We start from the raw sequence: 42,105 nt of genomic DNA, 5'->3' as shown, positions 1-42,105 counted from the left end.
TTACTGCTCGTTAAGGCTGGGATAAAGCAGGCTTATATCTCTCACTTCTTTACTGTCCTTTGCTAATATGTCTTTTACATTCGGACCGAACCATTCTAATGAAGCTTCAACTTCTTTCATATAAGAAATTTCAGCGAGAAATTTCTTATAATCGACTGCACCTTCAAATAATGGGACCATTCCTTCTCTAGATCCTGCTGCTGCATAAACATTATTAGGCTCAAAAACATCTAATTGGTTATGCGAAGCAATATTTTTAAAATGAAAATGGGACACAAAAGGATGAATCTTTCTTATCGCTGCAACTGGGTCAATTCCTGATTCCCATATATGTAAAACATCAAAATTCACACGCAATGCCGGATGATCCACTTCTTCAAGAAGCTGCAAAGTAGAATCCAGATTATCAGTTAACGTGTTTGGATGCGTTTCAACAAGTAAGTACTGACCCTTAGATCCAAAAAATTCACTGAGCATCTGAAGCCTGGAAACAATAGCTTCTCTCTCATCTTTATTCGTATTTAAGCTGCCCTTTTTCCCTGCAAATGTACGAATTTTATTAGTTCCCCAGCGGTATGCCAGTGAAGATAAAGTATTTGCCTCGGCCATCATATCCGCAACAGATGCTTCTAACGGTAAATAGTCACTGAGCATACTTGTTTCCAAATTATAGGAGGTAAGCCAATCTGCTCCGTAATGAAAATCATTAGCAAGATTTTTTGCATGAACACCCCACAGCTCCACTCCTTGAAATCCTTCTGTTTGTGCAAAGTGAGCTAACTGGTCAATGGAATAAAGATGATGCCTAAATGAAATTGTACAGATGGATAGTTTCATTAAACGAACTCCTTCTTCTCAGCTTCTTGTCTTATCGACCACTTATTAAAACAATCCTGTAATCCTCTTTTAATTTTGAATTCTAAAAGATTTTGTTCTTCTAACTTTGCAAAAATATCATCGGTGATTGAAATATCTCCAGTCATCGCAAGTTTCATCGCGCGGTATTGGATTGTCGTATAACCATTCACAAGCCTTTCAATTTCATCACACCATACTTCAAATTCCTCTTCTTCAAGTTCAAGACATTCCCAAAAATAAGCGAAAGCATGTTCATACGCATATTTTCTGATTGCTAAAACAGGCAATTGCTTTAAAGCTGAAGTGAGTTCAGACAAACGATGTTTCTCTTTTCCAACTGTATAAGCTTTTACAATGTCTCTAACAGCTTCTGTCATCGGGTTACGATCAAGTTTTATACATGTATTAAAATAAGCTTCAATAGTTTCATGATTTGGAGGAATGATAGACGTTGAGTCAAAATAATATCCTCCCTCTACAGATGGCTCTTTAATTGCAGCAATAATTCTCTCCTTCGGCAAGACTCCTTCCCAGCGAAAATCAGGATCATACATAAACCATTCTTCTTCTTTTTCTGTCATTTCGAGCATGACATAATGAGGAAATGGACGTTGATGAAATTTATTTTCCCGCTCTGGAAGCATCGATAAATCAAGCATAACCATTACATGATGATGTGCTGGTTTATTGTCTAATAATTTTAACAGCTCATCTACATTTTCCTGTTTAGACTGGCTTTCATCATACCATTTATGTAATTTTATTCCGTAAAGCATCTCATACCATGTTTTAAAGAAATCATGGTCAATACGATCAGAGTGATAAGTTAAAACTCCATTTTCAAGTACATCAAAATCAGCATCCCACACACCGAAATAATACGGTCTGTGATCAACTCCCTCTGTTTTTTTAACAACTTCGCAAACACAACTTACAAAACAATGTACTTTAATCATGTGATTCCTCCAGCAATGTTTCTTTTTGCTGCTCTTCTAAAAAACTGGCAAGACTTCCTACTGTTCTAAATTCCTTAGGTATAAGCATTTCGTCAGGAATCTTAAAACCAAGGTCAAGCTCTAAATGGAGAATAAGCTGAAGAACCATAATAGAATCCATGTACAGATCTTCATTTAACCGGGCTTCTTCATGGAAAGCAGCCATCGTTGGAAGTTCTAATTTCTTTTCTAATATATGATAGATAACATCTATTATTTCTTGCTTTGTCATGCTAATACTCCCCCTAATTTCTTTCTGCTTACCTTACCATTTGGCAGTTTCTCAATTTCATCAACCTGAATAAACTCCATAGGTATTTGATGTGGAGCAAGGTATTTTCCACACCATTCCCGCAGCTCGATCTCATCTACTCGTTCGCTGGAGACATATTGAACACATACTCGCTCTCCTGATAATGCATTTTGTTTTTTATACACAACTGCTTCTGTTATTCTCGGCTCATCCATAAGAATATTTTCAACTTCTTGAGGATAGACATTTAAACCGGCTACGTTAATCATGTCATCCATTCTTGAAAGAAATGAAAGAACTCCATTTTCTATGTATCCAATATCCTTTGTATAAATAGTCTGTGCCGATGTATACACAATAATTTCCCCTGATGCATCTACATTCCCCGCATCTACTTTTAGATGGGGCAGTATATATCCCATCTCGCTGGAATTCTGTACATCAGGATGGAGCGTTATGCATCCTGCCTCAGAACATCCATACTGCTGAAGAACAAGGTTTGATGAATCCCTTAATAAGGCAAGCCAGCTTGACGGCATAACTGTTCCTGAAGTCATGACATAATCAAACTTTTGATCCGATGGAAGGAACCGGCTTAACGTATAAAGCAGAGCGGGAGCTGCATAAAGTATATATTTTTTATATTCTTGAAGCTTTTTTAATATGTATTTAGGATTCATATTCGTTAAAATCACCGGTTCTGCTCCCCTTTTTACACAAGCAAAAAAGCCGCTGATCAATCCATAGGAATGGGTCATTGGACAAGCAATAATAGACTTTCTTGTATGATCTGCAGGTAAGACTGTCACATAGCTATCCACTTCCTCTTCCACCGAATCCCATGTTCTTTCAATACATTTTGGAGCCCCTGTAGTACCCGAGCTCATTTGAACTAAAACCCCTTCTTTTTCATTCTCTTTAACAGTTAATTCAATAGGAAATTCTATCGATCCGAATAATAGCAGATGGCTGTTTGCCGAAGAAGCGATACGGACAGCTCCATCTTTTGGAGTAGAAGGATGAATTGGAACGACAGACCCTCCTTTACGACGAATATATAAGCAAAGAGCCAGCCATTGAAATACATCCGTTATACAAACTGCAAGTCTCTTATTATGACAATCTCGTATATGAGGCATACTTTCAAATACGGCATATTGCTTCTCTAAATCATCTAATGTATAGTAATCATCATTTACAAAAAACATGTTCATTTCTCCTCTTCTTGCTGAATATGACAAAAAACATTTCTTACTAAATGTCGAAAATTTCCTTCTTCTTTATTTTTAACCTTCTTTTTTAATAAAGATTCTACATAAATTTCAGCTTTCTTATATGGAAACTCTTGTTGACGGGTAATTAAGTCTGGAAATCTCTCAATATGTTCTTCGATTAATTTCCCTACTTTATTCCAGAAATGCTTCTCTTTGTAGCCATAATGCTCTTCCATTAAAAAAGACAGCTCACTCAAATGAAATACAAATAAAGTATCCATTATTAACTCTCTCAAAGCCTCTACAGAAGACATCCAGTAATAGTCATCTTCAGGTGCATCTTTATACCGCTCATGTATTTCTTCAAAAGATGGAACAAGACTGGCATCTGCTAAAAACCCTTCTGTATACTCTACACTCTCATGGAAGTCACGTAATATGACACGAGTTGGCCAGCCGTTTTTATGTAGTAAAACCATATTTTGTGCATGGGCTTCTACTGCAATACCGTGCGCTGCAAGTAAATGCCATACTGGAAGAACACTCACTTTAATAAATTGCTTTAACCAGTTATCACTTCCATAGTTTTTAAGCCAATCATCTATAAACAGGTTTCCATCTTTTTCAATCATCATTAAGGCAGTAAACGGCACTGCTTCTTCCCCGTCTTGAATATAAGCTCTAATACTCTCTCTCCATATCACTCCAAGCTGACCATCTAATTTCTCTTCTTCTGCTTCAAAAATCATACCTGCATATTCTTGAAGAATGACAAGAGACGCTTCTTTTTGCAAATATGGGTCTTTTTGAATCACTTTTTGAATCCAGCTTGAAATATGAGGAGCAGCACAAATAGAATGGGAAGCTAATTTTCTTAGAGAAGATGTATTCACCATGTTCATAGAAAATTTCATATAGGCCTTTTCTGGATATGCAGCATTCCACAAAGTACGAACAGACTGGGTAGCCCGGTAAGGATCTCCGCTTACATCCAAAGGCAGAATATGTCTCGTCTTCATATATTTCACTAACTCAGGCTTCATAGTTTCCCACTGCCAAGGATGAACAGGAAGAAATGTATAATGATCAAAAGTTCCTCCCATGCTCTCAAGCTGCTTTAAAAGTTCCTCCCACATGAAGGAGCCCAGCTCTTCTTTAAAGAAGTCCTGTTCATCTCCGCAGATAGCTGTTTGAATAAGACTTCTCCTGACCGCTATCCATTTTAAATGAAAAGCTTGCTTTGCCTCTGGGCCATATTTTTTATGATCTTCTATTGTGAAGCCAGTTCTAGACTTAAAGCATGGATGATAAGGATGGCCTTCCATAATCTCTGATTCTAATTCTTCATAAGCAGATTTTCTTCGGGAAGCAGGCTGTGGCAAATGAAGTTCATTCCAGCTGCAGAGCTTAATCGTCTGGCTCAGTTCATTTATCAAACGTAATTTATGCTCTCCATCACGGATAAGTTCTCCCGCTAGCTCCTCAATCGTCGCTTCCACTAAAGAGTGGTCTTGGCATTCCTTAAAAATGCTGGCTTCTTTTATCCGAATGCGATCAAACGCTGTTCTCCTTCCTTCACAACGATATGTGCGATTTTCCCCAAAGAGATAGAAAATAGAATAAGAATCTGCAGTCTCTGTTTCTTTATACTTAATAATGCCTTCGAAAATCATTGCCTCTACTAATTGCCTTTTTACTCTTTTTTCTGCCTTTTTAGAGTAAGCCAGATGTTGCGGTTGCATACTGTTCCTCCTTATGACAAACAACAAAAGGATTTTTGATGTAAGTGTATACTGCTTGTTCAAGCTCGGCATTTAGTTCATCTACATCATGAAAACGAGTTAATAAATTCGCTTTATACGCCAGCTTTTCACGTTTTAAAATCATATTGACAAATGTTTTCCCTGATCCTGTTAAGTCCTTTTCAAGCACATATAGCTGCTTTACACACCATTCTATTAACTGCTCCTCTTCCAGAAGATTGTCAGATCCAAAACGATGAATCACAGAGAAGAGCTGATTCATGAATAAATAATAAGTAAACCTTTCCTGAATCAGAGAGTCTTCATAGAAAAGCTCTGGTGTCTCGAATAAAGAAGGCTCGATAACACAAAGAGTGTCCTCATATAATTTAGATAGATAATATCCCTGATTATCCCGATAATAATAAGTCTCCGGATAGCCAGAAGAAATATCCAAAACACTATTTTGCTGATGAGCTTCAAGCGCAATACCATGTTCATCATACAACCGGATGAGCGGCTCGACAGCACATTTCCAATAATTCCCAAACCAACTAAAGCTTATTTCCTCTAATGACCTGGATTCGGACTGTGCTATTGTTGAAATGAGCTTATAAAGTCTTGATTTCTCATTTGGCAGAGGGTCTTGTACAATCGCTGCAATTGAGCTGACTCCCTTATCCTGATCCTTTTGAAATACATTCGACCGAATAATAACTTCGAACCCTGACTCTGACTGGCCGGGAAAGTTTACAGTAATATAAGCCGGATCATCTATTATTTGGAAATAGTTCCCTTCCCCAATGAAAGTAAGTTTCTCCATTAATTCAGCCATTACTACTCCGGCTTTCAGTTCATGATTTCGATTCACTCGTAAAGAGTTTGTTACTTTTACTGGAATCGAAAATTTATACATCCATTCTTCTTCCTCGCTATACACCGTTCTTAAAGAAGATGTTGCTGTATAAAAAGGCCCCATTAAACCTAAGTCCTCAATCAGCCCCTCTTCTATCCCTTGTTTTACATATTGCTGCTGCAGGAGCCACTGGGCTTGGAGTGGATGCATTGGAATGAAACAATATCCCTCTTCCATCTCTAATTCAGGGCAAGACTTCCATAATGACTGATAGATTAATTCACTAGTACTCTTCCTTAAAACAGATGACTCTTGCACAATTGTCTGGTCAACTTGAAAATAGTGAAGCTGAAAAGAACCTTGAAGCTCCGGAGCAAATCTCTCATGCTGCCAATTTGCCATTCCTTGTCTGCTTTTAGGTGTTGGATGAAACCAATGTCCAAAAAGCAGTGACTGTTCTGTTTCTATAAATGTACTTTTTTCTAAGTGAATATTTTTTTCATCTTCCATTCTATTTTCGATATAATTTGCCATCGTTTGATAGCTTTCAATTAACCTGAAAATCAGTTCATCAAAATGGGAAACAAATTCAGGACAGCCATTGGATTTTGCCATCAGATGAAGCTCTTGGATAAGAGTAACCATAATAGTTAACCTGTCTTCCTGATACCATTCTTTGTCTTCCTCACAATACTTAAGGGAAACTCCAAACTCATGTCTTCCTACAAGAGAATGATAATTAACGCTAATAGCAAGGCTGATTGATTGCTGTTTCAAATACAGTTCTAGTATATATTGGTCTGAAATAAGTACTGATGAACGCTTTCCTTTTATCCACTCTTCTTTCTCTGTCCAATGCCCTCCTTGTACTTCACGTACATAACTATTTACAAATGCTTGAAATGTTGCATTTTCTGCAATACGTTTAGCTGACTGGTTCATATTCCCATCCCTTCCATGAATCTTTTTCCCTATAAACGATAACTATTCTCAGTTATTAGTAAAAAAATACCTTTTTCCTATTTCTTTTTTCTTAGTAATTGATAACTATTCTCAATAGCTATTAAAAAAGAATCTTTCTATAATTAAGAAAGAATAAGGGGAATTTCTAATTATTAAAGTCGTTAAACAAATATAGCTATACGGTCCAGATGACATTTTCTTCTGTCTCTCACATTGCTAAAAAGCAATTATCTTGCTGAATGAATCTTATGTATTTTTATTTCTCACTTCGATATTCTTTTTGACCGAGCATATGATAAACTTCCTGCTTACTATCTATAATAAAAGAAGGAGATGGCTTGCCTCGGTTAGCACGATGGCCTGCTAAATGGACTTCACTTGTCTCCCAGGCTTTCCAATCATCTTCTGATTCCCAGCGAAGCATGACTACTACTTCTTCATTTCCTTTCCGCTGCTTTTTCTTTAGTACACTAAGATCGATAAATCCTGGCTGCTCTTCAATAATTCCCTCACCTGCAAAGCGCTCTACCATTTTCTCTGCATTGCCCTCTGTTACAGTAATTGTTTTTAATTGAATAAACATTTCCTCACGCCTTCTCTAAAATTTTGATTATGGTATATATTATAGTTGATAACGATTATCATTTTCAAGTTAAATTTTATTATTTTTCAAAATTTTCTAATATCATTCACTCAATGAGTCTGGAGAAATAGGTTATATTTGCATATAAGACAGAAGAAAATTTAATTCCTCCACTTATAAAAATTATGTTATTATAATAAAGTGATAACGTACTAAAGTATTATGATAATAAATTAAGGTGGGTTTTTTACTATGAAGCGTTTAACAACTATGATTGTGGCAATCGCTGCAGTTTTTGCCCTTCTTACAGGATGCGGTTCAAATTCGGCGGAAAAAGATAACACATTAGTTATCGGAGTCGATGATCATTTTGCTCCTATGGGCTTCCGTGATAAAGACAATAACCTTGTCGGCTTCGATATCGATTATGCTAAAGCTGCTGCTGAAAAAATGGGAAAAGAAGCAAAATTCCAAACGATTGACTGGTCAACAAAAGAATCAGAGTTAAGCAGTGGACGAATTGATCTCATTTGGAACGGTTATACAATTACAGATGAGCGTAAAGGTAAAGTGCTTTTTACAAAGCCTTATTTAGAAAATGCACAGGTTGTTGTTACTCTAGCTAATTCTAAAATTGAAAAAATTAACGATTTAGCAGGAAAAGTGATCGGTCTTCAATCTCTTTCTTCTGCTTCCGATGCACTTGATAAAAATCCTATCAAATCTAAAATTAAGTCGGTTGCTGAATATAAGGACAATGTTCTAGCTTTAAGTGATTTAAAAACAAAACGTGTAGATGCAGTTGTTATTGATGAAGTAGTCATTGACTACTATATGTCAAAAGAAAAAGGGAAATTTAAACTTCTTAAAGGTTCTCTTGCACCGGAACAATATGGTGTAGGTGTGAAAAAAGGAAACGATGAATTATTAAAAGATCTTCAAAAAGCACTTGATGAGATGAATGAAGACGGCACTGCCGCTGAAATCTCTGAAAAATGGTTTGGAGAAAATAAAGTATTACATTAAACAGACTAAAGCAAATTATAAAACAGGATTTCCTCGGAAACCCTGTTTTGTTTTTGGAGGAATCCTTTCATGTTAGATTATATAAATACAATTATTAAACCAATGCTAGAAGGCGCACAGATGACAGTTCTTCTATTTTTAATTGCCATTGTCGTCTCTATTCCTTTAGGTTTCTTGCTCACATTAGCTGTAAAAAGCAGCATTAAACCTATATCCTGGCTTGCGCAAGTATATATCTATTTAATGCGTGGTACACCGCTTCTATTACAGCTGTTAATTATATGTTTCGGTCTTCCGTTAATTCCAGTGATCGGTGAATATTTAATTCTTGACCGCTTTGTCGCTGCTTGTTTAGGTTTTATTTTAAACTATGCAGCATATTTCGCAGAAATTTTCCGGGGCGGCCTTTTAGCAATTGATAAAGGGCAGTACGAAGCGACACAAGTACTCGGTTTAAATAAGTGGCAGACGACAACAAGAGTGATCATCCCTCAAATGTTCCGTATTGCCCTTCCTGCTGTTTCCAATGAATCTGTTACGCTCGTAAAGGATACAGCGCTCCTTTACGCGGTTGCTGTACCTGAATTGCTTCACTATGCCCAAACAGCAGTAAACCGTGATTTTACAATTGCACCATTTTTCATTGCAGGTATCATTTATCTTATTATCACGTTCTTGTTAACAATGCTCTTTAAATGGCTTGAACGACGTTACAGATTTGAATAGGAAGGAGTAGTGAAATGGCTATCATAGAAGTATCTAATCTAAAGAAATCATATGGCACATTAGAAGTGCTTAAACAAATCACTTTCAATGTAAATAAAAATGATGTCATAGCAGTAATAGGCCCTTCCGGATCAGGAAAAAGTACAATGCTCCGCAGTTTAGCACATCTGGAAGAAATAAATGGCGGCAGTATTTGTATTTCAGGTGACTATCTCGTAAAAGATGGAGTTTACCCGAGACAGCAGGAAATTAAACAAATTACAGCGAAGATGGGAATGGTATTCCAGCATTTCAACTTATTTCCCCATCTGACAGTTAAACAAAATTTAGAGCTTGCCCCTAAATTAGTAAAGAAAGAATCACCTGCATCCCTGGAGAAACGAAGCATGGAGCTATTAACAAAAATCGGGCTTGCTGACAGAGCATCAGCATATCCTAACAAGCTGTCAGGTGGTCAAAAACAAAGGGTGGCTATCGCCCGTGCCCTTATGATGAACCCGGAAATCTTACTATTTGATGAACCTACTTCTGCTCTTGACCCGGAATTAACTGGAGAAGTTCTTCAAGTAATGAAAGAATTAGCAGAGGAACAAATGACAATGATCGTTGTTACACATGAAATGGGCTTTGCAAAAGAAGTTGCAAATAAAGTCGTATTTATGGATAACGGAGAAATCGTTGAATCCGGTCATCCGGATGAGTTATTCAGTAATCCTCAATTCGAACGGACAAAGGCTTTTTTAAGCAGAAGTTTAAAATAAATATAAGGAAAGAGGCATTTCATAGACAAAAATGCCTCTTTTTTATTCCCTCCTATCATTTCTAATTCTTCTATCCTAAATTAACTAGAAATTTATATATCCATGTTGACATAAATAGGACTTTTGTTTTACTATAAAACTCAATAGCAAATCAATTGAAAGATTGAGACGCAAAACCACAGGTCTAAGGTTATAGAACTATGACGGCTGGGTTACCGTAATTTATTCTTACTTATAAAGATAAATCGTAAAGGGGCATTTACTATGTTCAAAAAAACTTTCTTTTCTATTAACCTCAGTTTTTTACTTCTTCTCACTTACTGTTTCCCTGCGAATGGACAAACAGATAATCCGCTCATGGGCGTTAACAGCTACTCTATTTTTTACGATCATGTAGATGATGCAAAAGTCAAACAGCTTAGTAAATATGATATGGTTGTCATCGAACCACATGGAATTACAAAAGAACGTGTTGCTGCTATTAAAGAAAAAGGTACACTTACTTTAGGCTATATTAGTATTATGGAACTCCAAACATGGGACGAAGAATTTGTCGCAAAAGTTCAAGACAGTGATTATTTACGTGTAAACGGCGAAAAGGTCTATGTTGAAGACTGGGACACGTATTTAATGGATATAACAAATGAACATTATCAGCAGCTTCTGCTTGATGAAATTCAGGAAGAGATTGCCGGAAAAGGATTTGACGGTATTATTTTAGATACTGTAGGAGATATAGATGACTTCTTTTATAAAAAAGATGAAATTGCAAATCCATTAAGACAAGGCTATGTTGAGATTTTGCAAAAGATTAAAAACCAGCATAGTAATTTACTCCTTCTTCAAAATTGGGGCTTCAAAACATTGGAAGCGTCTTCAAAGAACTACATTGACGGTATTATGTGGGAAGGCTTTGATAAAGGGAGACTAGAAACAAATGAATGGGGTCAAAATTGGATTAGTTATTTTAAAAACCTTAAACAACAGGAACACATTGCAGTCTTTACTGTTGCTCCAGACAGTAAAAGTGTAAACTACAGCCGCAAACAAGGCTTTGTTCCTTATAAACATGCGAGCAGTATTTATAACTGAATAATGAAAAAAGGGCTGCCTCCTGATCAAAAGATCCATGGGCAGCTCTTTTTATTAAGCAGCATAATCTCCGTTATATTGAACAAGGGATACATCTTTTACCCCTTCTATTTCTGATAATTTATGGACAAAAGCAGTGTTATCTACTTTAAGTTTCACTTTCAATGTAAGTTCTATCCAGTTATTACGGATGATTTTTGATTTAAGATCATAATTAAATTTCACGAGCTGATTTTTAATTTCCTGCTCTGCTTTTTCCTCATAATGGATGATTAACAAGTAAGTTATATCTTTCCACTTCTTTTTAGAAAGAATATAGACAGCAAGAGCGATAAATAGTGAACCAAAGATTGCAACTGGATATATACCAGCACCAACAGCAATACCTACTGAAATTGACCAGAACATAAATACAATATCAAGAGGATCTTTAATAGCTGTTCTAAATCGAACGATACTAAGCGCCCCAACCATACCTAATGATAAGACAATGTTTGTGCTAATTGTCATAATGACTAAGGAAGTAATCATTGTCATAAGCACGAGTGTAATATTGAAATTATGACTGTAGACAACACCTTGAAATGTTTTTTTATAAACATAGTAAATAAATAGTCCAATAAAGAAAGCAGTGAATGTGCCTAAGAAAATATCTATTATAGAAACACTTGTGAAAAGATCTGAATTTAAAATACTCTTTTTAATAATACTGTCAAAAGTAATTTGATCGTCCATACTTCTAGTTCCTCTCTCTATTACTTGTAATACATCATACCAGCTTCCCTGCAAATGACATATTTCGAAATTGCTGAGCGATGATGACTATCAAGCTGAAGAATATTACGAATATAATCAGGTAAATAAGAGTTAAATTTTACTTCCATAATCATTAATGGAAATTTTAATGCTTCAACAGTGACTATGTTTGGGTCGAAAATATCTAAAGAATTAGCAGCAAAACTTAAATATTTATCAAATGTAATACGGACGTCTTCAATATCTTCCATATAAGCCTCCCGTACATAATCAACGATAATTTTCGGAGTCATATGCTGGCTTCTTAAATACAGATAGAAATCCTTTGCAACTGGGTTATTCTTCTCTCTTAAAAAATCATAATCCCATGATAATATCTTCTCATACTCTGCTTTTGTTATAGATACAGACTCTTTATTAATCAGCTCACCATAACGATTCTTTTTCTCAAGCTTGATAATACTGTCACTGCCATTATAAATTCGAATCCGAAATTTTTTCCGCTTGTAAATTCCATAACTTTTTTCATATAGATCATTATCTAATAGATTATCAAAATAAAGGCTCCTAATATGATAGCCATCATCATTGACCATATTCTTATCTTTTTTTAATACCATTTGCAGCTTTTCACGCAATATTTCATATTCATCTATATTGATATAAAATTTTAATTCATGACGTAATCTTTTCATTATTTCACCACTATTTTCTTCATGCCAAAATATGTTATATCTCCATCTTCATACTGGTCGAAAGCTTTTTGCTCATTTCCTTTTTTATCTTTAGCGACAGCTCTCCAATAATATGTTCCCGCTGCCAGTTTATTTAATCGAATCTCTGTCTCAACCATATTCTTTTTCTCATAAATAACAGTGGAGAATGCTGGATCTTTGCTAATTTGAAACAGATAAGTAATATCGTCACCTTGTATATCATAAGAGCTGTCCCATATAAAAACAGATTGCTTATTCTCAATAAAATGATCTCCTAAGAAGAACGGCATTGGTTTCTCAAGATTCCGATAATAAGTATCTTTATTAATTTTTGAATCATTTACAATCCCGTAATATACTTCTTTATGATCAGAAGCATTTATAGATAAATAATTTTTATCAGGTGCTCTCTTTACAAACTGACTAACAGTTGGGTAGTATTCATCTAGTAATTTCTTCGTCTGCTCAGGAGTAACAATATTAGAAATCTCCTCTATCTTTTTCGATAATGCCTCCACATTTTTAGGGTCTTTAAAAAACCTTTTATGAAGTATTGATCCCCAGTAATTAGATAATCCATTTTGCCATTCAGGTATTTCACTTTTCTCTTCTTTTTTTGATGAAGACTTCCATGTACCATCATAATCCCAAGGGATAAAATACCATTTACTTGAATTTAAAGGCTTGTACAAATAAAAGTTCTGGGTCATAATATCATGATTGCCCATAAGTATATTCGTTGCAATCCATGTTAAATAATTCTCTTTATCAAAATACCGATTTACGACATCATTAATATTTAAAGAATAGTCATTTACCTCATCCAGCATATTTAACAATGCTCTATGATCTTTACTTCCCTTAATTTCTAAAATACTTTCAAAATCTTTTTTCTTAAAGCTTGGATCATCCTCTAATTTAAGCTGATCCGGATAACGGTAAAATTCAAAATTTACTGCTTTATATAAATTCCCGTTAGAATCAAGTCCATGGGTTGCTAAATATCTTTCATTTGCCTGTTCAATATGCGTGTACATTCCATAATCTACAAATTCAACATTTGATTGTTTATTAGTCAAATCCTTTATATACAAATGCACAAATTGTGTGCGCATACTGCTTAAATTAGGGATAAGAGTAAAATAATCGAATGACAGCTTATTTCTCACTCTCGTTCCATCATAAGGATGTTTATTTAAATTAAGCGTCTTCTGTCCCCGCCAAAGCCCTGCCTTATCATAGAGCTTAATTTTAAATGATTTTTGCGAAGCGACCCTTGTTGATTTTCCTCTAAGCTGGATGGAAGCATTAACGTCTGGTTCATCAGAACCGAAAGAGCCCTTGTTTATCCCTTTTTCTGTTTCCTCTTCAATTTTAATATCTAATTTTGGTGAATCTTCTTCATTATTATGAATACTGTACCAATTATCCAGCTCATAGAAAGTCGCTCCATTATTAGGAGAAATCGTAACATAAAAGGTCACAATAGAACTTTTATCTTCAAATTCATATAATCTGGAATCATCTTCTATTCCATAAGCTTCCTCTTCTGTATGTTCTTTTTGAAACGAAACTTTTTTATCCGCATTCTCCCTATCTTCGTTACAAGCCGCTGTAATAAATAAACAAAATATGAGAATGATCCATCTAAACTGCTTATATATCATGATAAATCCCCCAACTTATTATTAGAAATATTATTAAAGTTCTGATCAATCATCCTTCTCTTTCGCTATAAGTGGCTGTGAACAAAATGTATAGTAATCAATGTTATTTAAATAATTAGTCAGTTTCCGTAAACCGAAAAGCAGACTAATAAAGGCAGCAATAAATACCGAAAAACCATTAATATTAAAAAGAAAAGAAAAAAGCGTCAAAACCATACTGCCAATTGTATAAATCACAACTGTCCAATTTGCTCCTTTTTGGTCATCATAATAAAGTAAAAGAAGAACAATTGTATACATGATAATAAAAAATAAATATCCAAGAACTAAAATAATAAAAATTTGAATTTGATCAAAGCTCATCCCCAATAATGGCAGGAACTTTAAACCTAGGGCAACAGAGAGGATTGCCATGATTAACTGAATCTCTGCAATAAATGTTAATTCTAAGGAAAGAATCTTAAACATATCTTTTTTAGCTAATAAAATGTCCTTCAATGGAGAAGAATTTAAAATCCGATTATAATACGTTTTATAAGCCGTATAGAAATTAGTCTCTAATGAGACAACAAATAAAACCATAGCCGGGAGGACACTTAAGTAAGCATAAAAGACAGGTACGTCATAAAATGGTGCTATAACAAATGTATCTGCGACTACATGCTGGAGATCACCTTGCCAAACGATAAGATTATGTCCATATAGCCCCAATGTATATAAAAAACCACATAAAAAAAGGATCGGATATTTTTTCAAATAAACTAAGAAATTAAAATATTGATAGTTATTCACTTTGAAAAAAAGACGAATATACTTTGTAAACCTTACAATCATAAAGAAAAATCCAATATTCAGGCAGGTGATCATAACCACAGCACTATTCAAGTGAAAGAAGTAAGTGCAAATAAATATGGCTATTCCCGAAATTGCTACACCGACAACAAAGCTTTTCACGATTTTCATATAATCTTTTAAAGCTGACACATAGATACATTGAATCCATACAATAATCAGTTCAATAAAGAATATATAAGACATGAATTTAAATGTTAAATCTAAAGGTGAGCCAGCTAAAAAAAGAAAAGCACAAATGCCTCCTATTGTCACACAAATACCGATAACTCCATACATAGAAGAAAGGATATTTTCATATTTCTCTATAAAAATTTGATCTGAAACATATCTTGATACAGTAAAACTAAAACCACCTGTAATAATTTGCGAAAAAATGAGCGCATATTCTGATGCAGCCAAAAAAAGCTCCCTCTCCCCGTAGGGTGCATTCGCATACAACAGTAATTGCTGGGCAACAGTCATAAGTAAAATACATAATGCAAGCGGGCCAACTGTTACAATTGCAGAATAGCCGTATGCACGAATATTAGCTAATAGCCCCCGTCCATTAAACATCTTCTTTAGTTGAAAACCTATACCAGCCATTTATTATTCACCATATCTTTATAAAGTTGTTGATACTGCTCAATAAATTGTTTCTTTGAATAGAAACCTATCACCCGTTCTCTCCCCACAGCTCCCATTTTCTCTCGTAATTTTTCATCTCGGCACAGCTGAATAATAGCCCAGGACATTTCGACATATTGCATAACTGGAACGACTATTCCAGCTCGTCCCAAATCATCTTGCTCTCCCATCAGTATTCCTCTGCAATTACCTACATCTGTTGCTACAAATGGTTTTTTACAAGCCATCCCTTCAAGCAGTACTAATGGCTGTCCTTCACTTATACTTGATAATACAAGCACATCCATATCCTGAATATAATCTTTCACATTTACTTCACCGGTAAAAATGACATCTTTCACCTTTAAATTTTCCACTAACTGAATACATTCTTCATAGTATTCCTCATCTTCCTCTGTCGGGCCCATAATATAAAACTTTGCGTGTTTTATTTCCTCTTTCACAAGTGCAAAGCTTTGTATCATCGTTTTAATATCTTTAATCGGAACAATCCGTACGATTGCTCCGATATTCATCCCTTTTGATTCTCCGCTTTCTCTTTTAGAGATGTGCAAGAAATCTTCTGCATTTACTCCATTAGGTATGATAGAAATCTTCTTTATTGGACATCCCAATTCTACTTGTATTTCCTTATTTCTTTGAAATAGAGTAATAACTTGATTAGCCAGGTCGTAAGCACCATTTGATAAATTATAAAAATACTGAATCCATAAATCTTTAAAATATCCCTTTACCCACCGTGCTTTAATAATTTCCTCTTCTCTTTCACGAGTGTAAATTCCATGCTCTGTAAGAATAAAAGGTTTTTTATGCAAATGCTTTCCTAAACTTCCGATGATTCCGGCATAACCGGTCGATACACTATGATAAAGATCTGCTTCTGGAACCGGATGCTTCATGCAAAGAAACAATGGCAGAATCATAGACCTTAATGACCAGAACATTTCTGTAAATGGAACTTGATCATATTTTTCCAGACAAATTTCATGGACAATATCAAAGAAATCTTTGCTTTTTAAAAAATGAATAGCTGAATCGATTTTATCTCCTGACAGGACAGATAATAATGTATCCCAATCAGGATCATTACTGTCCAGTAATGATTTAAAAGCCTCTCTTTCCTCCATTGTTAAATGATAAACATGGCCCCATTTCTCTTCTTCATCTGGAAAATCGTCGAAAAATATTTCCTCAATATGAACAATATTGGAAGGCAGTTTATATTTAAATTTCCCTTTTGCCTTCTTTTCTGCCCCTATTGCATAAATAATAAATTCATATTCCGGCATATTCGTTATTAATGTCTGAATCCAGCTTGACACTCCACCTGTGACATACGGATATGAGCCCTCAGCAATAATACAAATCTTCATATTAATTACCTAGTCCTATCTCAATTGTTTCTTGCGCCGCTTTTACTAAATAAACATCTTTATCTATTTTCTGAATTTCACAATTTTCAATATCTGCTATTTTCTTTTTCGTTCTAAACAGGAAATTCATTTCACCCGCAAATCGATCGATTGTAATAAAAATACGATTGTCTTTTTCTTTTATATAAATATCAGCAGCTAGATAGTTTGCCAGCTGATTGCTTGCCTCTTTCGCTACCATGCTTTGCAGCCAAGGATAGTTAGTATAAGTATGATGAAGCAGCTGATCATATTCTTTTTCCAGCTCACTCCATTTCTTATTACTTGACCTTTGTTCGTCTAATACATCATCCGGGTGAATAAAATGAGAAAATACACCTAATGAAGTAACACCATTTGCTATAATCCATTCCATCTTATTCGTATAATGATATCCAGATGTTATTCTTGGAAGGTGAAGAAAAACTCCGGCCTTTTCAAACTCCTGTACAGTTGTATATTCAATATCATCTGTTAAATATAAAGATGATATTGTGTTGATAGACGGAATAGCATTATGAAGTGCTGCTTTTCCCACTTCATCAATCCGATTGGAAGGCGGAACATATGTTTTCATATCATAATTCGGAAACAGCTCTTTCATATAATCTTCTGTTGTATTTAATGCTCCCTCCATGTCTTTCTGATTTTTCCAGGCATTATATCCTAAATCCTTAACTGCTTTCGCATTGACTGTTAACGATTGGTGATTGTACCCATGTATTCCAATTTCTCCACCCATCTTTAACAGCTCCCTGCCATATTGAATGAAATTATTCCTTTGCTGCTCTTTCGTTTTATAAGGTGGAGTAATTTTATCATCATACGTTTGAATAACTAACCCGGTATATTTCACATCATATTTTGCAGCCATTTTCAGCATATCCGGCCACCAGATATCTCGGTAAAAGCTTGGAATATCCCTCTGATATTCATCATAAATCTGTTCATTTCTTCCTTCAGGAACCGGTGCAGGAAAGTCATCAATATAGGCAATTTTCATATTCATAATCGGATAAATATAAGTCTCGTTTAACATACTGAGAGCACCTGAAATAAGACCTCGGTTTTCCTTTGTTCCGAGTATTGACCCATTAAAGACCATGAATTTACCCTCTCTATAGGAAACATCCCATAATAATGGAATCTGATCGATTGATTTTGCATAAATAGTACATCTATCTTCTAAACCTACAGATAAAGAAGAGTTCTCTGCAATCTCCTCTTTCTTCATCACTAAATGATCTGATTTCACTAAAACATTAGAAGTAAGTTCCATACCATCAGGGTTAATAAACTCTCCTATTTCGTAGATTCCTAATTTCCGATATAAATTCTCTAAAGATCCATTTATCTCAGGCCGAATAGCAAAGAAGACTTTACCACCTTCTGCCACATATGCTTCTAATACACTAAGATGATTTAATTGACCGATTTCTTCAAAAGCTATAATAATATTTTTATACTTATCAAATGAGACTGGAACATTGTCTAATGTAACAACATCTGTTTCTTTCTTCATATAATCTAAAGTTCGAATAATATTATCTTTTAGAAAAACACTGTATGAATTCTTATCATTATAAATTAATAAATATTCTTCAGTTTCTAAGTTTCTAATAGTTTCTTCCGTTAATTTTTTAACACTCTCCTCATCTGTATGAATGTCTAAAACCCCCCTGTTAGGCAAGAAACTCAGCATATAATTAGAGTTTAAAACACTTAACAGTAGACCAATTATTAAAACAAATATAATAATAAGATAAACTGTTTTTCCTAGTCGAAATTTAATATCCATTTTTATCACCGTGCAGCCAGAATCTTATTTTGTTTAAACCTTGTGGAGAAAGCTTTACCGGGGAGTCTCTAAGCATTTGCAAGATTTCATGAAATTTTGATTGATTCTTTAATTTATAATACAGTTTCATAGATGAAAAATAAGCTTCTTCCTCAGCACCGCAATATTTTAAAAAAGCGTGACTATACGTCTCGGCACGCTCCAGCTCTTCTAATTCAAGAGCACAGTTAATAATTTCTACATAGTATTCTTTTTCACGAGGAGCTAGTTCAATCATATTTTCGAGGAGCTGCAAATACTGATATAGATATTGTTTTCTTGTCCTATCATCTAAAAAACCAATGTTTACATACTGCTTAATAACGTTTGCATAAGAGGCTAATCGTTCCAGTTCATTTGGAAACCTTTCTACTTCATATTCCAGCTGCTGGATAGATTTCAGCAGCTGCCCCTTCGTATCTTGGATTGCTGTGGCTGCATAATGGGAGGTTTCTGTATCCTCGTTCTGAAGGGCAGTTTGAAGAATATCAATCTTATTAGATGTTTCATTTTTTAATATATTCATTAATACTCTGCGTTTTGTCTGATTATCATTTAATAGAAGAGCATCTCTTACCGGAACAATATTTGTCTCTTTTTCTACATCTACTCTGCTTAGAATTTCAGACGTTTCTTCTCCCTTCTTGATCAAATCATCAGGCAGATAGTGTTTTTCATCCTTCTTCTGATGAAACATAAAATAGAGGAGCAATAATCCGATAAGAGGACAAAAAAGACCTATTAAAATCTTCATGATAATATTCCGATCATCTTTCCGATACTGAATGATCAAATAGAGAAGCGTCACTATATAATAAATAAAAAGTATACTAAACATACATATCTTCCTCTTGAAAATACTGCATATCAACAAAAGAACGGAATCGGTTAAGTGCTATTTTTGCATTTTCCTTACTCGTATTAGATAACAGCATCCAATATGTTCCACTTTCATCCAAACCTATATAATCTGTATCTCTTAAGGAAGCGGTAATCTTCATAATTACTTCTCTCATTCCTTCTACTTCATTAATTTTTATTAAAGAATATGGGATATTGAACTGTTCTTTTGCCTTTTGTTTACTTTTTAAAGCTTTATGAAAATACTCTGTTTTTAAAACGGCTGTACCTTCAATATAGCGCTCATGAGATGTGGCATCTGCATAATCTAATGCTCTTGTAATAGAGGCAGTAATTAAATTTGTAACAACGTGAAATAAATTCTCATGATAAAGTGTCAAATGTTCTAAATCAATGTCATTAATACAGATGACAGCTACAGCACGGTCTCCTTTCTGGATTGGTGCAATCATCATTGGCAATTCCGGCTGCAAACGGCGATTAATAAAAAATTCATTCTCCGATACAGCTTTTGTAAATGGTCCGTCTGATTGTATTTCTATAGAAGACGGAAATATAGAATTAGTATTATTAGATTTGGAAACAAGCCTTAAAAAACGTTCACCCTGACCCACCAAATAAATAGATGCTTCTTTCGTCTTCATTATTTGCTCTAATACACTAATTACCCCGTTAAATACTTCATCGGGTTCTAAACTGTCAATCTTCTTAATGATTGTGTATATTTCCCCGACACTGTCTTCAGAATAGAGAATTTGATTTTGCAGTTCTTCTTTTACTTTTCTCGTTTCCGTATAAATATCATCAAGCAATTGATACTTTTCTTTAAACAATTCTAATTCATTTACTGCATTCTCTTCTCTTAACTGTCTGCGGTCAATGATATATCCGATGAGCAGTCCTAAAAACAAGTAAATCGAAAACTGCATTAAAGTGTGATGATCTGTAAATAACGCGATGAACTCTCTTCCGTTAGCTAACCCCTGCCAGCTATATAACAGGATCGATAGGCTACAAGCAAGTATAGCCTGGACTTTCCCAAATGTAATTCCAACTATGAGAATATACACGAGTAATAAATCAATATTGTAGAAAAAATCTCCCATTTTCATATATAGAAAAGAAATAAACATAAATATAAGAATATTTTCAAAGTAAGGAAGATACTTTTTATCCCATTTATCGAACGGAATGATCGCTTTTCTTTCTTCTTTATAAGCCGGCTCTTCTACATTCCTTTTTGCATAATCATCTTCTGCCTTAAACCACTTATATGTTAGCTCTAACCCTTCCTCTATTGAATACTTAGGTACCCAGTCAACTTCTCGTCTTGCTTTCCTGTTATCCAGTCTGGAACGTTTTATTGTGATTCTTTTGGCATCTTCATAAATAACGTCCTTAACCTGCTCCATTTTTCCAAGACAATGTACTAATTCATTAACACTTGTCTCAGTATTTGTCGAAAGATTTATCAAGCCGGAAACATCACTTAGTACAGCACGGAACACAGCTTCTGCTACATCTTCAACATAGATAAAATCACTTGTCTGTTCACCATCACCCGGCACCACTAATCGTTCTTTATTAAGCACTTTCTTTAACAATATTGATATAATACCGGCTTCCCCTGCATCCCTTTGTCTCGGACCATATACATTAGAAAACCGGAAACAAAGTGTATCCAGTCCATAAAGCTCTTGCCACTGCTCACAATAATATTCTCCAATCCCTTTACTCATTCCGTATGGAGAAATTGGCTTGCATTTTGATTGTTCATTTAAAGGTATTTCCTTATTATCACCGTATACAGCTGATGATGAAGCAAACACAAATTTCGAAACACTGTACTTTTTAGAGAACTGCAACATGTTGATAAGCCCTAAAACATTCATTCTCGAATCTTCAGCTGGACTTTCAATGGATTGATTGATATCTGTCTGTGCAGCTAAATGAATAACTGCATCAAATTTATTCGTTCTAAATATTTGTTCACATTGCTCATCTTCAATATTAAGCACATAGTAACGATGTTTAAATTGTATATTGCTCTTTTTCCCAGTAGAAAGATTATCAAGGATATGGACTTCATGTCCTTCCTTATAAAATTTTTCAGCTATAAAGGAACCGATAAAACCGTATCCCCCTGTAACTAATACCCTCACAGCTATCTCCACCCTTAAGGTATATTGCTAACTCCCTTTACCATCATCCATTTATCGAAAGTTTTCTATTAAATTAGAACTTTTGCTTCAATTAATAACTAAAAAAATCATTTTCTCTATGAATACAGTAACAAATTTAAAAGAGGTCAACAATGAACTTTTGACTCATAGGCTAAAGTTACATAGGCTATATTTCTTAATTCAGTCATAAAATAGTATGAAATATGCAACTATACAAATTCTAGACAATTTAGTGGTTAAACTTTACTCAGTTCCCCATATATAAATGAAGAGGCATTTCAACGGATAAAATGCCTCTTTTCTTAGCTTATAAATACCCCTATTTGAAAGTCTTTGGCATCACTACAGCGACGACCTCTCCCTTGGCACATAACGTATTATTTGCAAATACTTCTGTATCGATCTTCCATCTCTTCGGATGAATTTCTGTAATTTTCCCAACAGCCTTTAATGTTATATTGTGCGGAGTCGGTTTTATAAAATCTACTTTTAGTGATGCGGTTACAAAACGAGGCGGTTCTATACCGTCTTCCGGCTCATATCCGTTTTTACGATGTAATGCGAGGGAAGCTGACCCGGTGCCGTGGCAGTCGATAAAAGAAGCAATTATTCCACCATAGACAAAACCCGGAACTGCTATATGTTCCTGCTCTGGCTTATACATAGTGATTGTCTCGTTTCCTTGCCAATATGTCTGAAAATGATGACCATTCTTGTTTAACCTCCCACATCCGTAACACCATGCGAAATCATCCGGATATACATCTTGAATGGCTTTTCCTCTGTATTCATTCACTATCTTCCCCTCCTCTTTAGATTCTAGATTATATTTATGTTTATTATTCATTTTCTATTATTTCATCTTAAAATTGCTTTACTCACAAAAAAAGGAACTGTCCGATAAGCCCTAATAAGTTTTAAAGGCTGAAAAGAAGCCCCTTCACAAAATCCTTGATTCTACTGGATTCTCATAAAGGAGCCTTTCTAAACTAATATTCACCTGTTTTCAACTAATTCATCTGCATGTGTCACTCGGTTTCTGCCTTCATTTTTAGATTCATATAATGCCGTATCAGCCTTAGCCAATATTGATATATCCGTATCTTCATCTGTGAAAGTAGCTGCCCCAATACTGACAGTTGCGAAACAATCAGCACATTTTGTCTTTTCTATTGCGGATCTTAGTTTCTCTGCTTGCTGCTTAACAGCAGCTTTATCCATATGGGGTAAAAGAATAATAAATTCTTCTCCGCCATAACGAGCTACAATATCAATTTCTCTGGAAATAGAAGTCATTATTTTTGCTAATCCTCTTAAAATCTCATCTCCTGTAAGATGACCAAATGTATCATTTATTTTTTTAAAGTGATCAACATCAATAATTAGAAGAGAAAAAGGAGATTGAGAGCTTGAAAATAGAGTAATATTCTTATTCAGCTCTTCTAAGAAATAACGTCTATTTTTCAGTCCAGTCAAACCGTCAGTAGTTGCAAGTCTCTCCAGCTCTTCGTTTAATACGATTAATTCCCTTTGCTTCATTTCCAGTTCTTCATGCAATGATTCTAATTTAACGAGTGCTTCGTTCTTATCCTCATATGCTTTCTCTATTTCCTTTTTAGATTTGCGAATTTCTTGTTCATAATCGATACGCTTACGCATATGAACAAATACACAGTCTACAAGTTCGATTCCATCACGTTCACATCGTCTTCCGTTTAACAAGACAGGTATATCCTCATCCTTACTAGATTTTAATGTAAGATAAACTTCATTTACATATCCATATAGCTGAATAAAGGGGTAAAAATATGTGTGGAAAAGAAATTTATTTGCAACTGTCATGATAGATTCAATATGCTGATGCAATAAATCATTCTGATTGTATTCAACCATATCCAAAAAGGTCTGGTTCATGTATGTTATAACTCCTTGATTTGTTACTGAAACATATCCACAAGGAGCATATTTTAACCTCTCATCCATATAGACACCTCTTACCTAAGTATGTTCCATTTAGAAAAATGAAAGATACTCTTTAATAAATCTTGTCGTTTCCTCCGGATGGCTTAAATGAGGATAGTGACCCTTTGCTTCCATCATTCGAAACGTACTATTTTTAAGATAACGATGTAAATACTCGCCGACTTCTACTGGCACAATACTGTCTTCTGCACATTGTAAAATGAGAGAGGGAACTGTAGCTTTTAATAAATCCTCTCGATGGTCTGAAAAGAAAGTAGCCTCAGCAAACTGCCTCGTAATTACGGGATCTGTTGAACAAAAACTCGCTTCCAGCTCTTGGGAGAGCATCGGTTGGTCAGGATTATTCATAGCGATAGGTGCAAGGTAACTCGCCCATCCTATAAAATTCATCTCCATCATATTTAGCAGCTCAATTACATCTCTTTCATCAAAACCTCCGGAATAGCCATTCTCATCATTTAAATAGCGCGGCGAAGGTCCAATCATAATAAGAGATTCAAAACATTCTGGTCTTTCAATAGAAGCCAGCATACCGATCATCGAACTGACAGAATGTCCGATAAATATGACCTTTTCTACATTTAACGCTTCAATAATTTCTAATAAATCAGTCTTATAACCATGTAAATTACTATACTTCTCCCGATTATACGCAGTTAAATCAGATTTCCCTGAACCGACATAATCAAATAAAACTAAGCGAAACTCTTTCTCAAAATGGGGAGTAATAAAGCGCCACATATTTTGATCACAGCCAAACCCATGACCAAAAATAATGACTTTTTCTCCTTCCCCTATGATTTTCACATTGTTACGAACGAAAATATTATTCATCAAATACCCCTCCTGATGCAGTGCTTACAAATAGACGATTGAAAGAATCATCAAAGCTTTATAATAATAAACTGTTAGAGATTATATGGAAAATTCAAGTAACATTCATCTGTTTTCTCATAATAAAGCTAGAAATTTTATGTAGATAATTAACACCAAAAACATATATTGGATATCTATAATCTATCATATTTTCCATCCCGTCTCTATTAAAATATTATTTTTGTATCCCATAGAATCTTCCTATCAATCCATACAAAAAGAGCCCCTAAAGGCTCTTTATTATATCTAATATTTATAACGAAACCCCTTTGGGATGTAAATCCTTAAAGTGTATCACTGTTTTCATCCCTTTTCCATTTCATTACTGGTTCTTCTTCATCATTCAGCTCTACTTTATTCTTCCATTTATCTTTCTCATTATCCTTTACTTCTTTTTCTTTTATACCATCAATCAGCCACTTTTTTCTTCCTGCATCGTACTTCAGTTCATAAATACATAATATAGAAGATTTATCTTCATAATTATCAAGATCCCGAACTTTTATCTTTGTATCATAAGATACTATAGCTTCAACATTTGCCGACCAATCATCATATATTTGTTTCACATCTAAATGATCCATATTCACTGTTGCACCAAGATACTGTACTTGGATTTCATCTATATAGTCTTTTACCGAATTAAAATCTTTTTCTACCAGAAAGACATTCTCTGTCACACGCTCTGTCACGTTTGTTAAAGCTTTCTTATTAAAACCATTTGTTTGTAACGTGACTAAATCTTTATTAAATGTCTCTACAGCTTTCAAAATATTCTTCTGAGTAGCTTTATCATTTTGGACAAGCTTCTCGCTATCCATAATTAAACTGATTTGTTTACTTCCTCCCCATACTTCTACTTTTCTCTTCTCTAAAAAGAGGCCCAGCTTATTTTCCATATTGAGCTTGATATTATAAGTGCCCGGGAGGACTGGTCCGAATAAATCTCCTTCTTTATTTCTCTTTAATGATTCATTCGATTTATTTATAATAAGATTTACTTTGTCGCTAGAGCTATGACCGACTAATTTAATATTTGCTGTTTTCACCTTTAATTTATAGTTCTTGAATATACCCTTCTTTTCTTCATCTTCAACTAAGCTGATTTGTTCATTTGTGACCATATACTCTTTATTAGCAATTTGTTTCTCCAGACTTTCTTTAATCAATTGATAACTATGATTGTTTGCCTTTAAATAAGTCACTAAAGCTTTTAAGGATGCATCATTTACCTTAGCCTTTTTATCATCAGCTACAACCCATTCTTTCAGCAAATTCGGTTTATTTTCTTTTACAGCTTGTTCAAATGCTTCTACCGGTTTTTTTGGTCTGTTATTTTGTTGAGTAATAAAAAGAACCGATCCTATAATTAAAACAGCGACTATTGGAATAGCGATAAGCCATTTTTTATTCACACCATTTGCAACTCCTTAGTAAACTGCCCCTTTAATGAATATCTCATCTAAACTTCGGCCATATTCCTGTGTTGGCTTAATGACCCATTTTCCATCTTTCTTTGTTATAGGGATTTCTATTCTATCCTCACTCGCTTTTAATTCCATTGAACTTATAATCTCATCGAATTTGGAAACGATATACTCTGTTACTTCTTCCCGATCATAGCTTCCTGTATCTTCGGTAAATTCCCTTTTGTATTCAATTATTTCTGATGATATATTTCCTAAAGGAATTGTTTCAATATTAACCCCTACAACTGCCTTATCATTCGCATATGCTATTGTTTTTACATCAACTTTCGCTTTTTCTGCTAGCATATTACGGTAGCTCATATACATTTTTTCAAGCTGTTCGTCAGATACTTTCTCATAAAAAGCATCCTTTATCGTGTTTTTAAATGTCTTCTTTGCTGCTTCTTGCAATGCAGCCTTATCAGCAGTTACAAACTTTTCATAATCATTATTTTCCTTTTCGTAATAAATTTGATCAACATAAGCAGCGAAAGCCTTTGCTGGATCATCTAAAGTTTCATGGCTTTCTGCGTATTTAGCTGTATCAAACTCTAAAATTACTTCTTTCTCTTCTTCTCCTGGAATAGATGGATTCAAGCCAATTTCATATTTTTTGTCTTTTTCTACCTCAAAAATCGCAAGTACTGTTTTTGATTTTCCGGCCCCAATACCTCCACTTGTATCAATATCCAAACCTATTTTACTATCATACAGATCTGATTCTGTGCTCAATTGTTGATCCCCGTCATATAATTTAATTCCGTCATAAGATGAAAGACGAATCTCAGAATCCAGCAAGTTTTTCACGTTAATTTTCACTGCAATAGCATCTTGATCTTCTTCTTCAATTCTGCTGCTTTTTATGTATTGTGCACTTTCAATCTTAGCTTCAATTTGTTTACTTTTAGCAGTCCCCCCTGTTTTTTCTGTCTTATCTGAACAAGCAGATAAAATAAGAAAAACAGCTAATATAACTAGTAAAAAATTTATTCTTTTAAACACTATTAATCCCTCCGAAAAATTTTAAGAATAGATTACCTAATGAACTTTCCCCTATGATTTTATACTACCGTGAACCTTATTTTCACAATATTTTTAAAAATGGTTATATATTACCAAATACAAATTCATTTTTCTAGAATAATTAGGTACTTTATATTCCTACTTTTGGTAGATAGCCTATTTATTAAGATATCCTGAATCCTTCTAAAGTTATAGGGACAGATTATGTCCAATAGTTTTCAAATACGTATATTGAACACATACAAATACTTTATTTTTTACGCTATTTCCGTTAATAAAATAGAAAAACCCCGCTTTAATTTATAAAGCAGGGTTCATTTCTTTATGGTTGCATATCCATCCAGCTTCCCACATGGTGTACAGCTACTCCATTAAAACTGGCTATATCTCTATAATAATTGCTAACTGCTATAAGCTCTTCATTCATATGAGCTTCGCCTTCTTCAAAAAAAGTAATTCCTTCACCTTCATCTGTTTGTCCAGTTTCCACACCAACTACAATTGATTTATTGTATTTTTGAGCATACGATATTTCATTTTGAACGATATCGATAATAGCTGATGCAGAATCCCGATATGCCATAATTGTAACACTATCTACCTTTGCAATTACCCATTCAGCAAGAATGCCTTTTCCATACGTATTTTTATAAGAAATTTCATCAAACCAGAATGGCATATCTACTTCTAATGGAAGATTTAAGCTATCTGTATGATTTTTTGCTTTTATTAATAATGATTGATAAGATTTTATTGTTTCAGCTTGGTTCGTTCTCCAGCCGCTGTACAAGTAAGGTTCCACATCTAAATGAACACCTGCAAATTTTTGAATAGAAGATGATCCGTTTTGATAGTTTTGAATCCATTTCATAAGCTGATTCTGACTTGTATATCCTTTCGGCGCTACCCATTCCGCGGCACCGTCCAGTGCATATACTCTTATTCCGTTTACAGAAGCTTTTTCAATAAAGCTTTGATATACTTCTACAGGAATATCACTATCAATTTGCACATATACTTTATTTACTTGTTTCGCCTCCAAGAAAGCGATTACATCCCCTTCGTCCTCAACAAGCATCCATGGATTCCAAAGCCATGTCGCACGATCTTCACTGAAAGAAGCCTCTACATTTGGCGGCACACTCGCAACAAAAATGTTCAAAAATAGTATCGATGCTATTATCATCACTTTCTGCATCATAAACGGTCCTCCATTCTGTAAGCCGCGGCTCACAGAATGTGAACCTGGCAACCTGACAACCATACGCGTTGCAGCGATTAGGCTCATAGCTTTGCGTCCTTCTCTTTCGATGAAGTTTGCCTTTTTCAGATTATTTTTTCTCCATTATACTTTATTTATATATATCTATTCTACCTATTTTTTTAATTTTTCCACTATGATAAATATAGAAACCCTATTACATATTCAACAATAAGAAGTAGAATATGTAAAAAAATTAATATAAAATGACTTAAAAGCAGAAAAGATAAAAAGTGTGGTGAATTCATTGTTTAAATTATTATTAATTGAGGATGATAAAACTTTATTTCATGAAATAAGGGAAAGATTGACAAGCTGGTCTTACGAGGTCTATGGTATTGATGATTTCAGCAAAGTAATGGAAGAATTCACAGCTGTGAAACCGGATTTAGTCATCATTGATATCCAGCTCCCAAAGTTCGACGGTTTTCATTGGTGCAGAATGATTAGAACCCATTCAAATGTTCCAATTATATTTTTATCATCACGAGATCATCCTACTGATATGGTCATGTCCATGCAGCTTGGAGCGGATGATTTTATGCAAAAGCCATTTCATTTTGATGTACTTATCGCGAAAATACAAGCAATTCTTCGCCGTGTCTACAATTATAGTGCAGAACAAATAGAACTGAAAACATGGTGCGGGGCAACGATTGATTTCGATAAAAATCTTGTCACTAACGATACAGGTTCCATTGAACTAACAAAAAATGAAATTTTCATCTTAAAACTGCTTATAGAAAGGAAAAATAACATTGTAAGCAGGGAAGCCTTAATTAACAGCTTATGGAATGATAAACATTTTGTAAGTGATAATACTTTAACTGTCAATGTTAATCGCTTGCGAAAGAGATTGGATGAGCTTAACTTGGGACATTTCATCGAAACAAAGGTCGGACAAGGTTATATCGCTATTGAAGAGGACTCCCATGATTAAAAAATATTTAATAGAGAGACGTAGCTGGATTATTCTATTTTTCTGCCTTCAATTATTCATGATTTTTGTTACTTATATTGACTCTTCCATTCCACTGTCATCTATTATGTATATCGTTTTTTTATCATTCATGATTTTTTCTATCTTTTTAATTATTCGTTACAATAAAGAAATCAAATTTATGAAAAGTTTAGAGGAACGAGAAAATAATTTTGATTTAGCTAATATAGCTCATGCAGAAAGCCCTTTTGAAAGAATAATTGAGAAGAGTATGGCAGACCAAATAGAAATCTTAAAACAGACCTCTTCAAAAAATTTGATTGCTTTAGAAGAAGAGAAAGATGAGCTATTATCTTGGATTCACGAAGTAAAGACACCCTTAACAGCAATGCAATTAGTGATTGATCGTGTAGAAGATGAGCAGATAAAGGCTAATTTAACTTATGAATGGCTTCGAATCCATTTTCTGCTTGACCAGCAGCTGCACCAAAAAAGAATCCACTTTATAGAGAATGATTTATACATAGAAAATATAGACTTACAAGAAATCATTTTTCAAGAAATTAGATCATTACAATCATGGTGTATTCAAAAAGGCATCGGCTTTGACGTCCATTTGGAAACAACAGAAGTACTTACTGATACTAAATGGATTGCTTTTATTATTAGGCAGCTTTTAACGAATGCAGTGAAATACAGTGAATCATCCGATATTATTGTTAAAAGCTATGAGGAAGCCCATCAGACCATATTGGAAGTAGAAGATTTTGGACGCGGAATTAGCCCAAAAGATATAACCCGTATATTTGATAAAGGCTTTACATCAACAACAGAGCATAAGGACAATCGAGCAACCGGAATGGGTCTCTATTTAGCGAATAAAGCAGCAAAATCATTGCTCATCCATATTACAGTGAAATCAGAACTTAATAAAGGATCAACATTCACCTTAATTTTCCCGAAGAGAAATGAATTTGTTCGTATTTCAAGCATGTGACAAAAACGTCACATGCTTTTATCATTTGTTCGTCCAATCGAAGGAAAAGAATAACAAAGCTTTTTATAATAAAATTAGTTAAGAAAAGGGAGTGTGTTCAGATGAATATTTTAGAGGCGAATAAAATCCACAAAAGCTATGGAAATAAATTCAATAAACAAGAAGTATTAAAAGGCGTTGATATAAATATCGAAAAAGGTGAATTTGTCAGCATTATGGGTGCCTCAGGCTCAGGGAAAACGACATTGCTAAATGTTCTTTCTTCTATTGATAAAACTAGCCATGGGACCATTCTGATCAACGGGAATGAAATTACGGGAATGAAAGAGAAACAGCTGGCCGAATTTCGAAAAAATCATTTAGGCTTCATCTTTCAGGAATACAATTTATTGGACACATTGACAGTGAAAGAAAATATTCTTTTACCTTTATCAATTACAAAAATATCTAAAAAAGAGGCAGATCATAAATTCAAAACAGTAGCTGCAGAACTTGGTATTTATGAGCTGAAGGATAAGTATCCAAATGAAATTTCAGGAGGCCAAAAACAACGCACCTCAGCAGCAAGAGCTTTTATCCACGAACCGAGCATTATTTTTGCTGATGAGCCGACAGGTGCACTTGATTCAAAGTCAGCTTCTGACCTCCTGAATAAACTTAGTGAATTGAATGAAAAGCGAAAAGCAACGATCATTATGGTTACTCATGATCCTGTTGCGGCAAGTTATTGCACAAGGGTCATTTTTATAAAAGACGGGCAAGTTTATACACAATTAAATAAAGGGACTGAATCAAGAAAAGATTTCTTTAATGATATTATGAAAACTCAAGGGATATTAGGTGGGGTACAAAATGAGCATTAATCAACTCATCTTCCGCAATTTAAAAAAGAACCTTAAAAATTACTATCTCTATGTTTTTGCATTAGTTTTTAGCGTTGCTCTTTATTTTTCTTTTGTCACCTTGCAATATGACCCTTCAATGAATGAACTAAAAGGATCTATTAAAGGCGCTGCTTCTATCCGTGCAGCATCAATTTTACTAGTTGCCATCGTCTCTATCTTCCTTCTGTATGCTAATAATATTTTTATTAAGCGACGTGGAAAAGAGATCGGTCTATTCCAGCTGATAGGAATGACAAAAGGGAAAATATTTAGAATTCTTACTCTGGAAAACTTCATTCTTTATTTTGGCTCATTAATAGGAGGAATCTTTATTGGATTTTCCTGTTCAAGATTAATTATGATGATTTTATTTAAAATCATGAATGTTGGAGCAGTCGCAGCACTTTATTTTTCTATGCAGGCGCTTGTCCAAACACTTATTGTTTTTACCGTTATTTATCTTTTTATTATGTTAATGAACTATGTATTTATTAAAAGGCAGAGTATTTTATCCTTATTTAGAGTTGTATCATCTACAGAAGGAAAAGTGAAAAAAATGTCTCTCGCAGAAATGATTATCGGAATCAGCGGTTTGATTCTAATTGCTTCGGGATACTATATTTCATCTAAATTATTTGGCGGGGACTTTGCCACAATGACAGAGCTTTTCCTTGCAATGATATTTATCCTAGGAGCTGTCATCATTGGAACATACCTCTTTTATAAAGGGTCTGTCAGCTTTATTTTAAATATAATAAGGAAAAGTAAAGATGGTTATTTAAATATTAATGAAGTATTGTCGCTTTCTTCGTTGATGTTTCGCATGAAATCTAATGCCTTATTACTAACAATTATTACAACTGTATCTGCACTCGCGATTGGCCTGCTATCCTTAAGCTACATCTCCTATTACTCAGCAGAAAAGAGTGCCGAAAATAATGTAGCTGCAGATTTTTCTATTACAAATACCGAGGATGCAGAGAGGTTTGAACATGCTCTAAAAGAGAATAATATTGGCTATAGCGAAAAAAGGATTGATGTTATCCAAGTAAATGCAAATGTTAAAGATATATCAGATATACGTTTAGAAGGCTTGAATTTTGATCCTAATATTATGACTATAGCTTTAATTAGTGATAAGAATGTTAAGAATATTAATGTAACAGAAGAAGAAACAGTTTTTGCGGGCTATAGTGATTTACTGCAAAAATTCATGGCGTTAAAAGATTCTGGTTCTATTAAATTGCATGGAAAAACGGAAGTAATTCCACAAAAATATTTAGGATTAAAAAACGAATCCATCATTTCAGCATACTTTAGGAACGGTGGTTTACCAGTTGCGATTGTAGATGATACAATCTTTCACCGTCTTAAAAATAATATAGATAAAGAAATTCAAAAAGAATCGTCTATTTATATAGGAATCAACATTCAAGATGAGAAGAATGCTGAAAAGGCAAATACTATTTTCCAAGAGATGAATTTTAAAAATTATTCATACGATTCACGTCTTGAAATTAGTAATCAGCAGAAACAGAATATGGGACTTATCATGTTTATCGTTGGTTTCTTAGGACTGGCATTTCTTATTACATCTGGATGTATTCTCTATTTCAAACAAATGGGAGAAAGCGAAGAAGAAAAACCAAATTATACGATCTTACGCAAGCTTGGATTCACACAAGGTGATTTATTAAGAGGCATTAAAAGAAAACAGCTCTTTAACTTTGGAATTCCTTTAATGATCGGACTGCTTCACGGCTACTTTGCTGTTCAATCAGGATGGTTCCTGTTTGGAACAGAAGTTTGGACACCAATGATCATGGTTATGGCACTATACACTGCATTATATTCCATTTTTGCTATACTTTCTGTCCTATACTATAAAAAAGTAATCAGAGATGCACTTTAATATAAATAAATCTCCAGTATTTACATGGCTGGAGATTTATTTTATTAAAACTTTTTCCAAAAATATTAACCTCTGTTCTTACGAATTTCATTAAATATATATTTTAATTATAAGTAAAATATATTGCTTGTTAGATATTTATATAAGATTTGAAAGGAAATTAATTAATGCTGAATAATTTAAAGAATTGAGGTGACATAATTTGATGATAATAGTTTTATATTTTATGAAGAACAAATAAAAAAGAGAAGGTTAAACCCATATTTATACTTATGAATTTAAGAGAGGATTGATAAAAATAAAGAGGTAATTTCTAATTTTAATATTTATAAGCAGTTAAAAATGCATCACATACGTCAAAAGTTGTTTTATCTTTTTTTGAAGTTTGTTTCTTTGCTTTATTAGTATTTAAAAGAAAGTAAACTGACTGGTACATAAAATCTCCTCCTGAAAGTGTATTTATTTATAAGCGATTAAGAATGCGTCTGAAATATCAAAGTTAGATGTTTTATTTACTTTATTATTAGCTTTGTCTGTTTTGCCATTGTTTAAAAAGAAAGGTATTGGCTGGTACACGGAAAATCTCCTCCTAATATTTATTATTTATAAACTGTTAAAAATGCATCTGATACGTTGAATGAAGCCTCAATTGATTTCTTTGCTTTTTTCTCTGTTTTAAATACTTTGTCTGAGATGAAGAATACTGATAAGAAATTATTTTCCATTTTGTTTATCCCCTTCCGTCATTTGGTATCTTTATTATCAGTCATTTTACCTATTTTTACAAAGTTGGAATTTGATCATGAAAACGCAAACAAACGGAATGAAAGCCGCTGTCATCATAATTTTTCTCTTTATATCTCCCTTTATCAAGCTTTTTCATAGCAAGTTGTTTTAAAATAATGAAAAAGCCTGCTCGAAACTCTAGCAGGTCTTTCCTAACCGTTCAATATTCCCCTCTTTATGGGTTAAGTTCTTCAATATCCTTCAGTGTTAAATCCATATCTTTTGGAAAAGATACTGAAAATTTAACATAGCCGAGATTAACTCCGTCTTTCACATACTCATCATCTTCTCCAAAATAATTCCCATTGATATTAACTGAATCATAATAATAATTTTCTTCATTCAAAATTGCTTGAATTTGTTTTATATCTTTTAATACATCTTTCTTCGTTGCATTAGTGGCATCTAAAACAATATGCATTCCCATCGGCTTCTCAAGTTTCATTTCTTTACTCCAATTCGTATCTGAAGGAAAATCATCTTTTTGAACTTGAAGCCAAACTTCGACCGAATGTACAGATTTTACTTTCTTCGATAAAGCAGACTTTATTTCTTCTGCTGCTTCTTTCCCCAACTTCTCCATTAACTTCTCATCAAGATTACCTGTATAAATACCATCCATATCAACTACAGGATCTAAAAATCCCTTCACTGTAAACTCATATTCATTTAAAGGATTGTCCCCTATTTCCTTTACTGTAAATTGGTACTCCTTAAACTTAAAATTATAGAAACCTCCATCTATCTGTAATTTCTTATCCGGATGTGCAATTTCTAAATAAGATTCTAAAGCTTTCTTTGAAAGGTACTTACTTAAAGGATTGCCATTAAACTCGCTATAGAGGAACAACGCAAATCCGATTAATAAAACTAAAATTACACTGTATATTGTCTTCTTATTTTTCATTACTTCTCCTCCTTTCTTTATGTTTTAAAGTTCATATTTTTACACATATCTTCCATATATATTTAATATAGTAAATATTATGCTTTAAAAGTTAAATATTCCTTATTAATCGCGGAAGCAAGAGCAACCTTTCCTTAAATCCCCATCCTGCTTTGCCTATTCTCAATGATCTCAACGAACTTAGTCGATGCTCTTGAAAGCGGAACATTTTTCAAGAAACAGACACCTATATTTCTCATTGGTATGTCTTCGATTAATTGTAATTCATATAATATCCCTCTATTTAAATATTCTTGTGAAAATTCTTTCGTCACGCATGCTATCCCTAAATTTATTTTCGCAAATTCTAATAATAAATCATGGGAGCCCAATTCAAATTCCGGTGCAATCTTTATCCCTTTCGAAAGAATATAATCTTCAACATACTTTCTTGAATTTGAGTTTGGCTCAAGAAAAATTAGCGGGAGTTTTACTAATTCCTGAAAACTTAGCCTTTTAGATAAGATAGGCTTATACTTTTCACCACAAACAAATATATCTTGCACATTAATACATGACTTTAGCTCGAACGCAGGATCTGCGATTGGTAAATTGCAAATAGCAATATCAACTTCTCCTGATTTTAGAATAGAGCAAATTTCGAATGTTGTGCCGTTAACAATCTTAAACTTAATATTCGGATAACGATTATGAAACGTTTCTAAATAAGGAAGCAAGAAATACTTTGAAATCGTATCACCTACACCAATTCTTAATTCTCCCATTGTTAAGTTTTTAAATTCTAAAATCTTCCCTTCTCCGACATCAATTAGATTAATAGCCGAGTTAACATATTCAAATAAAAGACTTCCCTCATTCGTTAGAGAGACTCCTTTAGGCGTCCGGTTAAAAAGACGTGTATCTAAATCTTTTTCTAACTGCATGATTGCCTGGCTGACGGCTGGCTGTGACATATAAAGGTCCTTTGCTGCTTTAGAAAAACTTTCACTCTTTCCTACTGTACAAAAGACTCTATATAAATCTAATTTACTTATCATATAACCACTCCTTATATCTCCTATCAGATATATTAATTTTACTTATATCATTAAATTAATGTATAGTACAAGTAAAGGGAATTTTAACTAACCTTACATAGTTATTAAGGAGCGATTATATTGGAAAGAGTAGTTGGAACTGTTGTTAGAGGTCTTCGTGGTCCAATCATAAACCAAGGGGATAATATAGAAGAAATCGTTGTAAATAGTGTATTGAAAGCTTCAGAAGTAGAAGGCTTTGAAATTAATGATAGAGACATCGTTACTGTAACAGAATCAATAGTTGCACGTGCTCAAGGTAACTACGCAACTATCGATCATATTGCTAAAGATGTCCAATCAAAATTCGGAGAAGATACAATTGGTGTTATCTTCCCTATCCTAAGCCGTAACCGTTTTGCAATCTGTCTTCGCGGTATTGCAAAAGGTGCTAAAAAAGTTGTCCTAATGCTTAGTTATCCGTCTGATGAAGTTGGTAACCACTTAGTTGATATAGACGAACTAGATGAAAAAGGTGTTAATCCTTGGACAGATGTTCTAACAGAAAAACAGTTCCGTGATCACTTCGGATATAAGAAACATACTTTTACTGGCGTTGATTATATTGATTATTATAAATCTTTAGTAGAAGAATATGGTGTTGAATGTGAAGTTATCTTCTCAAACAATCCAAAAACTATTTTAGATTATACAAAAAGTGTTCTTACTTGTGATATCCATACAAGATTTAGAACAAAGAGAATCTTAAAAGCAAATGGCGGAGAGAAAATTTACAGCCTTGATAATATCTTATCAGAATCTATTGATGGCAGCGGCTGTAATGAAGCTTATGGTTTACTTGGATCAAATAAAGCTACAGAAGACAGTGTAAAGCTTTTCCCTCGTAACTGCCAGCCAATCGTTGATAAAATTCAAAGCATTCTTAAAGATAAAACTGGAAAAAATGTTGAAGTAATGATTTATGGAGACGGAGCATTCAAAGATCCTGTAGGTAAAATTTGGGAATTAGCTGACCCAGTTGTATCACCAGCTTACACATCAGGTCTTGACGGCACGCCTAATGAAATAAAATTAAAATACCTTGCTGATAATAACTTCGCTGATTTACGAGGCGATGAGCTTAAAAAAGCTATCTCTGAATTCATTGACAATAAAGAAGCTGATCTTGTAGGCTCAATGGAATCACAAGGAACAACACCTAGAAAGCTTACAGATCTTATCGGTTCTCTATCTGACTTAACATCAGGAAGCGGAGATAAAGGTACACCTATTATCTTTATTCAAGGCTATTTTGATAATTATACAAAATAATAATTGAACATAAAAAATGAGCAATGCTGCTATCAGTATTGCTTATTTTTTATGTTTAAAATACAAAAGCCACTGCTTATGATTGCTTGTATTTTCGGATCATTTTATACATGCTCTTATCATCTAGCTGCCTAAACCCTTTCGTTCCAGGCTTGGAATTCGCTTCAATAATCCATATGCGGCCACTTGAATCAATTCCCATATCCAGTCCCCATATATATTGCTGAATAGAAACCTCGCTTAGTTTTTGGGCGACTTTCAGGGCGACTTCATCAACATCTGCTAATAATTCTGCTATATTAACTGAATTCAAATTTGACTGCTGAAGTGCCTCTTCTATCGCTAATACTTCAGCTTTTGTAGAGAGATTTGTTGTAATATAGCCTTTCTGGGCAAGTTTCGCATATTTCCCAGTAACATTCCATTCCGAATTTTCTCTTCCTCTCTGCACAATTACCCTTAAATCAAAAGGACATTTCCTGATCCTTGTTAAATCAATATATTGCTGAACAAGATATGATTTTGATTTAATTTGTTCTTTCAAATATGAAAAAGTTTGTTTTTTTTCATGAAAGCTTACCCTTTCCTTATTATGCTGAATATGATAATGACCGCTTGAATTTTTAGAAACTTTAATAACCCCTATACCACCTCTGCCAAATATCGGTTTTAAAATAACTTTCTTGTACTTATCCAGAAGCATCCATAAGTCATTCTCTGTTTTTAACTTTACTGTTTCAGGAAGGAAAGATGATAGAAATTTATCATCCTTTAAAATAGTATAAACATTTTGCTTCTGTCCTCTAATCTGGTTGGGCTTTGGATTCGCTTTAATCATCCATATCTTTCCTTCTAAATCAATACCTAGATTTAATTCCCAATTTTTATGATTAAAAGTAGCCTCCTCCATTTTCCTAACAACCTTTAAAACATGATCCTCAATTTTATCTGTAACTTCCTTTGCCAAGTCTAGATGAGCTAATGCTTCATCTACTGTTAACAATGTTAAATTTATAGAGCCTCTTAACTTCGCATATTTCTCAGTAACTATCCAGCTTTGTGTTTCCTCATTCATTTCTACTTTCACTATTAAGTCAAAAGGATGATTTCTAACTTTAGCAAACTCAATATATTGCTGAATGAGATGAGGTTTTTCTTTCATTTTGCTTTTTAAATGGCTAAAAGCTTCACTCTGGCTTATAAATTCTAAGCTTTTATTACCATATTGAATGTTATAGCGATTATTCGAATTTATAGATATGTGAATGATTACAGAATCCCGCTTTAAAGAAACCGGCTTTAAAATCACATGTTTATATTTATCCAGCATAACCCATAAATCTTTTTCCCTGTTTAATTTCCTTGTTTCTAAAAATAGAATATCATTTAAATTACTATCCTGCTGTCGACTGAAATGCACAATCTTTTTATCATTTTGTTCAAACCCCTGGCTTCTCTTCAAATTTGATCCCTCTTTTCCATACAGCTTTCCTCAATAACCTATTGCATTATATGAAAGGGATTTATATGCGTATGGATAAATGTCCACACAGCTTATAAATTAAATCGTAATGATTTATAAATAATTTCAGAAAACAGGAAAAAAGTGAAGTTTCACACATATAATTTTCATTGTGTATTAGCAAAAAAAGGATGTGAGAGTGAGTGAAATCAGATAGCTTAAGATTACGAAGAATTCAAAGGATGGCTCACGAAATTATGGATGAAATGCATTTTAATAAAGAGCAAAGGGAAACGGAAAAGCTTAACCTTATTATTGATAATTTATCTCGGGCTGTCGGAGATCTTACCGATCCGTCAGGAAACTATTCTCTTGACTACTTAGAAGAAAAAGTAAAAAGTGCACATTCTCTTTTATTTAAGAATAAAAAGGTTAAAACTCATTATTAGAAAGATTTAAAAGAAAAAGGCCACCTCATCTCTTGAAGTGGTCTCTTTTATTATTTTATCTTTTATTAGACTGAAGGTACTAACTCAGCAATACCTTTTCCAAAAGCATGCTTACAAGTGAAGTCTAGCAGTAATTCTAATTCAATCCACTGGATATTATTAAGGATTGTTCTTGCTTCATCAGAAAAACCTTTTTTCACTTCTTCTTCCACAACATCTACAAACAGACTTGGATCCCATGTAGGCTGCTCAGAAAGCTTTTGTAAAGAAGCTTGCAATCCATCATCCTGCACTGATTGTGTTTCCAAATATTCACGCATTTTACTGTTTAATTGCTCATGAATCGGGTGAACAGGAGGGAACCAGTTTTTAGAGTTATTATAATCCCCTTCCTTACGATGCATAAGTGCATGCCAGTAGTCACCAGTTTCATTTTTATCATAAACAAGTGGGTCCTGCAGCACATCATGCGCCTTGCTTAAACTGTCATTTAAAATGAAGAATGCTGCCTGTAGTGCAAGCCCATATACCTTTTCTTCATTATCTTCCGGAAAAAGTTTTTTCAATGGCATTGCTGCTATTTTCGTATCTAATCTTTCACTCCAAATGATATCCGGTCTTACCGAAGACACCGGACGCTCTTGTAAAAGCTCAATAATATCCAGAACTGATTTATGCATAGCTTTATTTCCCCGCTTTCTCTCCGTTTTATAAAATATGTAAGTTGATTATTGCTTGTCCCAGGTTACACCACCTGTAGCCCAGTCTTTCTTCTTAATTTCCTGTATAATAATATCTACATCATCTTTATCAATTTTAAGAGAAGCTGCCATCGCAGTCGTTACCTCACGAATCATTTCTTCCTTCTCACTGTCTGTTCTGCCTTCAAATAATTCAATCCTTACAAGCGGCATATTCATCCTCCTCGTATTAATTATCCAATAAATAATATTTTATTTTCTTAACGCTATCTTATCAAAAATACAGTTCCCGTTCAAAAAATTATTTATCGGTTCATAGAAATAAACTAGGAACATACATCAATGCTGTCCCTAGTTTATTTTTTTATTCATTATCAGCTATTTTCTGATCTGCTTCAATATTTATCGGAACACGCTTCCCTATTCCAAAAAGGTAGAAACTAATAACAATAATAACAAGGAAAACAATCCCTGCAATAAGTGAAATACGTGTGTCATCATTAAACCACATACCGACTAATACTATAATTAAAAAAGCTATTGTTACATAATTTGTTACAGGTGCAAAAGGCATTTTAAATGGATGATCTTTCATCTGTTCACCTTTCATTTTTCTAAATGAAACTTGGCTGATTAAAATGACAAACCATGGAATCATACCAGGAAGTACGCTTGCACTATACACATAAACAAATAAGTTTTCCGGTGCAATATAGCTTAGAACGACTCCGATTGCTAAACCGGCCATAACACCAATTGTACCGATTAAAGGAACTCCGTTATGGGACAGCTTCGTAAAAAATCTAGGTGCTTGTCCATTCATTCCTAATGTATAAAGCATACGACCTGCACTGTAAATACCGCTGTTACAGCCAGACATTGCCGCTGTAATAACAACAAAGTTAATAATTCCTGCTGCTGCTGTAATACCAATTTTAGCAAAAGTCGCAACGAACGGACTGCCAATTGAATTTAGCTCATCCCAAGGATAAACCGTTACGATGACAAAAATAGCACCGATATAGAAGATAAGAACACGCCAAATAATACTCTGAATCGCCTTCGTTAATGTCTTCTGAGGATTTTTCGCTTCACCAGCTGTAATACCAAGTAATTCGACACCTTGATAAGCTCCAACAACTAATGATAAAGCAAAGAAAAACCCTTGCCAGCCGCCTGTAAAGAAACCACCATGCTCCCACAGATTAGATAATCCAATAGCTTCGCCCCCATTACCAAATCCGAAGAAAATGAGACCAAGTCCTGCAGCAATCATTAATATAATTGTCACAATTTTAATCATTGCAAACCAAAATTCAAATTCACCAAATGATTTAACTGAAATTAAATTTGCTGCACCAAGAATGATCATGGCAATAATACCAGGTATCCAAGCAGGCAGATCAGGGAACCAGTACTGCATGTATGCTCCTACTGCAATAATCTCCGACATACCGACAATAACCCATTGAAACCAATTACTCCATGCGGTCATATACCCTGCTAATGGATGTATATACTTATAAGCAAATGTTGCAAATGACCCTGTACTTGGCTCTAAATACAGCATCTCCCCCATTGCACGCATAATAAAAAATATAAAAATCCCTGCAATTGCATAAGCAAGCATCACTGATGGGCCTGTCCATTTAATTGTACTTGCTGAACCCATAAATAATCCGACACCAATCGTCCCACCCAAAGCAATCATCTGAATATGACGCGCTTCCAAGCCTCTCTCCAATTCCTTTTTCGCCACTTCATTTCCTCCTCTTCCACTATCAACAACCGAAATTCAAGCAGGATACTAATACATTCTCCATTAAATATCAAAACAATTAATCCCGTTTCACTTTTTATCTAAATCATTTCTCTGTTCCTTCGTACACTTATATTCATTATTTTATAATAATGTTTTTTCGATAAAATACAACTGTATTTCCTAGAAAAACATTTATTAAATATATTCCAACTATATAAAACACTAATAACCCATTATATTCAGATAATTTTACCGAATAAGGAAAACTTAGATGATCATATTTATCCCAGCCTTAACGGGCAGTAACATTCTCTCTTCAAAGTTTTAGCAATTTGAAGAAGTTAAGTGGGAGATCCAACTTC

The 42,105-nt window shown here is 34.1% G+C and carries 38 protein-coding genes and 2 riboswitches; of the genes, 10 read left to right on the top strand and 28 right to left on the bottom strand.

The window, feature by feature from the left end:
* From BFA01S_RS08665 to BFA01S_RS08635, 7 genes are all read right to left on the bottom strand, one after another.
* Complete coding sequence (locus BFA01S_RS08665; RefSeq protein ID WP_066228504.1) at positions 1 to 837, bottom strand: sugar phosphate isomerase/epimerase family protein; 837 nt, start codon at positions 835 to 837, stop codon at positions 1 to 3.
* Complete coding sequence (locus tag BFA01S_RS08660; RefSeq protein ID WP_066228500.1) at positions 837 to 1,814, bottom strand: DUF6005 family protein; 978 nt, start codon at positions 1,812 to 1,814, stop codon at positions 837 to 839. The genes BFA01S_RS08665 and BFA01S_RS08660 overlap by 1 nt, the downstream gene beginning before the upstream one ends.
* A complete protein-coding gene (gene asbD / locus BFA01S_RS08655; protein WP_066228496.1) occupies positions 1,807 to 2,085 on the bottom strand; it encodes a petrobactin biosynthesis protein AsbD in 279 nt (92 codons plus the stop codon). The genes BFA01S_RS08660 and asbD overlap by 8 nt, the downstream gene beginning before the upstream one ends.
* Positions 2,082 to 3,314 (bottom strand): AMP-binding protein, encoded by a 1,233-nt coding sequence (locus tag BFA01S_RS08650; protein WP_066228493.1) that lies wholly within the window; start codon positions 3,312 to 3,314, stop codon positions 2,082 to 2,084. Before BFA01S_RS08650 ends, asbD begins: the two co-directional genes overlap by 4 nt.
* Before the next feature lie 2 nt (positions 3,315 to 3,316).
* On the bottom strand, positions 3,317 to 5,062 hold the full coding sequence (locus BFA01S_RS08645) for an IucA/IucC family protein (protein WP_066228491.1): 1,746 nt from the start codon (positions 5,060 to 5,062) through the stop codon (positions 3,317 to 3,319).
* Positions 5,034 to 6,860: an IucA/IucC family protein gene (locus BFA01S_RS08640; protein ID WP_066228488.1), complete on the bottom strand. Its 1,827-nt coding sequence runs from the start codon at positions 6,858 to 6,860 to the stop codon at positions 5,034 to 5,036. The genes BFA01S_RS08645 and BFA01S_RS08640 overlap by 29 nt, the downstream gene beginning before the upstream one ends.
* Before the next feature lie 277 nt (positions 6,861 to 7,137).
* Complete coding sequence (locus BFA01S_RS08635; protein ID WP_066228482.1) at positions 7,138 to 7,464, bottom strand: antibiotic biosynthesis monooxygenase family protein; 327 nt, start codon at positions 7,462 to 7,464, stop codon at positions 7,138 to 7,140.
* A 252-nt stretch (positions 7,465 to 7,716) separates the two neighbouring features.
* Between BFA01S_RS08635 and BFA01S_RS08630 the strand changes: the two genes are divergently transcribed.
* From BFA01S_RS08630 to BFA01S_RS21835, 4 genes are all read left to right on the top strand, one after another.
* Positions 7,717 to 8,490, top strand: coding sequence for an amino acid ABC transporter substrate-binding protein (locus BFA01S_RS08630; RefSeq protein ID WP_066228480.1), 774 nt, complete (start codon positions 7,717 to 7,719; stop codon positions 8,488 to 8,490).
* 69 nt (positions 8,491 to 8,559) lie between these two features.
* Positions 8,560 to 9,216 carry an amino acid ABC transporter permease gene (locus BFA01S_RS08625; RefSeq protein WP_066228478.1) on the top strand — a complete coding sequence of 219 codons (657 nt, stop codon included), beginning with the start codon at positions 8,560 to 8,562 and terminating at the stop codon, positions 9,214 to 9,216.
* 14 nt (positions 9,217 to 9,230) lie between these two features.
* Positions 9,231 to 9,977 carry an amino acid ABC transporter ATP-binding protein gene (locus tag BFA01S_RS08620; protein ID WP_066228474.1) on the top strand — a complete coding sequence of 249 codons (747 nt, stop codon included), beginning with the start codon at positions 9,231 to 9,233 and terminating at the stop codon, positions 9,975 to 9,977.
* Between the two features lie 135 nt (positions 9,978 to 10,112).
* Positions 10,113 to 10,197: riboswitch (cyclic di-GMP riboswitch) on the top strand.
* A gap of 44 nt (positions 10,198 to 10,241) precedes the next feature.
* Positions 10,242 to 11,069: a glycoside hydrolase family 191 protein gene (locus BFA01S_RS21835; protein ID WP_082799912.1), complete on the top strand. Its 828-nt coding sequence runs from the start codon at positions 10,242 to 10,244 to the stop codon at positions 11,067 to 11,069.
* A gap of 54 nt (positions 11,070 to 11,123) precedes the next feature.
* Here BFA01S_RS21835 and BFA01S_RS08615 read toward each other — a convergent pair whose 3' ends face one another.
* From BFA01S_RS08615 to BFA01S_RS08550, 14 genes are all read right to left on the bottom strand, one after another.
* Positions 11,124 to 11,804: a DUF4956 domain-containing protein gene (locus BFA01S_RS08615; protein WP_066228471.1), complete on the bottom strand. Its 681-nt coding sequence runs from the start codon at positions 11,802 to 11,804 to the stop codon at positions 11,124 to 11,126.
* A gap of 20 nt (positions 11,805 to 11,824) precedes the next feature.
* On the bottom strand, positions 11,825 to 12,520 hold the full coding sequence (locus BFA01S_RS08610; RefSeq protein ID WP_066228468.1) for a polyphosphate polymerase domain-containing protein: 696 nt from the start codon (positions 12,518 to 12,520) through the stop codon (positions 11,825 to 11,827).
* Positions 12,520 to 14,208, bottom strand: a complete 1,689-nt coding sequence (locus BFA01S_RS08605) for a CotH kinase family protein (RefSeq protein WP_066228466.1) — start codon at positions 14,206 to 14,208, stop codon at positions 12,520 to 12,522. Before BFA01S_RS08605 ends, BFA01S_RS08610 begins: the two co-directional genes overlap by 1 nt.
* A gap of 45 nt (positions 14,209 to 14,253) precedes the next feature.
* Positions 14,254 to 15,648, bottom strand: a complete 1,395-nt coding sequence (gene pelG, locus BFA01S_RS08600; RefSeq protein ID WP_066228463.1) for an exopolysaccharide Pel transporter PelG — start codon at positions 15,646 to 15,648, stop codon at positions 14,254 to 14,256.
* A complete protein-coding gene (gene pelF / locus BFA01S_RS08595) occupies positions 15,636 to 17,063 on the bottom strand; it encodes a GT4 family glycosyltransferase PelF (protein WP_066228460.1) in 1,428 nt (475 codons plus the stop codon). The genes pelG and pelF overlap by 13 nt, the downstream gene beginning before the upstream one ends.
* Position 17,064: 1 nt before the next feature.
* A complete protein-coding gene (locus BFA01S_RS08590) occupies positions 17,065 to 18,900 on the bottom strand; it encodes a DUF2194 domain-containing protein (protein WP_066228459.1) in 1,836 nt (611 codons plus the stop codon).
* On the bottom strand, positions 18,890 to 19,693 hold the full coding sequence (locus tag BFA01S_RS08585; protein ID WP_169800450.1) for a hypothetical protein: 804 nt from the start codon (positions 19,691 to 19,693) through the stop codon (positions 18,890 to 18,892). The genes BFA01S_RS08590 and BFA01S_RS08585 overlap by 11 nt, the downstream gene beginning before the upstream one ends.
* Before the next feature lie 76 nt (positions 19,694 to 19,769).
* Positions 19,770 to 21,962 (bottom strand): NAD-dependent epimerase/dehydratase family protein, encoded by a 2,193-nt coding sequence (locus tag BFA01S_RS08580; RefSeq protein WP_066228453.1) that lies wholly within the window; start codon positions 21,960 to 21,962, stop codon positions 19,770 to 19,772.
* A 340-nt stretch (positions 21,963 to 22,302) separates the two neighbouring features.
* Complete coding sequence (locus tag BFA01S_RS08575; protein ID WP_066228451.1) at positions 22,303 to 22,779, bottom strand: PaaI family thioesterase; 477 nt, start codon at positions 22,777 to 22,779, stop codon at positions 22,303 to 22,305.
* Positions 22,780 to 22,979: 200 nt separating this feature from the next.
* Complete coding sequence (locus tag BFA01S_RS08570) at positions 22,980 to 23,966, bottom strand: sensor domain-containing diguanylate cyclase (protein ID WP_066228448.1); 987 nt, start codon at positions 23,964 to 23,966, stop codon at positions 22,980 to 22,982.
* A 30-nt stretch (positions 23,967 to 23,996) separates the two neighbouring features.
* Positions 23,997 to 24,800: an alpha/beta fold hydrolase gene (locus BFA01S_RS08565; protein ID WP_066228445.1), complete on the bottom strand. Its 804-nt coding sequence runs from the start codon at positions 24,798 to 24,800 to the stop codon at positions 23,997 to 23,999.
* 326 nt (positions 24,801 to 25,126) lie between these two features.
* A complete protein-coding gene (locus BFA01S_RS08560; RefSeq protein WP_066228442.1) occupies positions 25,127 to 26,257 on the bottom strand; it encodes a TcaA second domain-containing protein in 1,131 nt (376 codons plus the stop codon).
* A 15-nt stretch (positions 26,258 to 26,272) separates the two neighbouring features.
* A complete protein-coding gene (locus tag BFA01S_RS08555) occupies positions 26,273 to 27,313 on the bottom strand; it encodes a DUF5105 domain-containing protein (RefSeq protein ID WP_066228440.1) in 1,041 nt (346 codons plus the stop codon).
* 343 nt (positions 27,314 to 27,656) lie between these two features.
* Complete coding sequence (locus BFA01S_RS08550; protein ID WP_235842998.1) at positions 27,657 to 28,535, bottom strand: amidase; 879 nt, start codon at positions 28,533 to 28,535, stop codon at positions 27,657 to 27,659.
* A gap of 43 nt (positions 28,536 to 28,578) precedes the next feature.
* Positions 28,579 to 28,666, bottom strand: a riboswitch (cyclic di-GMP riboswitch).
* Positions 28,667 to 28,842: 176 nt separating this feature from the next.
* Here BFA01S_RS08550 and BFA01S_RS08545 point away from each other — a divergent pair.
* The 4 genes from BFA01S_RS08545 (at position 28,843) to BFA01S_RS08530 (ending at position 33,328) form a co-directional block, all read left to right on the top strand.
* Positions 28,843 to 29,535, top strand: coding sequence for a response regulator transcription factor (locus BFA01S_RS08545; protein WP_066228437.1), 693 nt, complete (start codon positions 28,843 to 28,845; stop codon positions 29,533 to 29,535).
* Positions 29,528 to 30,532 (top strand): sensor histidine kinase, encoded by a 1,005-nt coding sequence (locus BFA01S_RS08540; protein WP_066228434.1) that lies wholly within the window; start codon positions 29,528 to 29,530, stop codon positions 30,530 to 30,532. The genes BFA01S_RS08545 and BFA01S_RS08540 overlap by 8 nt, the downstream gene beginning before the upstream one ends.
* 101 nt (positions 30,533 to 30,633) lie before the next feature.
* Positions 30,634 to 31,395: an ABC transporter ATP-binding protein gene (locus BFA01S_RS08535; protein ID WP_066228430.1), complete on the top strand. Its 762-nt coding sequence runs from the start codon at positions 30,634 to 30,636 to the stop codon at positions 31,393 to 31,395.
* On the top strand, positions 31,385 to 33,328 hold the full coding sequence (locus BFA01S_RS08530) for an FtsX-like permease family protein (protein ID WP_066228427.1): 1,944 nt from the start codon (positions 31,385 to 31,387) through the stop codon (positions 33,326 to 33,328). The genes BFA01S_RS08535 and BFA01S_RS08530 overlap by 11 nt, the downstream gene beginning before the upstream one ends.
* Before the next feature lie 599 nt (positions 33,329 to 33,927).
* Here the strand turns inward: BFA01S_RS08530 and BFA01S_RS23425 are convergent.
* The 3 genes from BFA01S_RS23425 to BFA01S_RS08520 all read right to left on the bottom strand — a co-directional run bounded on the left by BFA01S_RS23425 (position 33,928) and on the right by BFA01S_RS08520 (position 36,058).
* Positions 33,928 to 34,053 (bottom strand): hypothetical protein, encoded by a 126-nt coding sequence (locus tag BFA01S_RS23425; RefSeq protein WP_268874841.1) that lies wholly within the window; start codon positions 34,051 to 34,053, stop codon positions 33,928 to 33,930.
* A gap of 236 nt (positions 34,054 to 34,289) precedes the next feature.
* Complete coding sequence (locus tag BFA01S_RS08525; protein WP_066228424.1) at positions 34,290 to 35,021, bottom strand: YfjL-like protein; 732 nt, start codon at positions 35,019 to 35,021, stop codon at positions 34,290 to 34,292.
* 134 nt (positions 35,022 to 35,155) lie between these two features.
* The gene (locus BFA01S_RS08520) at positions 35,156 to 36,058 is read right to left on the bottom strand and encodes a LysR family transcriptional regulator (protein ID WP_066228421.1); all 903 of its coding nucleotides are present in this window, start codon (positions 36,056 to 36,058) and stop codon (positions 35,156 to 35,158) included.
* Positions 36,059 to 36,178: 120 nt separating this feature from the next.
* Between BFA01S_RS08520 and BFA01S_RS08515 the strand changes: the two genes are divergently transcribed.
* Positions 36,179 to 37,369: a coenzyme F420-0:L-glutamate ligase gene (locus BFA01S_RS08515; RefSeq protein ID WP_066228416.1), complete on the top strand. Its 1,191-nt coding sequence runs from the start codon at positions 36,179 to 36,181 to the stop codon at positions 37,367 to 37,369.
* 76 nt (positions 37,370 to 37,445) lie between these two features.
* On the opposite strand, the gene BFA01S_RS08510 is transcribed toward BFA01S_RS08515, so the two are convergent.
* Positions 37,446 to 38,831, bottom strand: a complete 1,386-nt coding sequence (locus BFA01S_RS08510; RefSeq protein WP_066228413.1) for a YheC/YheD family protein — start codon at positions 38,829 to 38,831, stop codon at positions 37,446 to 37,448.
* Between the two features lie 203 nt (positions 38,832 to 39,034).
* On the opposite strand from BFA01S_RS08510, the gene BFA01S_RS08505 reads away from it, so the two are divergent.
* The gene (locus BFA01S_RS08505) at positions 39,035 to 39,280 is read left to right on the top strand and encodes a group-specific protein (RefSeq protein ID WP_066228410.1); all 246 of its coding nucleotides are present in this window, start codon (positions 39,035 to 39,037) and stop codon (positions 39,278 to 39,280) included.
* A gap of 65 nt (positions 39,281 to 39,345) precedes the next feature.
* On the opposite strand, the gene BFA01S_RS08500 is transcribed toward BFA01S_RS08505, so the two are convergent.
* From BFA01S_RS08500 to BFA01S_RS08490, 3 genes are all read right to left on the bottom strand, one after another.
* Positions 39,346 to 39,960, bottom strand: coding sequence for a hypothetical protein (locus BFA01S_RS08500; RefSeq protein WP_066228408.1), 615 nt, complete (start codon positions 39,958 to 39,960; stop codon positions 39,346 to 39,348).
* Positions 39,961 to 40,008: 48 nt separating this feature from the next.
* The gene (locus BFA01S_RS08495; protein WP_268874840.1) at positions 40,009 to 40,200 is read right to left on the bottom strand and encodes a tautomerase family protein; all 192 of its coding nucleotides are present in this window, start codon (positions 40,198 to 40,200) and stop codon (positions 40,009 to 40,011) included.
* Between the two features lie 145 nt (positions 40,201 to 40,345).
* Positions 40,346 to 41,740, bottom strand: a complete 1,395-nt coding sequence (locus BFA01S_RS08490) for an amino acid permease (RefSeq protein WP_066228401.1) — start codon at positions 41,738 to 41,740, stop codon at positions 40,346 to 40,348.
* Positions 41,741 to 42,105: the final 365 nt, after the last annotated feature.

The organism is Metabacillus fastidiosus NBRC 101226, from assembly GCF_001591625.1.
Taxonomy (GTDB): Bacteria; Bacillota; Bacilli; order Bacillales; family Bacillaceae; genus Metabacillus; species Metabacillus fastidiosus.
This window is presented reverse-complemented; position numbering and strand designations above follow the sequence as displayed.

Coding starts and splice junctions, on each gene's coding strand:
- BFA01S_RS08650 (WP_066228493.1), bottom strand. CDS start 3,314: ATGTTTTTTGTAAATGATGATTACTATACATTAGATGATTTAGAGAAG.
- BFA01S_RS08645 (WP_066228491.1), bottom strand. CDS start 5,062: ATGCAACCGCAACATCTGGCTTACTCTAAAAAGGCAGAAAAAAGAGTA.
- BFA01S_RS08495 (WP_268874840.1), bottom strand. CDS start 40,200: ATGAATATGCCGCTTGTAAGGATTGAATTATTTGAAGGCAGAACAGAC.
- BFA01S_RS08610 (WP_066228468.1), bottom strand. CDS start 12,520: ATGAAAAGATTACGTCATGAATTAAAATTTTATATCAATATAGATGAA.
- BFA01S_RS08530 (WP_066228427.1), top strand. CDS start 31,385: ATGAGCATTAATCAACTCATCTTCCGCAATTTAAAAAAGAACCTTAAA.
- asbD (WP_066228496.1), bottom strand. CDS start 2,085: ATGACAAAGCAAGAAATAATAGATGTTATCTATCATATATTAGAAAAG.
- pelF (WP_066228460.1), bottom strand. CDS start 17,063: ATGAAGATTTGTATTATTGCTGAGGGCTCATATCCGTATGTCACAGGT.
- BFA01S_RS08630 (WP_066228480.1), top strand. CDS start 7,717: ATGAAGCGTTTAACAACTATGATTGTGGCAATCGCTGCAGTTTTTGCC.
- BFA01S_RS08615 (WP_066228471.1), bottom strand. CDS start 11,804: ATGGACGATCAAATTACTTTTGACAGTATTATTAAAAAGAGTATTTTA.
- BFA01S_RS08570 (WP_066228448.1), bottom strand. CDS start 23,966: ATGGATGAGAGGTTAAAATATGCTCCTTGTGGATATGTTTCAGTAACA.
- BFA01S_RS08665 (WP_066228504.1), bottom strand. CDS start 837: ATGAAACTATCCATCTGTACAATTTCATTTAGGCATCATCTTTATTCC.
- BFA01S_RS08635 (WP_066228482.1), bottom strand. CDS start 7,464: ATGTTTATTCAATTAAAAACAATTACTGTAACAGAGGGCAATGCAGAG.
- pelG (WP_066228463.1), bottom strand. CDS start 15,648: ATGGCTGGTATAGGTTTTCAACTAAAGAAGATGTTTAATGGACGGGGG.
- BFA01S_RS08540 (WP_066228434.1), top strand. CDS start 29,528: ATGATTAAAAAATATTTAATAGAGAGACGTAGCTGGATTATTCTATTT.
- BFA01S_RS21835 (WP_082799912.1), top strand. CDS start 10,242: ATGTTCAAAAAAACTTTCTTTTCTATTAACCTCAGTTTTTTACTTCTT.
- BFA01S_RS08520 (WP_066228421.1), bottom strand. CDS start 36,058: ATGATAAGTAAATTAGATTTATATAGAGTCTTTTGTACAGTAGGAAAG.
- BFA01S_RS08535 (WP_066228430.1), top strand. CDS start 30,634: ATGAATATTTTAGAGGCGAATAAAATCCACAAAAGCTATGGAAATAAA.
- BFA01S_RS08620 (WP_066228474.1), top strand. CDS start 9,231: ATGGCTATCATAGAAGTATCTAATCTAAAGAAATCATATGGCACATTA.
- BFA01S_RS08660 (WP_066228500.1), bottom strand. CDS start 1,814: ATGATTAAAGTACATTGTTTTGTAAGTTGTGTTTGCGAAGTTGTTAAA.
- BFA01S_RS08640 (WP_066228488.1), bottom strand. CDS start 6,860: ATGAACCAGTCAGCTAAACGTATTGCAGAAAATGCAACATTTCAAGCA.
- BFA01S_RS08625 (WP_066228478.1), top strand. CDS start 8,560: ATGTTAGATTATATAAATACAATTATTAAACCAATGCTAGAAGGCGCA.
- BFA01S_RS08585 (WP_169800450.1), bottom strand. CDS start 19,693: ATGAAGATTTTAATAGGTCTTTTTTGTCCTCTTATCGGATTATTGCTC.
- BFA01S_RS08500 (WP_066228408.1), bottom strand. CDS start 39,960: ATGCATAAATCAGTTCTGGATATTATTGAGCTTTTACAAGAGCGTCCG.
- BFA01S_RS23425 (WP_268874841.1), bottom strand. CDS start 34,053: ATGGAAAATAATTTCTTATCAGTATTCTTCATCTCAGACAAAGTATTT.
- BFA01S_RS08590 (WP_066228459.1), bottom strand. CDS start 18,900: ATGGATATTAAATTTCGACTAGGAAAAACAGTTTATCTTATTATTATA.
- BFA01S_RS08605 (WP_066228466.1), bottom strand. CDS start 14,208: ATGATATATAAGCAGTTTAGATGGATCATTCTCATATTTTGTTTATTT.
- BFA01S_RS08550 (WP_235842998.1), bottom strand. CDS start 28,535: ATGATGCAGAAAGTGATGATAATAGCATCGATACTATTTTTGAACATT.
- BFA01S_RS08565 (WP_066228445.1), bottom strand. CDS start 24,800: ATGAATAATATTTTCGTTCGTAACAATGTGAAAATCATAGGGGAAGGA.
- BFA01S_RS08525 (WP_066228424.1), bottom strand. CDS start 35,021: ATGAAAAATAAGAAGACAATATACAGTGTAATTTTAGTTTTATTAATC.